The 53,325-nt window shown below is 73.0% G+C and carries 62 protein-coding genes (1 of these 62 only partly in view); 29 read left to right on the forward strand and 33 right to left on the reverse strand.

Annotation, left to right across the window (positions count from 1 at the left end; translation table 11 throughout):
* On the forward strand, positions 1-886 hold an 886-nt coding region (locus Dsi01nite_RS17125; protein ID WP_444542522.1), incomplete at its 5' end, for a TerD family protein.
* Between the two features lie 164 nt (positions 887-1,050).
* On the opposite strand, the gene Dsi01nite_RS17130 is transcribed toward Dsi01nite_RS17125, so the two are convergent.
* On the reverse strand, positions 1,051-2,010 hold the full coding sequence (locus Dsi01nite_RS17130; protein ID WP_203847161.1) for an NADP-dependent oxidoreductase: 960 nt from the start codon (positions 2,008-2,010) through the stop codon (positions 1,051-1,053).
* Positions 2,011-2,099: 89 nt separating this feature from the next.
* Here Dsi01nite_RS17130 and Dsi01nite_RS17135 point away from each other — a divergent pair, with 89 nt between their 5' ends.
* Entirely contained in the window at positions 2,100-2,699 is a 600-nt protein-coding gene (locus Dsi01nite_RS17135; protein ID WP_203847162.1) for a TetR/AcrR family transcriptional regulator, read from the forward strand.
* Between the two features lie 330 nt (positions 2,700-3,029).
* Here Dsi01nite_RS17135 and Dsi01nite_RS17140 read toward each other — a convergent pair whose 3' ends face one another.
* Positions 3,030-4,262, reverse strand: a complete 1,233-nt coding sequence (locus tag Dsi01nite_RS17140; protein WP_203847163.1) for a glutamate-cysteine ligase family protein — start codon at positions 4,260-4,262, stop codon at positions 3,030-3,032.
* Between the two features lie 76 nt (positions 4,263-4,338).
* A complete protein-coding gene (locus Dsi01nite_RS17145; protein ID WP_203847164.1) occupies positions 4,339-4,617 on the reverse strand; it encodes a hypothetical protein in 279 nt (92 codons plus the stop codon).
* 162 nt (positions 4,618-4,779) lie between these two features.
* On the opposite strand from Dsi01nite_RS17145, the gene Dsi01nite_RS17150 reads away from it, so the two are divergent.
* Complete coding sequence (locus Dsi01nite_RS17150; RefSeq protein ID WP_203847165.1) at positions 4,780-5,325, forward strand: hypothetical protein; 546 nt, start codon at positions 4,780-4,782, stop codon at positions 5,323-5,325.
* 104 nt (positions 5,326-5,429) lie between these two features.
* The gene (locus tag Dsi01nite_RS17155; protein WP_203847166.1) at positions 5,430-7,709 is read left to right on the forward strand and encodes a hypothetical protein; all 2,280 of its coding nucleotides are present in this window, start codon (positions 5,430-5,432) and stop codon (positions 7,707-7,709) included.
* Between the two features lie 77 nt (positions 7,710-7,786).
* Here the strand turns inward: Dsi01nite_RS17155 and Dsi01nite_RS17160 are convergent, their stop codons facing one another.
* Together Dsi01nite_RS17160 and Dsi01nite_RS17165 are read right to left on the reverse strand one after the other, a co-directional pair.
* On the reverse strand, positions 7,787-8,209 hold the full coding sequence (locus Dsi01nite_RS17160) for a TOBE domain-containing protein (protein WP_203847167.1): 423 nt from the start codon (positions 8,207-8,209) through the stop codon (positions 7,787-7,789).
* Positions 8,210-8,214: 5 nt separating this feature from the next.
* Positions 8,215-9,303: a class I SAM-dependent methyltransferase gene (locus Dsi01nite_RS17165; RefSeq protein ID WP_203847168.1), complete on the reverse strand. Its 1,089-nt coding sequence runs from the start codon at positions 9,301-9,303 to the stop codon at positions 8,215-8,217.
* A 101-nt stretch (positions 9,304-9,404) separates the two neighbouring features.
* On the opposite strand from Dsi01nite_RS17165, the gene Dsi01nite_RS17170 reads away from it, so the two are divergent.
* The 4 genes from Dsi01nite_RS17170 to Dsi01nite_RS17185 are packed head-to-tail and all read left to right on the forward strand — an operon-like array spanning position 9,405 to position 12,516.
* Positions 9,405-9,830: a TOBE domain-containing protein gene (locus tag Dsi01nite_RS17170; protein ID WP_203847169.1), complete on the forward strand. Its 426-nt coding sequence runs from the start codon at positions 9,405-9,407 to the stop codon at positions 9,828-9,830.
* On the forward strand, positions 9,827-10,630 hold the full coding sequence (modA, locus tag Dsi01nite_RS17175) for a molybdate ABC transporter substrate-binding protein (RefSeq protein ID WP_203847170.1): 804 nt from the start codon (positions 9,827-9,829) through the stop codon (positions 10,628-10,630). The genes Dsi01nite_RS17170 and modA overlap by 4 nt, the downstream gene beginning before the upstream one ends.
* A gap of 9 nt (positions 10,631-10,639) precedes the next feature.
* Complete coding sequence (locus Dsi01nite_RS17180) at positions 10,640-11,461, forward strand: ABC transporter permease (RefSeq protein WP_203847171.1); 822 nt, start codon at positions 10,640-10,642, stop codon at positions 11,459-11,461.
* Positions 11,458-12,516: an ABC transporter ATP-binding protein gene (locus Dsi01nite_RS17185; RefSeq protein ID WP_203847172.1), complete on the forward strand. Its 1,059-nt coding sequence runs from the start codon at positions 11,458-11,460 to the stop codon at positions 12,514-12,516. Before Dsi01nite_RS17180 ends, Dsi01nite_RS17185 begins: the two co-directional genes overlap by 4 nt.
* On the opposite strand, the gene Dsi01nite_RS17190 is transcribed toward Dsi01nite_RS17185, so the two are convergent.
* Positions 12,504-12,872, reverse strand: a complete 369-nt coding sequence (locus tag Dsi01nite_RS17190; RefSeq protein WP_203847173.1) for a cupin domain-containing protein — start codon at positions 12,870-12,872, stop codon at positions 12,504-12,506. The two genes, Dsi01nite_RS17185 and Dsi01nite_RS17190, sit on opposite strands and share 13 nt — an antisense overlap.
* Before the next feature lie 23 nt (positions 12,873-12,895).
* On the opposite strand from Dsi01nite_RS17190, the gene Dsi01nite_RS17195 reads away from it, so the two are divergent.
* The 3 genes from Dsi01nite_RS17195 to Dsi01nite_RS17205 are packed head-to-tail and all read left to right on the forward strand — an operon-like array spanning position 12,896 to position 14,993.
* Complete coding sequence (locus Dsi01nite_RS17195; RefSeq protein WP_239135952.1) at positions 12,896-13,492, forward strand: TetR/AcrR family transcriptional regulator; 597 nt, start codon at positions 12,896-12,898, stop codon at positions 13,490-13,492.
* A 22-nt stretch (positions 13,493-13,514) separates the two neighbouring features.
* Positions 13,515-14,309 (forward strand): SIR2 family NAD-dependent protein deacylase, encoded by a 795-nt coding sequence (locus Dsi01nite_RS17200; protein ID WP_203847175.1) that lies wholly within the window; start codon positions 13,515-13,517, stop codon positions 14,307-14,309.
* A 27-nt stretch (positions 14,310-14,336) separates the two neighbouring features.
* Complete coding sequence (locus Dsi01nite_RS17205) at positions 14,337-14,993, forward strand: HAD family hydrolase (RefSeq protein ID WP_203847176.1); 657 nt, start codon at positions 14,337-14,339, stop codon at positions 14,991-14,993.
* Between the two features lie 12 nt (positions 14,994-15,005).
* Here the strand turns inward: Dsi01nite_RS17205 and Dsi01nite_RS17210 are convergent, their stop codons facing one another.
* Positions 15,006-16,001, reverse strand: a complete 996-nt coding sequence (locus Dsi01nite_RS17210) for a zinc-dependent alcohol dehydrogenase family protein (RefSeq protein ID WP_239135953.1) — start codon at positions 15,999-16,001, stop codon at positions 15,006-15,008.
* A gap of 2 nt (positions 16,002-16,003) precedes the next feature.
* Positions 16,004-16,417, reverse strand: coding sequence for a hypothetical protein (locus Dsi01nite_RS17215; RefSeq protein ID WP_203847178.1), 414 nt, complete (start codon positions 16,415-16,417; stop codon positions 16,004-16,006).
* Between the two features lie 85 nt (positions 16,418-16,502).
* On the opposite strand from Dsi01nite_RS17215, the gene Dsi01nite_RS17220 reads away from it, so the two are divergent.
* The 4 genes from Dsi01nite_RS17220 to Dsi01nite_RS17235 all read left to right on the forward strand — a co-directional run bounded on the left by Dsi01nite_RS17220 (position 16,503) and on the right by Dsi01nite_RS17235 (position 19,991).
* Positions 16,503-17,318 (forward strand): helix-turn-helix domain-containing protein, encoded by an 816-nt coding sequence (locus tag Dsi01nite_RS17220; protein ID WP_203847179.1) that lies wholly within the window; start codon positions 16,503-16,505, stop codon positions 17,316-17,318.
* A complete protein-coding gene (locus Dsi01nite_RS17225; protein ID WP_203847180.1) occupies positions 17,311-18,003 on the forward strand; it encodes a hypothetical protein in 693 nt (230 codons plus the stop codon). The genes Dsi01nite_RS17220 and Dsi01nite_RS17225 overlap by 8 nt, the downstream gene beginning before the upstream one ends.
* Complete coding sequence (locus Dsi01nite_RS57370) at positions 18,000-18,977, forward strand: nuclear transport factor 2 family protein (protein ID WP_239135954.1); 978 nt, start codon at positions 18,000-18,002, stop codon at positions 18,975-18,977. The genes Dsi01nite_RS17225 and Dsi01nite_RS57370 overlap by 4 nt, the downstream gene beginning before the upstream one ends.
* 306 nt (positions 18,978-19,283) lie before the next feature.
* Positions 19,284-19,991 (forward strand): hypothetical protein, encoded by a 708-nt coding sequence (locus Dsi01nite_RS17235; RefSeq protein ID WP_203847181.1) that lies wholly within the window; start codon positions 19,284-19,286, stop codon positions 19,989-19,991.
* A 10-nt stretch (positions 19,992-20,001) separates the two neighbouring features.
* On the opposite strand, the gene Dsi01nite_RS17240 is transcribed toward Dsi01nite_RS17235, so the two are convergent.
* Both Dsi01nite_RS17240 and Dsi01nite_RS17245 read right to left on the reverse strand, forming a co-directional pair.
* Positions 20,002-20,580, reverse strand: coding sequence for an isochorismatase family protein (locus Dsi01nite_RS17240; protein ID WP_203847182.1), 579 nt, complete (start codon positions 20,578-20,580; stop codon positions 20,002-20,004).
* Complete coding sequence (locus tag Dsi01nite_RS17245; RefSeq protein WP_239135955.1) at positions 20,577-21,806, reverse strand: MFS transporter; 1,230 nt, start codon at positions 21,804-21,806, stop codon at positions 20,577-20,579. Before Dsi01nite_RS17245 ends, Dsi01nite_RS17240 begins: the two co-directional genes overlap by 4 nt.
* A 126-nt stretch (positions 21,807-21,932) precedes the next feature.
* Between Dsi01nite_RS17245 and Dsi01nite_RS17250 the strand changes: the two genes are divergently transcribed.
* Positions 21,933-22,865 carry a LysR family transcriptional regulator gene (locus tag Dsi01nite_RS17250; RefSeq protein ID WP_239135956.1) on the forward strand — a complete coding sequence of 311 codons (933 nt, stop codon included), beginning with the start codon at positions 21,933-21,935 and terminating at the stop codon, positions 22,863-22,865.
* A 13-nt stretch (positions 22,866-22,878) separates the two neighbouring features.
* Here the strand turns inward: Dsi01nite_RS17250 and Dsi01nite_RS17255 are convergent, their stop codons facing one another.
* From Dsi01nite_RS17255 to Dsi01nite_RS17265, 3 genes are all read right to left on the reverse strand, one after another.
* Positions 22,879-23,325: a peptidase associated/transthyretin-like domain-containing protein gene (locus tag Dsi01nite_RS17255; protein WP_203847183.1), complete on the reverse strand. Its 447-nt coding sequence runs from the start codon at positions 23,323-23,325 to the stop codon at positions 22,879-22,881.
* A 53-nt stretch (positions 23,326-23,378) separates the two neighbouring features.
* Positions 23,379-23,921, reverse strand: coding sequence for an RNA polymerase sigma factor (locus tag Dsi01nite_RS17260; RefSeq protein ID WP_239135957.1), 543 nt, complete (start codon positions 23,919-23,921; stop codon positions 23,379-23,381).
* Between the two features lie 64 nt (positions 23,922-23,985).
* Entirely contained in the window at positions 23,986-25,101 is a 1,116-nt protein-coding gene (locus Dsi01nite_RS17265; protein WP_203847185.1) for a S8 family peptidase, read from the reverse strand.
* 101 nt (positions 25,102-25,202) lie between these two features.
* Between Dsi01nite_RS17265 and Dsi01nite_RS17270 the strand changes: the two genes are divergently transcribed.
* Complete coding sequence (locus tag Dsi01nite_RS17270; protein ID WP_203847186.1) at positions 25,203-27,803, forward strand: CHAT domain-containing protein; 2,601 nt, start codon at positions 25,203-25,205, stop codon at positions 27,801-27,803.
* A 4-nt stretch (positions 27,804-27,807) separates the two neighbouring features.
* Here Dsi01nite_RS17270 and Dsi01nite_RS17275 read toward each other — a convergent pair whose 3' ends face one another.
* Positions 27,808-29,343 (reverse strand): hypothetical protein, encoded by a 1,536-nt coding sequence (locus Dsi01nite_RS17275; RefSeq protein ID WP_203847187.1) that lies wholly within the window; start codon positions 29,341-29,343, stop codon positions 27,808-27,810.
* A gap of 370 nt (positions 29,344-29,713) precedes the next feature.
* On the opposite strand from Dsi01nite_RS17275, the gene Dsi01nite_RS17280 reads away from it, so the two are divergent.
* Positions 29,714-30,097: a RidA family protein gene (locus tag Dsi01nite_RS17280; RefSeq protein WP_203847188.1), complete on the forward strand. Its 384-nt coding sequence runs from the start codon at positions 29,714-29,716 to the stop codon at positions 30,095-30,097.
* A 60-nt stretch (positions 30,098-30,157) separates the two neighbouring features.
* Here the strand turns inward: Dsi01nite_RS17280 and Dsi01nite_RS17285 are convergent, their stop codons facing one another.
* The 4 genes from Dsi01nite_RS17285 to Dsi01nite_RS17300 are packed head-to-tail and all read right to left on the reverse strand — an operon-like array spanning position 30,158 to position 34,086.
* Positions 30,158-30,781 (reverse strand): GTP-binding protein, encoded by a 624-nt coding sequence (locus Dsi01nite_RS17285; RefSeq protein ID WP_203847189.1) that lies wholly within the window; start codon positions 30,779-30,781, stop codon positions 30,158-30,160.
* Complete coding sequence (locus tag Dsi01nite_RS17290; protein ID WP_203847190.1) at positions 30,762-31,148, reverse strand: DUF742 domain-containing protein; 387 nt, start codon at positions 31,146-31,148, stop codon at positions 30,762-30,764. The genes Dsi01nite_RS17285 and Dsi01nite_RS17290 overlap by 20 nt, the downstream gene beginning before the upstream one ends.
* Before the next feature lie 10 nt (positions 31,149-31,158).
* The gene (locus Dsi01nite_RS17295) at positions 31,159-31,584 is read right to left on the reverse strand and encodes a roadblock/LC7 domain-containing protein (RefSeq protein ID WP_239135967.1); all 426 of its coding nucleotides are present in this window, start codon (positions 31,582-31,584) and stop codon (positions 31,159-31,161) included.
* Between the two features lie 45 nt (positions 31,585-31,629).
* Positions 31,630-34,086 (reverse strand): sensor histidine kinase, encoded by a 2,457-nt coding sequence (locus Dsi01nite_RS17300; protein ID WP_203847192.1) that lies wholly within the window; start codon positions 34,084-34,086, stop codon positions 31,630-31,632.
* Between the two features lie 181 nt (positions 34,087-34,267).
* On the opposite strand from Dsi01nite_RS17300, the gene Dsi01nite_RS17305 reads away from it, so the two are divergent.
* Complete coding sequence (locus Dsi01nite_RS17305) at positions 34,268-35,974, forward strand: prenyltransferase/squalene oxidase repeat-containing protein (protein ID WP_203847193.1); 1,707 nt, start codon at positions 34,268-34,270, stop codon at positions 35,972-35,974.
* On the opposite strand, the gene Dsi01nite_RS17310 is transcribed toward Dsi01nite_RS17305, so the two are convergent.
* Together Dsi01nite_RS17310 and Dsi01nite_RS17315 are read right to left on the reverse strand one after the other, a co-directional pair.
* Positions 35,868-37,190, reverse strand: a complete 1,323-nt coding sequence (locus tag Dsi01nite_RS17310) for a cytochrome P450 (protein WP_203847194.1) — start codon at positions 37,188-37,190, stop codon at positions 35,868-35,870. The genes Dsi01nite_RS17305 and Dsi01nite_RS17310 overlap by 107 nt on opposite strands.
* 9 nt (positions 37,191-37,199) lie before the next feature.
* Entirely contained in the window at positions 37,200-38,015 is an 816-nt protein-coding gene (locus Dsi01nite_RS17315; protein ID WP_203847195.1) for a terpene synthase family protein, read from the reverse strand.
* A gap of 596 nt (positions 38,016-38,611) precedes the next feature.
* Between Dsi01nite_RS17315 and Dsi01nite_RS17320 the strand changes: the two genes are divergently transcribed.
* A complete protein-coding gene (locus tag Dsi01nite_RS17320; RefSeq protein WP_203847196.1) occupies positions 38,612-39,040 on the forward strand; it encodes a hypothetical protein in 429 nt (142 codons plus the stop codon).
* 45 nt (positions 39,041-39,085) lie between these two features.
* On the opposite strand, the gene Dsi01nite_RS17325 is transcribed toward Dsi01nite_RS17320, so the two are convergent.
* Together Dsi01nite_RS17325 and Dsi01nite_RS17330 are read right to left on the reverse strand one after the other, a co-directional pair.
* The gene (locus tag Dsi01nite_RS17325; protein WP_203847197.1) at positions 39,086-39,931 is read right to left on the reverse strand and encodes an alpha/beta fold hydrolase; all 846 of its coding nucleotides are present in this window, start codon (positions 39,929-39,931) and stop codon (positions 39,086-39,088) included.
* Positions 39,932-39,950: 19 nt separating this feature from the next.
* Positions 39,951-40,334, reverse strand: a complete 384-nt coding sequence (locus Dsi01nite_RS17330) for a VOC family protein (protein ID WP_203847198.1) — start codon at positions 40,332-40,334, stop codon at positions 39,951-39,953.
* Between the two features lie 59 nt (positions 40,335-40,393).
* Between Dsi01nite_RS17330 and Dsi01nite_RS17335 the strand changes: the two genes are divergently transcribed.
* The 4 genes from Dsi01nite_RS17335 to Dsi01nite_RS17350 all read left to right on the forward strand — a co-directional run bounded on the left by Dsi01nite_RS17335 (position 40,394) and on the right by Dsi01nite_RS17350 (position 43,230).
* Complete coding sequence (locus tag Dsi01nite_RS17335) at positions 40,394-41,071, forward strand: TetR/AcrR family transcriptional regulator (RefSeq protein ID WP_203847199.1); 678 nt, start codon at positions 40,394-40,396, stop codon at positions 41,069-41,071.
* A gap of 77 nt (positions 41,072-41,148) precedes the next feature.
* A complete protein-coding gene (locus tag Dsi01nite_RS17340) occupies positions 41,149-41,730 on the forward strand; it encodes a helix-turn-helix domain-containing protein (protein WP_203847280.1) in 582 nt (193 codons plus the stop codon).
* 21 nt (positions 41,731-41,751) lie between these two features.
* The gene (locus Dsi01nite_RS17345) at positions 41,752-42,633 is read left to right on the forward strand and encodes an SRPBCC family protein (protein WP_203847200.1); all 882 of its coding nucleotides are present in this window, start codon (positions 41,752-41,754) and stop codon (positions 42,631-42,633) included.
* A gap of 30 nt (positions 42,634-42,663) precedes the next feature.
* Positions 42,664-43,230 (forward strand): dihydrofolate reductase family protein, encoded by a 567-nt coding sequence (locus Dsi01nite_RS17350; RefSeq protein WP_203847201.1) that lies wholly within the window; start codon positions 42,664-42,666, stop codon positions 43,228-43,230.
* 46 nt (positions 43,231-43,276) lie between these two features.
* Here Dsi01nite_RS17350 and Dsi01nite_RS17355 read toward each other — a convergent pair whose 3' ends face one another.
* Together Dsi01nite_RS17355 and Dsi01nite_RS17360 are read right to left on the reverse strand one after the other, a co-directional pair.
* A complete protein-coding gene (locus Dsi01nite_RS17355) occupies positions 43,277-43,948 on the reverse strand; it encodes an alpha/beta hydrolase (RefSeq protein WP_203847202.1) in 672 nt (223 codons plus the stop codon).
* Positions 43,945-44,256, reverse strand: coding sequence for an antibiotic biosynthesis monooxygenase family protein (locus Dsi01nite_RS17360; protein WP_203847203.1), 312 nt, complete (start codon positions 44,254-44,256; stop codon positions 43,945-43,947). The genes Dsi01nite_RS17355 and Dsi01nite_RS17360 overlap by 4 nt, the downstream gene beginning before the upstream one ends.
* Positions 44,257-44,359: 103 nt before the next feature.
* Between Dsi01nite_RS17360 and Dsi01nite_RS17365 the strand changes: the two genes are divergently transcribed.
* Positions 44,360-44,719, forward strand: coding sequence for a VOC family protein (locus Dsi01nite_RS17365; RefSeq protein ID WP_203847204.1), 360 nt, complete (start codon positions 44,360-44,362; stop codon positions 44,717-44,719).
* 4 nt (positions 44,720-44,723) lie between these two features.
* On the opposite strand, the gene Dsi01nite_RS17370 is transcribed toward Dsi01nite_RS17365, so the two are convergent.
* Genes Dsi01nite_RS17370 through Dsi01nite_RS17395 form a run of 6 tightly spaced genes read right to left on the reverse strand, consistent with a single transcriptional unit; the run spans position 44,724 to position 48,657 of the window.
* A complete protein-coding gene (locus Dsi01nite_RS17370; protein ID WP_203847205.1) occupies positions 44,724-45,398 on the reverse strand; it encodes a DUF6891 domain-containing protein in 675 nt (224 codons plus the stop codon).
* Positions 45,399-45,444: 46 nt separating this feature from the next.
* The gene (locus Dsi01nite_RS17375) at positions 45,445-45,852 is read right to left on the reverse strand and encodes a nitroreductase family deazaflavin-dependent oxidoreductase (protein WP_203847206.1); all 408 of its coding nucleotides are present in this window, start codon (positions 45,850-45,852) and stop codon (positions 45,445-45,447) included.
* Between the two features lie 22 nt (positions 45,853-45,874).
* A complete protein-coding gene (locus Dsi01nite_RS17380) occupies positions 45,875-46,528 on the reverse strand; it encodes a hypothetical protein (RefSeq protein WP_203847207.1) in 654 nt (217 codons plus the stop codon).
* Between the two features lie 17 nt (positions 46,529-46,545).
* Positions 46,546-47,319: a hypothetical protein gene (locus tag Dsi01nite_RS17385; RefSeq protein ID WP_203847208.1), complete on the reverse strand. Its 774-nt coding sequence runs from the start codon at positions 47,317-47,319 to the stop codon at positions 46,546-46,548.
* A gap of 28 nt (positions 47,320-47,347) precedes the next feature.
* Positions 47,348-48,130, reverse strand: coding sequence for a hypothetical protein (locus Dsi01nite_RS17390; protein WP_203847209.1), 783 nt, complete (start codon positions 48,128-48,130; stop codon positions 47,348-47,350).
* Positions 48,130-48,657 carry a sigma-70 family RNA polymerase sigma factor gene (locus Dsi01nite_RS17395; RefSeq protein WP_239135959.1) on the reverse strand — a complete coding sequence of 176 codons (528 nt, stop codon included), beginning with the start codon at positions 48,655-48,657 and terminating at the stop codon, positions 48,130-48,132. Before Dsi01nite_RS17395 ends, Dsi01nite_RS17390 begins: the two co-directional genes overlap by 1 nt.
* Positions 48,658-48,769: 112 nt before the next feature.
* Between Dsi01nite_RS17395 and Dsi01nite_RS17400 the strand changes: the two genes are divergently transcribed.
* Positions 48,770-49,441 (forward strand): MOSC domain-containing protein, encoded by a 672-nt coding sequence (locus tag Dsi01nite_RS17400; protein ID WP_203847211.1) that lies wholly within the window; start codon positions 48,770-48,772, stop codon positions 49,439-49,441.
* Positions 49,442-49,481: 40 nt separating this feature from the next.
* Positions 49,482-50,168 carry a TVP38/TMEM64 family protein gene (locus Dsi01nite_RS17405; protein WP_203847212.1) on the forward strand — a complete coding sequence of 229 codons (687 nt, stop codon included), beginning with the start codon at positions 49,482-49,484 and terminating at the stop codon, positions 50,166-50,168.
* Positions 50,169-50,176: 8 nt separating this feature from the next.
* Here Dsi01nite_RS17405 and Dsi01nite_RS17410 read toward each other — a convergent pair whose 3' ends face one another.
* Positions 50,177-50,599 carry a MarR family winged helix-turn-helix transcriptional regulator gene (locus tag Dsi01nite_RS17410; protein WP_203847213.1) on the reverse strand — a complete coding sequence of 141 codons (423 nt, stop codon included), beginning with the start codon at positions 50,597-50,599 and terminating at the stop codon, positions 50,177-50,179.
* Between the two features lie 56 nt (positions 50,600-50,655).
* On the opposite strand from Dsi01nite_RS17410, the gene Dsi01nite_RS17415 reads away from it, so the two are divergent.
* Entirely contained in the window at positions 50,656-51,492 is an 837-nt protein-coding gene (locus Dsi01nite_RS17415; protein ID WP_203847214.1) for a Rossmann-fold NAD(P)-binding domain-containing protein, read from the forward strand.
* A 4-nt stretch (positions 51,493-51,496) separates the two neighbouring features.
* Here the strand turns inward: Dsi01nite_RS17415 and Dsi01nite_RS17420 are convergent, their stop codons facing one another.
* Both Dsi01nite_RS17420 and Dsi01nite_RS17425 read right to left on the reverse strand, forming a co-directional pair.
* On the reverse strand, positions 51,497-52,372 hold the full coding sequence (locus tag Dsi01nite_RS17420; protein ID WP_239135960.1) for a fructosamine kinase family protein: 876 nt from the start codon (positions 52,370-52,372) through the stop codon (positions 51,497-51,499).
* Positions 52,369-52,938, reverse strand: a complete 570-nt coding sequence (locus Dsi01nite_RS17425) for a TetR/AcrR family transcriptional regulator (protein ID WP_203847215.1) — start codon at positions 52,936-52,938, stop codon at positions 52,369-52,371. Before Dsi01nite_RS17425 ends, Dsi01nite_RS17420 begins: the two co-directional genes overlap by 4 nt.
* A gap of 58 nt (positions 52,939-52,996) precedes the next feature.
* Here Dsi01nite_RS17425 and Dsi01nite_RS17430 point away from each other — a divergent pair, with 58 nt between their 5' ends.
* Positions 52,997-53,325 carry the 5' portion of a nuclear transport factor 2 family protein gene (locus Dsi01nite_RS17430; RefSeq protein WP_203847216.1) on the forward strand. It continues 70 nt past the right edge of the window, so only the first 329 of its 399 coding nucleotides appear in the window; its start codon is at positions 52,997-52,999; its stop codon lies off the right edge, out of view.

The raw sequence follows: 53,325 nt of genomic DNA on the forward strand, positions 1-53,325 counted from the left end.
CGACGACGCGCCAGCACCCGCACCCGCGCCCACTACGGGGGGCTGGCCGTCGGTGACCGTGACGGGGCCGAACGGGCAGCCGCAGCAGGTCGCGCTGCCGGGGACCTACCCGCCGCCGACCGCCCCACCACCGCCCGCTCCCCCGATGGCGCCGCCGGTCGCTCCCCCAGTCGCACCGCCCGTCGCACCGCCTGTCGCACCGCCTGTCGCACCGCCTGTCGCCGCGCCGCCGCCCGCCGCCCCGGTGCGGCTGACCAAGGTCACGCTCACCAAGCAGGCGCCGACGGTCTCGCTCGCCAAGCAGGGCGGCGGATCCGGGGCGCTGCGGGTCAACCTCAACTGGACCATGCGCTCCATGGCGAAGCGCGGCCTGTTCGGCAAGTCGAGGGCCGCCCAGCTGCCGGACCTGGACCTCGACCTGTGCTGCCTGTGGGAGCTCAGCAACGGGCGCAAGGGCATCGTGCACCCGATCGAGAACAACTTCGGCGCGCTGCACCAGCCGCCGTACATCCTGCTCGACGGCGATGACCGCACCGGGGCGTCGGAGTCGGGCGAGAACCTGACGATCAACCTCGACCACACCGCCGACTTCCGCCGGATCCTCATCTACGCCAGCATCTACGACGGCGCCGAGTCGTTCGCCGGCCTCGACGCCGTCGCCACGCTGTATCCGCAGCACGGCGCCCCGATCGAGATGCGCCTCGACGAGTGCACGGTCCAGTCGCGGGCCGCGGCCCTGTTCCTCATCGAGAACGTCAACGGCGAGCTCGTCGTGCGGCGCGAGTCGCGGTTCATCGTCCAGGCGCCCAACCAGTTCCGTAACCAGGCCGTCGACCTCGCCTACGGCTGGGGCATGGAATGGGTGGTCGCCAAGCCAAAGCAGTAATGGGTCATGCGTCCTCACTTCGTTCCGGGCGCATGACCCAACACTGCACCCCTGATGACCGGCCCGAGACGCTCCGCTGGCCGGTCATGCGTCCTCACTTCGTTCCGGGCGCATGACCCACTGCTGTCCCCCCGATGACCGACCCGAGACGCTCCGCTGGCCGGTCATGCGACGACGACGAGCTTGCCGGTGGTGTGCCGGCGGTCGAAGTCGACGCACGCCTGCGCGGCCTGGTCGAGGGCGTACCGTCGGCCGATCGTGGCCCGCAGGCGTCCATCGGCGGCAAGCTCGGCGACCTCGCGCATCCCGCCGAAGGTGCCCTCCATGTCGAGCACGAACCGCAGGTCGACGTCGGCGCGGCCGATCCAGTCCTGCTGTGGCACGGGATAGGTGATGGTCAGCAGCCGCCCACCGGGGCGGACCGCCTTGGCGACGCCGGTCAGCTGGTCGCTGGGCAGGGTGACGTTGAACGCGGCGTCGACGTCGACCGGATAGTCGCCGTAGCCGATGATCTCGGCTGCGCCGAGGTCGCGGACCAGGTCGGCGTCCTCGGCGGTCGCGGTGGCGATGACCGTCGCACCCGCGGCGGCGAGCACGGGGACGAGCGTGGTGCCGACGCCGCCGGTCGCGCCGACGACCAGGACCCGCTCGCCGGGCCGCACGTCGGCGGTGGCCAGCAACGCCCGGACCGTCAGGCCGGTGGTGGCGAGGGCGGCCGCCTGCTCGGCCGTGACGCCGGCCGGGCGGTGCGTCACGAACGGGGTGTCGGCCTCGACGACCACGAGTTCGGCGAGGGAGCCGGTGCTCATCGACGGGCGCGGGCCGAGCATCGCCCGCAGTGCCCGCGGCGCCGCGTAGCCGAACACCTCGTCGCCGGCGGCGTAGCCGGTCACCCCGGGTCCGACCTCGCTGACCGTGCCGGCGAAGTCGTTGCCCGGCACGTGCGGGAACGCCAGCGGCGCGACGTCGCGGAACCTGCCGCTGGGGATCACGATGTCGCCCGGGTTGATCGACGCCGCGGCGACCCGGACCAGGAGCTGCCCCGGGCCCGGCCGCGGCGCCGGCAGCTCGCCCACCAGGTACTCCTCCGGCGGACCGTAGTCGTTGACGACGACTGCCTGCATGCCATCCTCCATAAACGGACCGGTCGGTCATGTTGCCCCGCCGACCCTAGCGATAAACGGACCGCGCGGTCAACTTGTACGATTGCGGCATGACCGACACCCGCCCGCCACGCGCCGACGCCGTGCGCAACCGGGCGGCCCTGCTGTCCGCGGCCGCGGACGAGTTCGCCGAGCGGGGCATGGACGCGTCCGTGGCCGACATCGCCCGGCGGGCCGGCGTCGGCAAGGGCACCGTGTTCCGGCACTTCCCGACGAAGGACGACCTGATCGCCGCGATCGTGCTCGACCGGGTGGGTGAGCTCACCACCGCCGGGGACCGGTTGCGCGACGCGGCCGACCCGGGTGGTGCGCTGCTGGAGTTCCTCACCATCGCCGCGCAGCAGCGGCAGCAGCGGGACCTGTCGTTCCTGCACGTGGCCGGCGACACCAACGCCGCCGTGGCCGAGGCTCGGGACCAGATGTACCGGACCGTGCACGACCTGGTCGACCGGGCCCGCACCCACGGCGCGCTCCGCACGGACGTCACCGGCACCGACGTCATCCTGCTGATGTGCGCGCCGAACTACGTCGCGAGCTACGCGCCCGGCGCGTCACCGGACCTGTGGCGGCGATACCTCGGCATCCTGTTCGACGGGCTGCGCCCGCAGGGGGCGCACCCGCTTCCCGAGCCGCCACCACCGGCCCTCTGACCACCGGCGACGTCCACCGCGTCCGGCGCGCCGGCCGCACTCAGCACGGACAGCGCGTCGACCATGCCCACCACGTCCAACACACCGGCCGCATCCACGGGCGGCGTGTCGGCGGCGCCCATGGACGCACCGTCCATGGTGGCCAGCACCTGCGGTCCGTCCATCATGGACGGCGCGTCCACGAGGTCCAGTGCCGATGGTGCGTCCATCATGGACGGTGCCGGCGCGAACTACTCCCCGGGCCGCGATCGACGCCGGCGGCGTCCATGATGGACGCACCGCAGGCGCGCCCGCTCGCCGAGCCGCCGCCAACGCCGGCGGCGGCAGCCGTCATGGACGGTGCAGGTGCGGCCACGCCTGACGGAACCGCTGCTCGACGGTGTCGACCACCTCGTCGTGCAACGGCTCGGGCAGCCCGTCGCGCTCCAGCACCCGCAACGCCAGGTCGAGCACCGCCGGAGCGGTGCGGGCGACGACGGCGTCGGTGAGGCCATACCGGGCCGCCTCCAGCCACCGACCGGCGGCCGGCGCGCACAGCTCCCGGGCCGTGTCGATCGTGGCCCGGTCGGCGAGCAGCGCCGCCAGCACCGCGACCGGCGCGAACCACTCGCCGCCCGGCTGGGTGTCCAGATACCGGACCTGCAGGTGACCCCGGGGGCGCACGAGCGGGAACAGCGTGCCGAGGTGGTAGTCGAGGTCGTCGAACGTGGGGCGTCCGGGCAGCGCACCGGTGATCCAGTCGGCGAACGTGACACCCGGCCGCACGGCCCAGCTGCCGGTGGGGCGGCGGACGCAGAGCAGGGGCGCCCGCAGCGCATACCGCGCCCACGCCTCCGCGGGGTCGGGTCCGGTCGGCACGGTGCCGGCCCGGCCCGGGTCGATCCCATACCAGGTGCGCATCCGGGTGGAGGCCCAACCGGTGTCGCGGCCGGCGTGCACCGGGGAGTTGGCGAACACGGCGAGCAGCGTCGGGCCGAGCTCGTGCACGGCGGCCCACCGGTCCGCGAGGCCGCCGGGCGGTCCCGCGTCGAGGCTGGGGCGCAGGCCGGCGGTGCTGCACATCATCGTGCGGCCGTCGCTGCTGCGTCGCGCGAAGGAAGCGGCCATCGCCTGGTAACGGGGCGATGAGAGCACCCGCCTCGGCGGGTGGTGCGGGTCGATGCCGACACCGGCGAGGCCGAAGCCGCCGCGGGTGATCAGGTCGGTGAGCTGGCCGAGCTCGGCGTTGACCGTGGCATGGAGCCGGGCGAGTGAGCCCTGCGGGCGGGCGGCGAGGCCGATCTGTCCGCCGGGGGCGATGCTCAGCACGCCGCCGTGCCGCATCGGGTCGTGCGGGCCGTCCGGGTCGAGCGCCGCTGGGGCGTGGCCGCCGAGCGCGGCGGCGAGCGCGGTGGTGTCCAGCGGCCGGGTGGGGTGGTCGGGGGTGTGGACGATGTGCTCGAGTTCGACGCCGATCGACGTGGGTGGGCCGGTCTTGAAGCAGATCGAGGCGATGTAACCCTCGGCTTCCTCGATCTGCCGGATCTCGGCACCCGTGTCGACCGCGTGGGGGGCGGTTCTCATACCCGGATGCTACCCGCGACCCCACCCGGGAATCACTACCTGCACATCGGGCGCAACTGTAGGTAAGATGCGCCGGTCACCGCGTCCGCCGAGCCAGCCGCCACGCCGACACCCTGGGGATGGGCCACGCCCGGGCCGGCCATCCTCCCCGGACCCGCCGCCGGCTCCCGCGAATCCGGCCGTCGCATCCCATCTGACGCCGGTGCACCACGCCCGAGGCGGAGGGCCGCGCGGCAAGCCCGGCACCGTCGCGGGTGATGACCACCAGACCCCGCCGGTCGAACCCGTTGAGCAGCACCACCCTGCCGACGAACAGGTTGCCGAGCTCCGGCAGCAGCTGCGTCTCGATCGTCACCCGAACCCCCGTCGATCATCGTCAGTGGACTCCGACGGTAGCGACGGCAGTGCCGTGGGCGCGACCCAGTTTTTCCGCCGCCACCCCGCCACGTGCGGGGCGAGCGGCCCCTGGCTTCAACGCGCAGCTGGATAGGCTGAAGGCCTTCGGGGGAGGCTGCGCATGCGGCGGTTCATTCGCGGTTGGGAGCCGGTGGCGGGGACGCCTCGGTGGGCGGTGGTCGCGGCGTGGGCGACGGTGGGGTGCGTGATCCCGTCGTCGGTGTGGCGGTCCGCGGCCGGTTTCGGTGCCGGGCTCGGCATGTCCGACACGTGGCGTGAGCTGCAGCAGATCCCCGGCACCGGCACCGTCTACGTGTTGTCGCTCAGCGTGCTGTCAATCGGGTTCGCGTCGCTGACGCTCGGGCTGGTGTATCCGTGGGGTGAGCGGGTCCCGGCCGGGATGCCGGTCGTCGGTGGCCGTCGCTATCCCACCTGGCTGGTCGCCGGGCTCGCGGCAGCCGGTGTGCTGCCGCTCGCCGTCATCGTGGTGCAGAGTGCCGCGAACTGGGACGTGCTCATCGGGGCCGCAGGGCGGCCGTCACCGGGCTGGGTGTCGCTGGCGACGGCCTGCTACCTGCCCGCCGCATTGTGGCCGGTCCTGGTCGCGGCGGTGACCGTCGCATACGTCCGACGCCGGGCGCGACCACCGAGCCGCACACCGCTGTGACGGTCCCGCGGCCAGCCCGACAAGGCCCGCGATCGGAGGCCAGGCGCGCGACGGTCAGGTCGGCAGAGCATCGACGGCAAGCATGCTGGCGCTACCGTGACGCCATGGGCGGCGGGCTGCGCGAGGCGTGCGTCGTGGCGATGCGCAACTACCGGCAGATCGAGGTCATCGCCGACCGGAGCTACGGATATCCGGCGGCGGTGGCGGTGGCGTGGGCCAGGCTCGGCGACTGGAGCCGCGCGGAGTTCCTGGCCGCGCACATCGGTGCCGGGCGCCGGGCGTACGCGGGGATGGCCGAGGTCGCGGCCGCCCGGGGCGACGCGGAGCGGTGCCTGCGCATGGTGGACGCGGTCCGCGACCCGGCGCGACGGGGCGGGCTCGACTGGTTCACGGCCCGCGAGCACGCGGTCGCCGCCCGGGCCGCCGCGCGGGTGGGTCGCCGGGACGTCGCCCGCGACCTGCTGCGCGACGCCGAGACGGCGCTGCGGCGGTCGGCCGACGCGACGCAGACCGACCGGCGGGCCGAGGCCCTGGCGACGGTCGCCCAGGCGTACGCCGCCATCGGCGACCGGCGGCACGCCCGGAAGCTCATCGCCGAGGCGGAACACCGGCTGGACGGGCTGCACGGCGACACCCGGGCGTACTACCTGTCGCTGATCGCGTTCGCGTCGGCCGAGGTCCGGGGCGTGCAGGCGGCGATGCGGTCGTTCCCGGATCCCCATTTCCCGGTGTACCGGGCCCGAGTCCAGGCCGGCTTCGCCCGCGCCGCCGCCGAGGCCGGTGACCACGGCACGGCCGCCCGGCTGCTCGACTCGGTCGAGGGGTGGCTGCTGCCGGCGGTCCAGGCGCAGGGCGACGTCGTGCACGGCCGGGCCGAGCTGTCGTTGCGGGAGGCGCTGCTGGCACTGACCGAGGTCGCCGAGGTGGCGGTCCGGGCCGGCGACCCGCAGCGGGCCCGCGGGCACCTGGCAGCCGTCGATGCGGTGGTACGGCGCCTCGGCTACCCCCAGACCCAGCAGCAGCTGTACACCCGCCTCGCCATCGTCCATGAACTGCTCGGCAGCCCGGCGGCCGCGGTCACGCTCGTCGAGCACGTCACCGCGCCGGACGCCCGGTTGGCGATACTGACCCAGATGGCCGTCGCGGCGGCGGAAGCCGGCCGGGAGGAACGCGCCGGCGCGCTGTTCGACCAGGCCGACGCCCTGGCGCGGGAGATGCGACGCCCACGCCGCCAGCAGGACGAGCCGCGGCTGGATCTGGCCGTCGCCCTCGCCGAGGCCGGGCGGCCCGAGCCGGCCGAACGGATCCTGCTGGCGATGAGCCGGCCCCGGCAGCCGTTCTGGGAGCTCGTGGCGCTGTCCACGGCCGTCGCTGAGGTTGACCGCCTGGACCAGGCGCAGCCACTGCTGGCGCTGGCCGGCGAGGACGAGAGCCTGCGGGAGCGCATGCTGCCGGCCCTCGCCGAAGCGGCCGGGCGCACCGACCGGCTGTCCCTCATGGACGACCTCGTCGAACCCGACCAGCACGCCCCGTTCCTGCGCAAGGCCGCCATCGGCGCGGCCGGGGCCGGCCGCTTCGAAACGGCCCTCGAACTGTTCACCCGCGCCGCGGAGCTGGACCGGGTGGCGCCGTCGACGCGCGGGGCGTGGGTGCTCGGCCCGGACCCGGCGACCCGGATCGCGGTCCTGGCGTTGCGGGCCGGCAGCCCGCTGGTGGACGACTTCTGCCGGCTGGCCCGGCCACCCGAACGCGCGCACTGGAAGATGCCGGACCTCGACGCGATCCGCGGTGACCTCGAAGCGGTGGTGCGGCAGGTGACCGCCGAGGACCCGCCGATCGCGGACGCCGTGGCCAAGGTCGCTCCCGTCGTCGCCGCGCGCGGGCGAACGGACCTCGTCGGGACGCTGCTCGCCCTCGGCGTCCAGGCGAGCCTCAACTGGACTCGGGCCGTGCCCGCCGCGATCAACCGCGACCTCGCCACGCTCGCCGTCGCGGCCGCCGAGCTCGACCAGCCCGAACGCGCGGACGCCATCCTCCAGCGACTGGCGGACGCGGACACCCACCCGGACGACCGGGCGCCGGCGCTCGCGGCGCGGGCACAGGCGTACGCCCGCGCCGGCGACACCGCCCGGGCCCAGGAGGTCGTGGACGAGGCGTTCGCGTGCCTGCTCTCCCGCGCGGGCGGCTCCGGCGCCGAGCGCGCGCTCGCCGCCTGCGTCCGCGCCGGTGTCGCCCTTGACCCACAACGATGCCGGGCCATCTTGGCCGATGCCCTGGCGACCCAACCGGTGGACACACCCAAGTTTCTCGCCGCCGTGCCCCTGGCCGATCCGGCGCTCGCCGATCTGGTGGTCGCCCTCATGGCCGGCCACGACTCCGGCTGAACCCGATCCCCCGCAGCGGCGGCGGCGAGCAACGCGCTGGACCGCCGGCGCGTTGCCACGCCCGCCACAGCCGGCGGTTACGGCAACGCCACGCTGACCTCGGTCGACTTGATCAGCGCGACCGCGGGGGCGCCCTCGGCGAGGTCGAGGTCCTCGGCGGCGTCCTTGGTGATCGCGGCGGTGACCGTCACGCCGCCGGCGACAGCCAGCTTGACCGTGGTCATCACGGCGCCGTGCTCGACCGCGGTGATCGTGCCCGCGAGCTGGTTGCGGATGCTGATCCGCGGCACCGTGGCGGCGGCGACCGCCACCTCGGTCGACTTCACCAGCGCCAGGACGGCCGTGCCTTCGGTCAGCGCGAGGTCCCGCGCCGACTCGGCGGTGATCGCGGCCGTGACCTCCTGCCCGCCGTCCAACCGCACCCGCACGGTGCTCATCGCCTCGCCGGTCGCGACGCTCTCCACGGTCCCGGCGAGCTGGTTCCGGATGCTCAGCTGCATGGGAATCACTCTCCACCAGTTCGGACGGCGATGGCGAGGAAACGGTCCGGCGGGTCGTCGTAGTGCACGACCTGCCAGCCGGCGCGGACCGCCGAGATCCGCAGCGGTCCTTCGGCGAGAGGTTCGTCGGGGCGCAGCGCCCGGCCGTGGCGGGCGGCGAGGGCGGCCCGGCCGGACGGGTGGAACAGCACCAGCCGCCCGCCGGGCCGGGTGACGCGGGCGAGCTCGCGCAGGCCGGCGATGGTGTCCGGCAGGTGCATGATGAGCCCGGCGGCGAAGATCGCGTCGATGCCGGCGGCGGCGAACGGGAGCCGGCGGGCGTCGGCGAGGACCAGCCCGGCGGTCGCGGCGGCGCCGTTCGGCCCGGCGACGGCGAGCATCTGCGGGGTGACGTCCAGGCCGACCACGGTCCCGGTCGGGCCGACGGCGGCGCGCAGCGCGGGCAGCGCCCGGCCGGTGCCGCAGCCGACGTCCACCACCGTCGCGCCGGCGGGCAGGCCGCTCTCGGCGACCGCGGCGGCGTAGGCGGGCTGGTCGTCGCCGAACCTGCTGTCCCAGGTGGCGGCGCGGGCGGCGAAGAACGCCCGGGACTCGGCCAGGTACCACCGGTCGCGGCCGGTCAACGCCGCGTCGACGTGGCGGATCACCGGCCAGCCCGGGTCGTGCAGGTCGATGACAACGTGGGCGCCGGCGCTGCGGTCCGCGCCGGCGGCGGGCGGCTGCGTGCGCAGCCAGATGACCACGGTCCACCCGCCGTCGGGTGCCTGGGCCCGCCACTGCGGCCCGTCCGCGACGACCAGTGCCTGTTGCAGAAGGGGGGTCGGAGCGAGGCGAGGTCCAGCGCCTGGGCCAGCCTGGGCGAGGCGTTGGGCCCGCCGCAGCCCGGCCATCCCTGCTGAAACAGGCCCTGGGGTGCCGGTGGACGGGAGCCGGGCACAGCTGCGCCCACCGGCCCGCAGGGCCGCGGCGAGCCGGTCGGCCACGACGCGGCTGTGACCGTCGAAGCTGTCCACGATCACCCCGGCCGGGCCCGGCGGCACCACCTCGACCAGCAGGTCGAGCACCTCAGCCCACCGTCGCGCCGCCCCGTCCATCTCTCCATCATGCAGATGCCGGGCTGCTGGGGCCAGAGCCTCGAAGACGCGAGCCTCTCAGCGGATTTTCGGCTGCAGGTGCGGCCCACTAGGGTGGCCGGGTGACAGTCTTCCGGATCAGTGAGGCGGCCGAGCTGCTGGGCGTCAGCGTGGACACGGTCCGGCGCTGGGTCGACGCAGGCCGGCTGCCCGCCACCCGGGACGAGCACGACCACCGGATCGTCGACGGCGTCGACCTCGCGCAGTTCGTCCGGGCCCAGGGCACCGAGCCCGACGGCCGCGCCGAGGGGTCCTCGGCCCGCAACCGGCTGCGCGGGATCGTCACCGCGGTCGTCAAGGACACGGTGATGGCGCAGGTCGACATCCAGGCCGGGCCGTTCCGGATCGTGTCACTGATGAGCCGGGAGGCCGTCGACGAGCTCGACCTGCAGGTCGGGTCGGTGGCCATCGCAGTGATCAAATCGACCACGGTCGTGGTGGAGCGCTCCACCCCGGCCGTCGCGAATAAGGGGAGGAACAGCTCGTGACATCCCGTTGGATCCGAATCACGCTCGCGGCGCTGACCGTCGCGGGGCTCAGTGCGTGCGGCGACGACACGAAGACCGCCAGTCCGCAGCCGTCGGTCGGCAGCGCCAGCAGCGCCGCGACCGTCACCGGTGACGTCACCGTGTTCGCCGCGGCGTCGCTGACCGAGTCGTTCAAGACGATCGGCAAGGACTTCGAGGCCGCCAACCCCGGCGCGAAGGTCACGTTCAACTTCGCCGGCAGCTCCGCGCTCGCCACCCAGATCAACCAGGGCGCGCCCGCGGACGTGTTCGCCTCCGCGGCGCCGGCGAACCTGAAGACCGTCACCGACGCGGGCGGCGCCGAGGGCACCGGCACCACGTTCGTGAAGAACCAGCTCGTCATCGCGGTGCCGAAGGGCAACCTCAAGGGCATCAAGACCCTCGCCGACCTGACGAAGCCGGGCGTGAAGGTCGCGCTGTGCGCCGAGCAGGTGCCGTGCGGCGCCGCCGCGAAGAAGGCCCTCGACACCGCCGGGGTGAAGATCACCCCGGTGACCCTGGAACAGGACGTGAAGGCCGCCCTGGCGAAGGTGAAGCTGGGCGAGGTCGACGCGGCGCTGGTGTACCGCACCGACGCCAAGGCCGCCGCCACCGACGTCGACGGCATCGAGTTCCCCGAGTCCGCGGGCGCGATCAACGACTACCCGATCATCGTGCTGAAGAAGGCCAAGAACCCGGCCGGCGCGCAGGCGTTCGTCGCCTACGTCCTGTCGGACAAGGGCAAGGCCGTCCTCACCAGCGCCGGTTTCCAGGCCCCGTAAGCTCCCGCAATGCCGATCGTGGACAAAGCCGGGGAGGTAGCCCCTCCCCGGCGCCAGCGGATCCCGCTCGGCCTGCTCGTGCCGGCCGGGCTCGGCCTGCTGTTCCTCACGTTCCCGCTGGTCGGCCTGCTGGTCCGCGCGCCCTGGACCACACTGCCGCAGCGGCTCACCGAGCCGGGCGTGCTCACCGCGCTGCTGCTGTCGCTGCAGTGCGCCACCCTCGCCACGGTCGTCTGCGTGCTGTTCGGTGTGCCGCTCGCCTGGCTGCTCGCCCGGGTCGAGTTCCCCGGCCGCCGCCTCGTCCGTGCCCTGGTCACCGTCCCGCTGGTGCTGCCGCCCGTCGTCGGGGGTGTGGCGCTGCTGCTCGTCTTCGGCCGCCGCGGGCTGCTCGGCGAATGGCTCGACACCACGTTCGGCATCACGTTCCCGTTCACCACCACCGGCGTCGTGATCGCCGAGGCGTTCGTGGCGATGCCGTTTCTCATCATCGCCGTCGAAGGGGCGCTGCGCGGCGCCGACAGCCGCTTCGAGGAGGCCGCCGCCACCCTCGGCGCCGGCCGGTGGACCACGTTCACCCACGTCACGTTGCCGCTCGTCGCGCCCGGCGTCGCCGCCGGTGCGGTGCTGTGCTGGGCCCGCGCGCTCGGCGAGTTCGGCGCCACCATCACGTTCGCCGGCAACTACCCGGGGACCACGCAGACCATGCCGCTGGCCGTTTACCTGGCCCTGGAGACCGACCTCGACGCGGCGATCGTGCTCAGCCTGATCCTGCTCACCGTCTCCGTCGCCATCCTCGCCGGGCTCCGCGACCGCTGGATCACCAGCCCATGACGGCCGAAGTGGACGCGCACATCGTCGTCGACCGCGGCACGTTCCGGCTCGACGTCAGTCTCCGGATCGAGCCCGGGCAGGTCGTCGCCCTGCTCGGCCCCAACGGCGCCGGCAAGACCACCGCCCTGCGGGCCCTCGCCGGCCTGCAGCCGCTCACCGCCGGGCACATCACCGTCGACGGCGTCGACCTCGACCGCCCCGATCTGCGCCGTTACGTTCCGCCGGAGCGCCGGCCGATCGGCGTCGTGTTCCAGGACTACCTGCTCTTCCCGCACCTGTCCGCGCTGGACAACGTCGCGTTCGGGCCGCGCCGCCACGGCGTCGACCGGCGCGCCGCCCGCGACCAGGCCGCCGACTGGCTGGCGCGGGTGGGCCTGGCCGAGCACGCCCGCCGCAAACCCCGTCAGCTCTCCGGAGGACAGGCCCAGCGGGTCGCGCTCGCCCGCGCCCTGGCCGTACACCCGGCGCTGTTGCTCCTCGACGAACCTCTCGCCGCCCTGGACGCCCGGACCCGGCTCGACACCCGGGCGGAGCTGCAACGGCATCTCGCCGAGCACCGGGGCGCGGCACTCCTGGTCACCCACGACCCGCTCGACGCGCTCGTCCTCGCCGACCGGCTCGTCATCGTCGAGGACGGGCGGGTCGTGCAGGAGGGCGACGCCGCCGCCATCACCGCGCAGCCACGCACCGACTACGTCGCGAGGCTCGTCGGCCTCAACCTGTACCGGGGACGCGCCGACGGTCACACGGTGGTCGTGGGTGACGGGTTCGCGCTCGCCGCCGCCGACCGGCTCGACGGCGACGCGTTCGTCGTGTTCCGGCCGTCCGCGGTCGCGCTGCACCCGCACCGGCCCGACGGCAGCCCCCGCAACACGTGGGCCGCGACCGTCACCGGCGTCCAGCGCCACGGCGACAACCTGCGCATCCAGCTCAGCGGGCCGATCACCGCCGCCGCCGACGTCACCCCGGCCGCCGCCGCGCACCTGCGTCTCTCCCCCGGCCAGCAGGTGTGGGCCGCGGTCAAGGCGACGGAGACCCGCGCCTACCCGGCCTGACCGGCGGACGGGCCGAGTGGCATGTCCCCTGCCGGCCGTGGGGCCGGCTCCTTCAACTCGATGAAGATCGCGTGGCTGTCCGTCGCGCCGATGTTCTCGCCGACGTGCTCCTGAGCGCCGACCCAGCGCGCCTGCCCCGCCGTGAGCTCGACCTCGACCTCGCGGCCACCGGCGTGGACGCGGCGGCGGAAGTCGGCCAGCGTGACCATGACGCTGTCCGGGTGGCGGTGCGGGTGGGTCGTGTCGCCGGGGTGGTCGCGGTATCGCAGGACCCTGACCCGCTCGTTCTCGAACAGCACCGAGTACAGCTCCGGGTCCGTGACCACCGGATCTACTTCGTGGGACTCCAGTACCATGGGACTACGGTACCATGATGGCGATGCCAGTACCATATGAGGCGACCGGTCGCACGCAGCAGAAGTCCCGGACCCGGGAGGCGCTGGTCGACGCGACCCGCGCGCTGCTCGCCGAGGGCGCCACCCCGCAGGTCGAGGACGCCGCCGAACGGGCCGGAGTGTCCCGCACGACCGCGTACCGCTACTTTCCGAACCAGCGCAGCCTGCTGCTCGCGGCGCACCCGCAGCTCTCCCCGGACACGCTGCTCCCGCCCGACGCGCCGGACGATCCCATCGCCCGGCTCGACGCGTTCATGGCCGCGTTCACCCGGTACAACTTCGACTGGGAGCCGCAGCTGCGCACCTCGTTGCGGCTGTCCCTGGCGCCGGAGCCGTCCGGTTCCCGGCCGGCCCTGCGGCAGGGCCGGGCCATCGGCTGGATCGAACACGCCCTCGAACCGGTGCGCACCGCTCACCCGGCCGTCGACGTGCGCCGGCTCGCCGTCGCCATCCGCTCCGCGACCGGCATCGAGTCGCTGATCTGGCTCGTCGACATCGCCGGCCAGACCCGCGTGGAGGCCGCCGAGACGGTGCGCCGCACCGCCCGCGCCCTGCTCGACGCGGCGCTGCGCGACGCCTGAGTTCCGTGGCAGGATCTTGTCGATGGACACCGATGCGCTGCTCGGCGCAGCCGCGATCCTCGCCGGGGCCCGCCGGGTCGTCGTCTTCACCGGCGCCGGGATCTCCGCCGAGAGCGGCGTGCCGACGTTCCGCGACGACCTCACCGGCCTGTGGGCCCTCTACGAGGCCGAGGAGCTCGCCACGCCGGAGGCGTTCCACCGCGACCCGGATCTCGTGTGGGGTTGGTACGAGTGGCGCCGCAACCGCGTCCGCCGGGCCGAACCCAACGCCGGGCACTTCGCCACGGCCGAGATCGAGGCCATGGTCCCCGGCAGCGTGGTCGTCACCCAGAACGTCGACGACCTGCACGAGCGGGCCGGCTCACCGGCGCCGCTGCACCTGCACGGCAGCCTCTTCGCGCCCCGCTGCATCGGCGCCGGCGCCCACCCCTTCACCGGCCCGCCCGCCGATCCGGCCGCCGACGGCGACCCCAACCCAGAGGCCGACCCAGAGGCCGACGGCCGCCGCGTCCGGCCGCCGCGGTGCGTGGAATGCGGGATGCTGGTGCGCCCCGGTGTCGTCTGGTTCGGCGAGGTGCTGCCCGCCACGGCCTGGACCGCCGCGAACGAGGCGGCCGCCAACTGCGACGTGCTGCTGACCGTCGGCACGTCCGGCGTGGTGTACCCGGCGGCGGAGCTCCCCCGCATCGCCCTGCGCACCGGCGCCACCGTGATCCAGGTCAACCCGGCGCCCACGGCACTGGACGTGGTCAGCACCATCAACCTGCGCGGCGCCGCCGCCGAGGTGCTGCCCGCACTGGTCGCGGGCGCCCGCTGAGACGCACCGGTGGGTAGGATTCGCGCGATGAGCACGATTCGGGGTGTGCTGTTCGATGCCGGTGGCGTGCTGACGCAGCCGGTCGGCGGGCGGTGGAATCCGCGGTTCGACTTCGAGGGCATCGTGTCGTCCCACCATCCCGACGTCGACCAGGATCTGTTCGCGTCGGCGATCGCCGCCGGCCAGCGCTTCCTCGACGCCACGCTCATCACGGCGAACCGGACCGCCTACCACCGCGAAATGCTCGCGATGCTCGACATCCCGCACCCGTCGGATCGGCTGCTGCACGAGCTGGAGGCGCCGGCGGCGGGTCCGGTGATCGAGCTGTATCCAGACGTCCGCCCGGTCCTCGACCGGCTGCGGGCGGCAGGCATCCGCATGTCGGTGGTCTCCGACACCTGGGCGGGCCTGGAGGCGATGTTCGCCGGCCTGGACATCGCGCACTACTTCGACGGCTTCGCCATCTCCGAGATCCTGGGCTGCCGCAAACCGGACCCGCGCATGTATGCCGAGGGCAGCCGCCTGGTCGGCCTCCCACCGCACGAATGCCTGTTCGTCGACGACGATCCCGAGCTCGTGGCCGCCGCCGTCGCCCTCGGCTACCACGGCCTCACCCTCGACCGCACCGCCGAACCCCCCACCCCGCCCGGCGTCATCACCACCCTCGACGCCGTCGCGCTCTGACCCGGCCTGCCGTCATCGAACGCTGATGATCACCTTGCCGAGCGGGTTGGCCGACTCGTAGTAGCGGAACGCGGCGGGTGCCTCCTCGAACGGGAACGCCCGGTCGATCAAGGGACGCAGCTCGTGCGCGGCGATCACGTCGTTCATCTCGACGAACTGGGCCCGGCTGCCGACCGCGATGGCCCGCAGCGTCGCGGCGGCGCCGAACACCAGGCGAGGGTCCAGCGGCGGCCACTCGCCGTCGACCGACCCGACGAACGCCACCTGCCCGCTGACGGCCAGGGACCGCAGCGACTGATCCAGCGGGCCGGCGGTGTGGACGACCCGGTCGACGCCGAGACCGCCGGTGAGGGCGCGGACCGCGGCCGGCCAGTCGGGGTCGGCGCGGTAGTTGACGACCGCGTCGGCGCCCAGGTCCAGCAGCCGGCGCTCCTTGTCCGGACGGCCGGTGGTGGCGATCACCGTCGCGCCGAGCGCCTTGGCCAGCTGCACCGAGAACAGCGACACACCACCGGACCCGGTGGTCAACACCGTGTGGTTGGCACGAACACCGCCGAGGGCGTTCCAGGCGGTGACCGCGGCGCACGGCAGGGTCGCGGCCTCCGCGTAGGACAGGTGCGCCGGGATCGGCACCAGCGCCCGCTCCGGCAGGACCGCGAGCTCGGTCAGCAGGCCGTCGAGCGACCCGCCCAGCTGCGGCAGCACCGCCGGGCGGAACGGCCCGTCCTGCCAGTCCGGAAACAGCGTGGCGGTGACCCGGTCGCCGGGGCGCACCCGCTCGACGCCCGCACCCACCGCGACGACCTCGCCGGCGCCGTCCGAGACCGGGATGACATCGGGTTTGACCGGCAGGACGTACCGGCCGCGCAGCACGAGCAACTCACGGAAGCTCAGTGACACCGCGTGCACCGCGACCGCCACCTCTCCCGGGCCCGGTTGGCGTGGCTCCTCGGTGCGCAGCGACAGCCCGTCGATGCCGGCGCCGCTGGTGACGCGATAGCTGCGCACGCTCACCCCTCGATGAACTGGTAGTCGCTGACGATCCGCCCGTCCGGACCGAGCACCAGGAACTCCAGGCCGGCGCCCACCGGGTCGCCGCCGTCGCGCGGCACCATCACCCAGCGGAACTTCACCACCTCGCGGAGCCGCTCGGCGGCGCCGGCGGCCTGGAACACAAACGTGCCGGGGGCGACGAACTCCTGGTAGGCGCGGGTCACCCGGGACTCGAGCTCGGCGTGCCCGCGGGCCTCCAGCACCAGCTGGTCGAAGCCCAGCCCGGCGGCGGCCTCCCGCAGCTCGAGCGGCGCCTGCAGGACGTGGACCGCGTCGTCGGCCCACAGCTCGCGGATCGCGGCACGGCGCCGGTCCGCGTCGGGCTCGCTCCACACGGCGACGTAGCGGTCGGTGAGATCGTTCAGGTTCATGCCACGACTCTGCGGCGGCCGCCGCGCCCCGACAATTCCCTGCGAGGAATCGCCGGGCGGCGCGACGGCGCGGTACACAGGAGCCATGACCCAAGGACTCGCGGGCGCGTTGCGGACCTGGCGCACCCGCCGGCGCGTCAGCCAGCTCGAGCTCGCGGTGCGGGCCGGCACCACCCAACGGCACGTCAGCTTCATCGAGAGCGGCCGCTCCACCCCGGGCCGGTCGATGATCATCCGGCTGGCCGAGTCCCTGGAGGTGCCGATCCGGGAGCGCAACGAGCTGCTGCTCGCCGCGGGGTTCGCGCCCGCGTATCCGCAACGCGACCTCGACGATCCGCGGCTGGCGCCGGTGCGCGCCGCCCTCGACCGCATCCTGCACGGCCACCTGCCGTTCCCGGCGGTCATCGTCGACCGGCACGGTGACCTCGTCTCGGCCAACGCCGGCTTCCACCTGCTGACCCGCGGCGTCGCCCCCGAGCTGCTCGCCGCACCGGTCAGCGTGCCCCGGGTCCTGCTGCACCCGCGCGGGCTCGCCCCGCGCATCGTCAACCTCGACGAGTGGGCCTGGCACATCATCGACCGCGTCCAGGCCGAGAGCGTGCGCAACCCGAGCGACCGCCTGGCCCGCCTCGCTTCGGAGCTCGCGGGCCTCGCGCCGCCGCGTCCCCGGCAGCTGTCGCCGCAGTATCTGGGCTTCGCGGTGCCGCTGCACCTGCGCACCGGCGACCGGGAGCTGCGGCTGCTCACCACGCTCACCCACTTCGGCACCGCCACCGACGTCACCCTCGCCGAGCTGCGCCTGGAGGCGTTCCTGCCGGCCGACGACGCGACCAGCGCCGCCCTCACCGAGCTCGTCACACCCGGGCATCAGGGTCGCGTGGCAGGCTCGCGCCATGGCTGACCTGGCCCAGCTGCTCGAGGACCTGCGCCCCTCGGAGCTGGCGCTGCGCGACTGGGTGCGGACCCGGCTGAACGCCTCGATCGTGCGCGAGATGGCCACGTACGACTACGGCATGCGCGTCGACGAGCACCGCTGCGGCATCGAGGACCTCATGGTCGCCCGCCGCCTGCCGGAGCAGGTGCCGTGGCCCCCCGCCGAGGTCCTGGAACTGACCACGTACACCAGGATCCCCGACGGCGAGGTCACGCCCGGCTCGGCGAGCTGGCGCGGCCACGTCGCCCGGCTGTTCGCCGCGCTGCTGCTGGTCCGGTCCATGAACAACGCCGATCCCGCCCCGACCCTCGCCGGCCTGGTCGCGTCGGCGCTGGCGCTGGGTCCCGAGGCCACGGCGGCTGCCGTGCGCTATCTGGCCTGGTGCCGGAAGCACGAACCGGGCTTCTGGCACGGCGACGAGGAGGCCCGACCGTTCCTGACACTCGGGCTGTGGCTGCTGTACGGCGCGAGCCCCGACCACGATCCTGCCGCCGAGTCGACCCTCCGCCGGGCCTTCACCAGCGAACTGCCACCCCCGCCCGCGACCCCCAAGTCGATCGCCGGCGCCGAAGGCCGGCGGGCCTGGCGTTCCCTCGTCAACGAGCACCTGCCCACCGACGAGGACCGCGACGTCCGGGCCTGGTTCGCATGACGCCCGCGCAGTGGCCGACCATCCGCGACGCGCTCTGGATCGGCGGCGGCCAGTGGTCCGGCAAGACCACGGTCGGCGCCCTGCTCACCACCCGGCACGCCCTCACCCACTACCACTGCGACCACCACGACGCCCGCGCCCACGAGGACCGTCGCATCGCGGCGCGCTCGCGGCGCGGCGATCCTCCGCCCGACTGGCCGGCGTACTGGGCGTCGACGCCGCAGGAGATGGCCGACGTGGCGATGGCCAACTTCGCCGAGCAGTTCCCGTGGGTCCTGGACGACCTGCGCGCCCTGGTCAGCCCCCGCCCGGTCCTGGTCGACGGCTGGAACCTGCGACCGGACCTGGTCGCCGGCGTCGCCGACGCGGCCCACCGCATGGCGATCCTGGTCCCGACCCCCGAGTGGCAGTCGCACCAGGCCGCGACCCTGCCCCGCGCGGCCCGTTTCGGCGCCGACCTGCCCGACCCCGCGCGGGCCCGCCGGAACCGCGACGAACGCGACCGCATCCTCGCCGCCGACGCCGCCGACCGGGCGAGCGCGCTCGGCATCCGCGTGATCCCGATCGACGGCACCCGCGACCCGGCGAGCATCGCCGACGAGCTCGAGGACCACTTCGGCCTCGCCCCGGACGGTGTGGCCGCGGCGATCGCCGGTGAGCTGGAACTGATGACGCCGGCCGTGCGCGCGTCGCCGGAGCTCGCCGCCCGGTATCTGGACCCGGACTTCGTGGAGATCGGGACCTCGGGCCGCCGCTGGGACCGCGCGACGACGCTCGCCACGCTCCCGGCGAAGGCCGGCGCTCGCTACGAACCCGCCCACATGCGCGGCACCGTGCTCGCGCCGGGCCTGGTACAGGTGACGTACGAGACGACGATCGAGGGTGAGCGGGCCCTGCGCAGCTCGCTCTGGCGCGACCTGGGCGACGGCTCCGGCTGGCGCCTGTACTACCACCAGTCCACCCGCGTCCCGTAACCGTCATTGTGGGGCCGTCGGCGCGGGACGCTGTCGAACGGTGCAGGCGTCACCGATGTCGAGTTCGTCCCTCGTTCGGGTGACTGCTGCCGATGCGTGAGCTCCGGCGGGCACGCCTTGTGGCCGCGTCGGCACGGCGCGTCGACGCACGTGTCAATGGATGCCCGCGGTGCTGACTTCCTCAGGCTTCTCGGGTACTGTCCGCGAAGCATTCTGCGCCGGCGGTGTCGCGGGAGCTCCGGTCGCGGCGGCTGCGAGACGACCTCCGGCCGGTCAGCGGAACCGCAGCCGAGGAGGGCAGGAACCATGACGCAACACGGGATGCGACCTTACGACGAGCGCCTCGCGAACGGGCAGGCGACGCTCAACAACACCGCGGAGCAGCAGGCCCCCCGGCACGACATGAACGCGCAGCACGTCAACGCGCAGCACCAGGCGCTGCAGGTGCTGACCATGGCGCAGCGCACCGCCGAGGAGCACCTCGACGGCGCCCGGCGCGAGGCGGAGCAGATCCGCGCCGGCGCGCACGCCGAGGCCGCGCAGATCGTCTCGAAGGCCCAGGCCCGGGCCGACGCGCTGCACAACGAGGCCGAGAAGATCATCGCCGAGGCGCGCGCCCAGGGCGAGAGCATCGCCCAGGCCGCCGAAGCGTTCGCCGGGGAGACGGAACAGAACGCCACCGACATCCTCGCCGAGGCACAGAGCCGCGCGGAGAAGATCGTCCAGCAGGCCCGGCAGAATGCGCACGACATCAAGCAGCGCGCCGAGCAGATCTACGAGGACGTCGTCGGTGGCCTCACCTCCAAGCGGCAGGCGCTGCAGCAGCAGATCGAGGCCCTGGAGGGCTTCGACCACGAGTACCGCTCCCGCCTCACCGCGTTCATGCAGCAGCAGATGCGCGCCCTCTGGGTGAGCCAGCCGCAGGTGGAGGCCGAGATCGAGGAGGCCGAGGCGGTGCCGAGCGAGCTCATGCCCGCGCCCCGGGCCGGCGATCACGACGAGGTCCAGGCCTGACGGTTCCGCGTCAGCGGCTGCTGGCCCCGGCCAGCAGCCGCACGATCTCGGCGGTGGAGCCGGCCTGACCGAGGAGCGGGAAGATCCGCCGCAGGCTGTTGTGGTGGGCTTCCAGGTCCAGGTCGGCCATGGCGTCCGTCACGAGCGTGACGTGGTAGCCGTGGTCGTATGCGGCCCGGGCGGTCGACTCCACGCCGATGCTGGTGGTGAGCCCGGCCAGCACCACCTGCGTGACGCCGCGGCGGCGCAGTCGCAGGTCGAGATCGGTGCCGTGGAAGGCGTTCCAGGTGCGTTTGGTCACGGTGATGTCGTCGGGGTGGCCGGCCAGGTCGTCCACGACGGCATCCCAGCCGTCGGGCAGTGGACCGGACCGCGCCGGCAGCTCGTTGCGGCCCGGGGCCGGGTCCGAGCCAGCCGTGACCCGGACCAGCACGACCGCGGCGCCGTGCTCGCGGAAGGCGCGGGCCAGCTCGACCGCCCGGCCCACCACCTCCTGGCCGGTGTGCGGGACCGTGGGTGCGCCGACGACGGCGTGCTGCAGGTCGATGATGACCAGCGCGCTGGTCGGGTCGAGTGCGGTGACGGTCATGCGGGTGCGCCTTCCTGTTGCGCTTGGACAACTCCGGGAAACCGCCGCCGGGACAGCAGCAGCGGGCTGGTGAGGATGAGCAGGCCCGCGACCGTGATGGCGGTGCGGGGGCTGGTGGCCTCGGCGAGCAGTCCGCCGAGCGCGCTGAGGACGGCGATCGCCGCGCTGCTGCCGATCGACCAGGCGGACAGCGTGCAGGCGGTGCGGTCCTGCGGGGTGTGTTCCAGCCGGTACGTGGCGAGCACCGGGTTGTACAGGCTCATGCTGGCGATGATCGCCAGCTCGACCGCGATCACCATCGCGAGTCCGGCGACACCGGGCTGGACGAAGGCGAGGCCGATCAGCCAGACCGCGCGCAGGGTGCCGACGGCGCGGAGGATCCGCGGCTGGCCGAACCGGGCCACGACCCGAGGGGCCAGCCGCGAGCCGATGAGCCCGCCGACGCAGGGGGCGGCGAAGGCCAGGCCGTACTGCCAGGGCGGGAAGCCGAGCTCGCCGAGCAGCAGCACGGCCAGCAGCGGCTCGGTGGCCATGATCAGTCCCGCGACGAGCAGCTGGTTGAGGTACAGCGCCCGCAGGTCGCGGTGGGTCAGCAGGTGCCGCCAGCCGTCGAGCAGCTCGCCGGCCCTGGTCTGGTGCCCGGCGGCGCGGTGGGGGTGCGCCTCCCGCCCGCCGATCGCGGCGATGCCCAGCGCGGAGAGCAGGTAGCTGAGCGCGTCGGCCACGACGGTGGCGACCGGCCCGAACAGGCCGACCGCCGCGCTACCCAGCGGCGGACCGACCGCGATGGAGCTCCACGTCGTCGACTCGAACCTCGCGTTGGCCACGATCAGGTGCTCCGGCCGGACAAGGGTCCTGAGGTAGGCGCCGCTCGCCGCGCCGAAGGCGATCTTCGCGGCGGCGACCACGGCCGAGACGACCATCAGCTGCACGAATCCGAGCCGGCCGAGGGCGTACGCGACGGGGATGGTCAGCATGGCCGCGAACCGGGCCAGATCCATCGCGATCATCACCGGCCGCTTGCGGTGGAACTCCACCCACGGCCCGAGCGGCAGGGCGATCAGCGCGCCCACCGCCGGCCCCATCGCGGACAGCGCGGACACCTGGGCGGGGCCGGCGTGCAGCACCAGCACCGCGATCAGTGGCAGGGCACCGAACCCCAGCCCCGAGCCGTAGGCGCTGACCGCGTACGCCGCCCACAACCACCCGAACCGCCGACCCAGCAACCCGCACCTCCCGCGTGAACAACCGACCGTTGACCGCCGCGATCAAAGCAAGGTCCGGGACAAGGAATCAAACAACCGATCCGGTGACGAGCCACAACCGATCGTTGTGTGAGTAAGGTGTGGCGCGTGGATCTCGATGCCGTGCGCACCTTCGTCGCCGCCGCCGACGCCGGCCAGTTCCAGGACGCCGCCGCCGCGCTGTCGATCACCCAGCAGGCGGTGTCCAAGCGCATCGCCGCGCTGGAGAAGGACCTGCAGGTGCGGCTGTTCACCCGCACCCCGCGCGGCGCCCAGCTCACGGTCGACGGCCAGGCGTTCCTTCCCCACGCCCGGGAGCTGCTGCGGGTGGAGGCGCGCGCCGACGCCTCCGTGCGCCCCGGCCGGCGGGCCCTGCGCGTCGACGTCCACAGTCGACGGACCGCGCCGGCGGTGCTGCTGCAGGACTTCCACCGCACGCACCCGCGGATCGAGCTGGACGTGGTGACGCTCGACGCCGACGTCCACGCCGCCACCGCCGCCGTCGACGCGGGGACGGTCGACGCCACCTTCCACGCCGTCACCGTGCCCGCGCGCCGGCTGCCGCCCGCGATCAGGACCGCCCGGGTGATCGACGAGCGGCACGAGCTGCTCGTCGGTCCGCGCCACCCGCTCGCCGCCGCCCACGCCGTCACGCCCGCGCAGCTCGCCGAGCACCGCATCTGGATGCCGGGCATGGCCGTGGACACCGAATGGTCCGACTACTACGACGAGCTCGCCGCCGCGTTCGGCCTCACCATCGACCGGATCGGCCCGGTCTTCGGCAACGAGGCGCTGCTGGCCGAGATCGCCGACTCCCCGACGCTGGCGACCCTCGCGGGCGAACGCACCCGGTACCTGTGGCCGGACAGCTACGACCTGCGCCGCATCCCGGTGCGCGACCCGGCACCGATCTACCCGATGTCACTGATCTGGCGCGCCGACAACCCGCATCCGGCGCTGCCGAAGCTCCGCGACCACCTCGTCGCCAGGCGGGTGGACCCGCCCGACGGCCCGGTGTGGCTGCCGAAGTGGGGCCGCTGAAGGCTGCCCGGGGTCAGGCGTCGAACCACTCCGTGACGAAGGTGACGCCGTCGTCGAACGTCACCCCGACCCGGTGCCGGCCGGGCGTGAGGCCGTCGACCTGGAACCGCCCGCGCTCGTCGGCACGGGTCGTCCGAGTGTCGCCCGGCTTCTCTATGGTCACGGCGGCCGGCGCCGGTGGATCCAGCTGGCCGAGCAGCCGCAGGGTGCCGTCGTCGGTCGACAGCTCGAGCACCACCGTGACGTCGTCGCGTTCAAACGTCAGCAGCCGCGCCGCGCCGCCGCGCACGTGTGCGAGCTCCCGTCCGGTCGAGGCCGTGTCGTCGGTGAGCCGGGCGAGCTCCCGGTCGAGGTTGCGCCATGCCAGCGCCTCGAACCCGGCCAGCACGAACCGGTCCGGGACAGGGTCGGCGTCGCGCCACAGGGACTGCAGGGCGTCGCCGAGAGCGTCGTCGTTCATCGGGCACCTCGCGCGTTCGGTCTGGCACGGAATGGCGGCTTCTGGTGGCCGGGTCAGTCGGTCATGATCGACCGGAGACCGGCGAGGCAGCGCGCCCGGGTGGGGCCGATGCTGCCGATCGGGATGTCCAGCGCGGCACCGACCGTCTCGTAGCTGGGTGCCGGGTCCGCGAACATGACCCTGAGCAGCCGCTGGCACCCGTGCGACAGCCGCGACACCGCCTGCCACAGGACGCGCTGGGACTCGTCGCGCAGCAGGCGCTCGTCGACCGCCGGCGCCACCGCCGCGGCGCCCAGCCCGTCGACGTCGTCGACGGGCAGGTCCCGTCCGGCCCGGCGGATCAGGTTGAGCGCCTCCCGGCGGGCCGTCGTGGCCAGCCAGCCGGGAAGCCGCTCGGCGTCGCGGATGTCGTGCAGGTGCTCGACCAGCCGCAGCCACGTGCCCTGCACCACGTCGCCGGCGTCGGCGGTGGACAGCCGGAAGCCGCGTGCGATGGACCAGACGAGGCTGGAGTAGGTGGTGACGATGGCGTTCCAGGCTTTTTGGTCGCCCTCGGCCGCGGCCGCCAGGGCGGCCGCGGGATCGAAATCAGTCACGCCCGGAACCCTAACAGCCGTTGCCACGGCACGATGTCCGTTCATGTCCTACCCCGCTGACCGCTCATGCCAGGCCGGGCAGGCCACCGTAGGAGCGCGCGGTCGCCTCCTTGCGCACGAGATCGGCGGCGCCCAGCACGGAACCCGCCGTGCGGTGGTGGCTGGCGATCGCCGCCGCGGCGTACGGGGCGGCGAACGAGGTGCCGCTCCACCGCGCGAAGCCGGTCGGGAAGTCGTCGTGGGTGACATACGTGCTCGTGACGTCGGCGCCGGGGGCGGTCACGTCCACCCACGCGCCGCTGTTGCTCCACGAGCACAGCTCCGTGCCGTCGTGTGCGGCCACGGCGAGCACCTGCGACGCGAACGGCAGCGCCGTGCCGGCGAACGCCGCCGGCCAGTACGGCCGGTCGCTGATGCCCTCGTTCCCGGCGGCCGCCACGACCACCCGGTCCCGGCCGCGCAGCAGCTTCGTCAGCGCGGCCGCCAGCAGCAGCGGCGGGCGGTCGTTGCGGGTGAACCCGCCGAGGGACAGGTTCACCACGTCGACGTCGGTCAGGGCGAACAGGGCCCGGGCGAGGTCGACCTCGGTGCACAGGCCGTCGGCGTCGAGCACCTTGATCGCGCGCACCCGGGCGTTGTCGGTGCGGGACATGACGACGCCGATGATGAAGTTCGCGTGACCGAGGTCGGTGCCGGAGACCAGTTCCTCGTCGAGGTCGTCGGTCTCGTACCAGTGCGACGGCAGCGGGCTGTCGGCCCACACCGCGGTGTCCAGCACGGTCAGCCGCACCGCGGCGTCCGCGGCCGGGCCGCCGTCCAGCGGGTACATCTCGGCGGTGACCGGCGGGCCGTAGGGGCCGCCCATCTCGAACGGGTTGGACAGGAACACGTGGTTGGGTGCGGCCGCACCGGTCGGCAGCGCCGCCGTCACCATCTCCGGTTCGGCGCCGGGCGCGGCCAGCCGCACGAAACCGGCGACGGCCGGCAGTGCCCTGATCGCCGCGGGCGCCACCCCCGCCGACACCAGCGCGGCGCGGGCCGCCTGCTCGTGGTCGGCGGCCACCAGCACCTCGTTCCGGGTGCGGCGCACCGGCCGGCCGGTCGCGGTGTCGGTGTGCAGCCACGGCAGCGCCGCCAGCCGGGCAGCGCGGCGCTCGTTCCAACGTCCAAACTGAGCCATCGCAGATCTTCCTCACGTGTCGCCGTGGATAGGATGCGCAAGATGACGGGCGTGGACGGTCCCCTGATACATCCGGGCGGAAGTATTTCTGGCCCGGTGGCATGACCGTCCCCGCCGACCAGCTCCTGCAGGCGATCCAGGCCGACCCGCACCGCGCCGCCGCCGACGCGCGCGAGGCGCTCGCCAAGGCCCGTGCCGTGCGCGACCACGCCGCCGCGGCCGCGGCGCAGCGCGTGCTGGGGCTTGCCGCGCACGGGCTGCACGACGTGACCGCCGCCGCCGCGCACCTGCGCGCGGCGATCCGCTCCGCACACCGGGCCGGGGACGCCACCGTGGAGGCCGAGTGCCGCATGAGCCACGCGCTCGTGCTCGACGACCGCGGCGCGTCCGCGGCGGCGCTGCGCGAGATCGAGCGGGCCTGCCTGCAGCTCACCGGCCTGCGCCTGGCCCGCGCGACCATGCAGCGGGCGCTGATCCTGCGCCGGGTCGGCCGCGACGACGACGCCCTCGCCGGCTATCAACGCGCGCTGACCGCCTTCCGGCAGCACGGCGACGCGCTGTGGGAGGGCCGCGCCCTGGTGAACCGTGGGGTGCTGCGCGGGTACCGCGGCGAGCTCGGCCCGGCCCGGGCGGACCTCGGCCGCGCGGTGCAGATCTTCACCGACCTGGGGCTGCCCGACGCCGTCGCGCGGACCCAGCACAACCTCGGCTTCCTCGCCGCGCAGGCGGGCGACGTGCCGGCCGCGTTGTCGCACTACGACCAGGCCCGTGACCGCCTCGCCTACGTCGGCGCCGCCGCGGTCACCCAGCTCGACCGGGCCGAACTGCTGCTCACCGCCCGGCTGCGGCCCGAGGCGCGGGCCGCGGTCGGCGAGGCGGTCGAGGCCGCCCGGGCCGGCGCGTTCTCCTCGCTGCTCGGCCAGGCGCAGCTGCTGTCCGCGCGGATCGAGCTGGTCGGCGGCGACGCCGGCCTCGCCCGGACCCTCGCCCGGCAGGCCCGGGCCACGTTCACCCGGCAGTCCCGCCCGATCTGGGCGGCGCTCGCCCACCGGGTCGAGCTCGGCGCGAGGGTCGCGGCCGCCGGCGGCAACCGGCGCGTCCTGCGGGACCTGGAGACGGTCGGCGACCGGCTGGCCGCCGCCGTCTGGCTGCCCAGCGCCTGGGACACCTGGGTCGACGCCGCGCACGTCGCCGTCGACCTCGACGACATGGCCACCGCGACCCGCTGCCTCGAGAAGGCCGACGCCGGCCGGCACGCCGGGTCGGCGCCGCTGCGGGCGCGGGCATGGCACGCCGCGGCACGCATCGCGCTGCGGGAGGACCGGCTGCCGGTCGCCAAGCGCCGGCTCGCCGCCGGCTATCGCGACATCGAGCAGCACCAGGCCACGCTCGGCGCCACCGAGCTCGGGATGCGCGGCGGCGCCGTCGGCGTCGACATCGCGGCGGCCAGGCTGCGCCTCAGCCTCGGCGAGGGCGACGCCCGTGGCGCGCTGACCTGGCTGCAGCGCGTCCGCAGCGCGGCGCTACGGTTGCCGCCGGCCCGCCCGTCCGACGACCCGGTGGTCGAGGCGCTGCTCGCGGAGCTGCGCACGGTCGCGACGGAGAGCGCCACGACCGCGATCGACTCGCCGCGCACCGCGCGGCTGCTGCGCCGCCAGCGCGCGATCGAGGCCGAGGTGCGGCAGCGGTCCTGGCTGAGCGCCGGCACCCCGGTCGCGGCCCGCCGCCCGCCCACGCTCGCTGCCCTGTCCGCGGCGCTCGGCGACCGGGTGCTCGTCGAGCTGGCGGCGCTCGACGGCCAACTGCACGCGCTGGTGCTCGCCGACGGCCGCGTGCGGCACCGCCGGCTGTGCCCGGTCGAGCCGGTCGCGACGGAGCTGACCGCGCTGCGGTTCGCGATCCGCCGGCGGGTCGTCTACCCGGGCACCCGCATCGCCGCCCGCGCCGACGACGCGGCGGCGTACTCCGCCGGCGTCCTCGACCGGCTGCTGCTGCGCCCCCTCGCCGACCTGCTGGACGAGCGGCCGGTGGTGCTCGTGCCCAGCGGCGCCCTGCACGCCATGCCGTGGGCGATGCTGCCGACCTGCCACGGGCGGGCGGTGACGGTCAGCCCGTCGTCGTGGCAATGGTGGTGGGCCGCGACCGCGGACCCCCACGGCGGGCACGGGCGGGTCCTGGTCGCCGGGCCCGCGCCGCACCACGCGAGTGTCGAGGTCACCGCGCTCGCCGGATGGCTGCCGGCGGTCACCGCCCTCACCGGCGCCGCGGCGACGGTGACCGGCGCGCTGCGCACCCTCGACGGCGCGGCGCTGGGGCACGTGGCGAGCCACGGCGTGTTCCGCGCCGACAACCCGATGTTCTCCCACCTGATCCTCGCCGACGGGCCGCTCACCGTGTGCGACCTGTCGGCGCTGCGCCACCCGCCGGAGCTGCTGGTGCTGTCCTCGTGCGACGCGGGGTTGTCCGCGGTGCACCCCGGCGACGAGCTGCAGGGGCTGGCGGCGGCGCTGCTCGGGCTCGGCACCCGCACCGTCGTGGCGAGCCTCGGTCCGGTCGACGACGAGGACACGCTGCGGCTCATGACCGACCTGCACCGCCGCCTCGCCGACGGCGTGGCCCCGGCCGTCGCGCTGGCCCGGGCGCAGTCGGCCGGCGTGGACCGGATCAGCGCGGCGACGTTCATCTGCCTGGGCGCCGGCTGAGCGGTCAGCCCCGCCAGGCCTGCGCCTCGATGCCGGGCTCGGGCGGCCGCGGGCCGCGGAGCCGGGCCGCCGTGGTGACCGCCGCGGACACCACCGCTCCCCCGATCGCCACCAGGACGGCGATCCGGGCCGCGGTGTCGTAGCCGTCCGGGTTCCCGGCCGACCAGCCGTAGAACGACCAGCCGATGCCGACCGCGGTCAGCACCGCCACGCCCAGCACACCCACCGGATGCCACCACCGCAGCCCCCGGTCACCGGCAACCGTCGCCAGGCACCAGACCAGACCCGCCATCGCGACCACGATCCCGAAGATGCCGGCGAACCACGTGCCGGCGGCGACCCCGACCAGCAGCGCGAGCGAGCCGAGCACGGTCAGGCTGGCCGCGCCCGCCGCGAGCCGCCGGCGGCGGGTCAGCACCGGCAGCAGCGCGAGGCTGACCAGGACCGGCACCGCCGACCCGGCCAGCGTGAACTCCAGCCAGACGTGCTGCCCGGCTCCGACGAGCGGATCAGCCTCCGGCGGGACCCTGTCGGACGGCACCCCGACCCGCTGCCAGGTCCCGTCGGCGAACCTGACGGCGAGGCCGTCGCGCCGGTTGGCGACGAACACGAGGTGGCCGCCGGTGACCGGCAGCACGGCCACCTCGGCCGAGGCCAGGTCGACGCGGGTCGACCCGAGGTCGTCGACCTGCCTGGCCAGGAACTCCCGCCGCCCGTCCGAGACCTCCCAGGACATCCGCCAGGTCCGGCCGTCGTCGACGGTCTCCTCGACGGCCATCCGCCCGGGCACGACGCGGTAGCAGTGCCCTGGCCGGTCGGGCACACACGCCTGGGTGTTCAGCGGCGGCGATGTCGGCGGCAGGGTCGCCGTCGACGGGGGATCCTCCACCCAGGTCCGGCCGTCGCTCGTCGACAGCCAGGTCGAGGGCCACGACTCCGCGGTCGGGTCGGCGTTGAGCGCGTGGAAGCCGTTGTACAGCCCGACCAGCGCCCGGCCGTCGACCACCTGGACCCGGGCCACGGCCGGGTAGTACGGGGCGCTGGTGGCGGCGACCGCGAGCACCGCCACCGGGAGCACCAGCGCGGCGCGCACGGTCCGGGTCCACCGCTCCGGCAGCTCGGCCTCGCGCACCCGGGTCCAGGTCCACCAGGCGACCGCGAGCGCCGGCAACGCGACGAGGTCGGTCCCGTCGGCGAGCACCGTGGACGGCCGCACCAGGCTCCACGCCGCCGACGCGAACCCGGCCCCGGCCGTCGTGGCCTTCACCCAGGTGAACGCGAGCCCGACGCCGGCCAGCCCGGCAACGGCGGCGAGCCCGGCCGGCACGCGCGGGACGAGCAGGCACAGCACCGCCGCGACCAGCGCCGGGGCGAAGACGAGCCCGGCGACGTCGCTCAGCTTGCCGGTGACCGCTCCCGGGTACGCCGCCTTCAGCAGGTGATCGTTGACCAGCAGCACGACAACCGCGCCGACGGTGACCGGGTGGGTCATCCAGGCAAGGGCGACCGCGACGTGCCGCATACCGGAGGTGCGCTCCATCGGCCCATCATCCGGCTCCTCGGCGACGCCATCAGCCCCGTTGCGCGACCGTTATCGGCGCTCACCGGTCACCGCCGCCAGGTGGTCGGCGACCGGCGGGTGCGGCGCCTGGGACACCCGGGCCACCTCGGCGCAACTGCGGCATCGCCCAGCCGGCGGGGCGGAGCTGGACCGGCAGCACCGGGGCGCGCAGCATGTCCACGAAGATCGGGCCGAGCACGCAGGGCCTCGACCGGCGCGATGGTGGCGGTGTCCAACGTGCTGCCGTACGCCGTGCTGGTCGGCCTGGTCACGTGGACCGTCACGCACGGCAGGTGCCAGGCCCGCGCCGGCCGGGCGGCAGCGGTCGCCGTCGAATAGGGTCGGGTGCGTGGAACACTTGATCCGGCCGGACGGGCTGCCACCGGTCAACGGCTACAGCCACGCGGTCCGCTTCTCCGGGGCGATGGTCGCCGTGTCCGGCCAGGTGCCGGTGGACGGCGCGGGGCAGCTCATCGGCGCGGACGACCCGGAGGCGCAGGTCCGCCAGGTGTTCACCAACCTGGCCGCGGCCCTCGCCGCGGCCGGCTCCGGGCTGGACCGGGTCGTCAAGCTGACCGTGTACCTGACCGACCTCGCCGACCTCGCCGTCTTCCGCACCGTCCGCGACGAGTTCATCGACCCGGCCGCGCCGCCGGCAAGCTCACTGGTCCAGGTGAGCGGCCTGGTGCACCCCGCGTTCCGGGTGGAGGTCGACGCGCTCGCGGTGGCTTGACGGCCTACCAGCTGCCTGCGCAGTTGCACCTGCCGCCGGGGGCACTGCGGCGCGGGACCGTCAAGCCGATGCCGCCGCGCTGCGTTGTGCCCGCTGCTGTCGTGCGATGCGCTGGGCATGTGTCACCAGGCTGACGAGCACCGCCTTTGCCGACGCCCGGTCGCGAGCGTCACAGAGGATGACGGGGACATCCAGCGCCAGGTCGAGCGCGATGCGGACCTCCTCGGGCGTGTGCCGGCGGGGGGTCCCGTCGAAGCAGTTGACACCGATGACGAACGGGATGTTGCGCCGCTCGAAGTAGTCGATGCTCGGGAAGCTGTCGGCGAGCCGGCGGGTGTCGGCGAGCACGATGGCTCCCAGGGCTCCGAGGGCGAGTTCGTCCCAGACGAACAGGAACCGGTCCTGGCCGGGCGTACCGAACAGGTACACCACGACATCGGTGCTGATGGTGATCCGGCCGAAGTCCATGGCGACGGTGGTCGTGGTCTTTTCGTCCACGCCCTCGAGGTTGTCGATACCGATGCTCGCCGTGGTGATGCGTTCCTCGGTCTGCAGCGGCTGGATTTCGCTCACCGTACCGACGAGCGTCGTCTTGCCCGCGCCGAAGCCGCCCGCGACGAGGATCTTCGTGGCCCTGGGCATGCCTGCCGAGCCGTCGCGCCGATCAGAGGTTTCGGATGCCATGAAGCACCTCTTCAAAAAGGTCGTCGTCCGGCAGGGCCGGCACCGGATCCGGGTTGTTGGCCAAGATGAGCAACCGGCTGAGCAGATCGCCGAGCAGGACTCGGATGGTGCCGACGGGCAGGTTGAGGTGCGCGGACAGTTCCGCGACGGAGGTCGGCTGTTGGCAGCGCCGGAGGATGGCCTCGTGTTCGGGGCCGAGGTCGAGGACGTCGGCACCTGAGACGCTGCGACTCGTCATGATCATCGAGACCAGGTCGAAGCGGCCGTTCGCTTGGGTCCGGCCGCCCGTCATTGCATAGGGGCGCACGACCGGGCCGGCGTCGAGGTCGACCCAGATCTCGTCGGGGTCGTGCAGTGGGGTGTCCATTACCTCGGCGTCACCTGCCGTTGATCTGGCCGGAGTGCGCTCGCGGCTGGGTTGCGAGATGTTCGGTGACGCGTTGCACCAGCATCTCCATTTCGTAGGCGACGATGCCCAGGTCGCTGTTCGGTCCGCTGATGACTGCGAGGCAGGTTCCGTGGCCGGCCGCGATGACGAACAGGTACCCGTCCTCGAACTCCAGCACGGTCTGGCGGAGGACGCCGAGGTTGAAGAGCGGGCTGACGCTGCGGGCCAGGCTCTGCAGTCCGGAGGCACTGGCGGACACATGCTCGGCAAGGTCGCGTTGGATCTCCTGCGAGGAGGCGACGCGCAGCCCGTCGGCAGAGAGCACGACGGCATGTCGCACCTCCGCCACCCGGGTGACCAGGTCTTGTAACAGCCAGGTCAGATCGCCGGGGGTGGTCGATTCCTGCACCACGATGGTCCCTTCTTGACGTCCGGTTGCGGTTGTCCGTGGTGTCACGACTTACTCGGCGGGGGCGGCGTGTGTGCCGGATGTGCTGGGCGGAGTGGCGGGCGTCGGCAGGTTCAAGGCGGCTGGCTCGTCCCAGCCATCGGCGCCAGATGCCTGCCGTCGGGCTGCGCGCGAGCCCTGCTGGAACGCGGCCATCCGCGCGCCGGCCGACTCGGCGGAGCGCGGCGCCAGGGCGGGCACCTCGGCCGGGGGCGCACTCTCACCCTCGGGCGCTTTCCGGGAGCGTCGTGGCAGACCGAAGACGGTGTCCGGCTCTACGTCTGGGCCGGTGGCCGGCTCTGCGGACAACCCCATGGTGAGCTCGACGGCCGGGGCTGTGGCCAGGGAGTCGAACGGGTCCGGCGAGGCAGCGTGCTTCGCGGCGGGCGCCGCACCGTTCGACGGGGCAAGCACCGCGACGGCGGTGTGCCGTTCCTCGGGGAGGGAGACCATCGAGGACTCCACCAATGCTCCGGACGGTGCGATCGGGGCGGTGACGACCGGTAGCGCGGCTGCGGTCGCATCGGCGTCGGGGCCGTCCTGAGCCGGCGTGGGCGCGTCGGCCTGGGGATCGATCAGTGCTTTCGGGATCAGCACGACTGCGGTCGTGCCGCCGTACGGCGACCGGCGCAGGTGCACGCTGATGCCATGCCGCTTGGCGAACAGGGCAACGACGTAAAGGCCGAGCCGGACGTTGCTCGAACGCTGGAACTCCGGTGGATTGACCAGCGACTCGTTGGCGGCGGCCAGCGCCGTCTCGCCCATGCCGAGGCCGCGGTCTTCGATCTCCACCACGTAGCCGTTGCTGACGTGCTCGCCGCCGACCTGCACCTTGGTGTGTGGTGGCGAGAACCTGGTGGCGTTCTCCACGAGCTCGGCGAGCAGGTGGATGACGTCGCCCACAGCGCGGCCGGCAAGGCCGGGCGCCGAGCTGAGCCGCACGGTGACACGGGCGTAGTCCTCGATCTCACCGATCGCCGCGCGCAGGACGTCGATCATCGGGACCGGCTTACGCCACGCACGCCCCGACTTCCCGCCGGAGAGCACGATCAGGTTTTCCGCGTTGCGCCGCATCCGGGTGGCGAGGTGGTCGACGGCGTAGAGGTCGGCCAGCTTCTCCTCGTCGGTTTCCTTGTGCTCCATGGCGTCAAGCGTCGTGATCTGCCGGTGCAGCAGCGCCTGGGAGCGTCGTGCGATGTCGGTGAGACGAGCCCTGAAGCTGTGGCGCAGCTCGGCCTGCTCAACGGCGGCGTGGACGGCAGCTTGCTGCACCGAGTTGAACGCGTGGCCGACCTGCCCGATCTCGTCCGTGCCGAATTCCAGGGGCGGCGCCTCGACGTTGACGTCGACCTGTTCACCGCGACGCAGTTTGTCCATGACCCCGGGCAGCCGCGAGGTGGCCAGCTCGTCTGCTGCGTCGCGCAGCCGGACGAGTTGGGCAAGCAGCTTCCGGGCAGTGGTGATGGAAATCACGATGGACGCGATGACAGCGATCAGGCCGAGACCGCCGGCCAGCAGAAGCCGGACCACCACGCCGATGACGGCAGGCTCGGCCCGCTGCAGCGTCTGATCGGCAGAGGCCAATTCGAATTGGCGCAGCTCGCCGGCGGCCGCGGTGATCACGCTGGTCCAGCCTGCCGCGGTGACCGGTGGTGCCACGCCCGCCCGGGCACCGGTGACGAGTTGGTCCTCGACGGTGCGGAGCTTCGTCAACGCGTCGCCGCCGATGAGCCTGTCGTACTGTCCCCGCTCGGGGATCGGCAGGTTGACCGCTGCCTCGGCGTAGGCGTAGCGCTGGATGCTGACCAGCCGGGCGAGGTCGGCCGGCTCGGTGCCGGTGAACCGCCCGGCGGCGAACACGCCCGCGAGCAGAGCGTCCTCCTGGGACAGGACCTCCCGCGCTCGGGTCAACGCGATCAGGGTCCGCGACTGCGCGGCGATCTCAGGGTCATCCAGGGCGGAGATGGAGCCGTAGACCCGGAACGCACCGTCGATGATCTTCGTGTATTCGCCGACCACGTTCGTCGCGGCACCGCTGTCCACAGCGGCGCGCTGGGGCTGCAGCTGGTCCAGCAGCACTGCCATCTCGCTGATGCGGGTCTTGAGGGTGCCGTCCGCCGCCCAGGACACCCCCGAGCTCGCTGTCGACGCCCGCCAAGCGGCGACGACTTCATCAGTGTTCCGGCGCTGGTCGGTCACAGCCTGGCGCTGGGCATCACGACCGGTGGGACTGCTGCGATACACCACCGACAGCCGCCGCTCGGCCTGCAGCGCAGCCACCAGCGACTCGGTCGGCCGGCCCACGCCCGGGTCAAGAGTGCTGACCCACAGCAGGTTGAGGCCCTCGCGCAACGTCACGAACGCGGCGAATCCCCACAGCGCAACGAGCGACAGCAGCAGAGCGACAACCTTCGCTCGCAGCCGCGTGCCACGCGGTTGACCAGCCGGGCGCTTCCTCGCGAAGATCATTTACCCGTCCCGATCCGAGAGGTAGGGCCAGTCTTTTTTGTTTGAAACCGGCCGCGGACACCACCGGGCGCGACCTCTTGTCCGCTATCCGGCACAGACACGGCGGGCAATGTATCAGTTTTGGAAAGTGCCATACACTCAGGCCCTAATGATCAAATGGTCGAAGGCCTTGGGTGAATGAATGCCAGACCGAATTGCCGCAGGTCAACCATCGCCGACCCGGCACGACACCGTCGCCGCACTCCTGGACGAGATCACCACTGACCCGGGGGGCGTGGTGAGCGCCTCGATCTACGACACCGCCCGACTCGTCAGCCTTACCCCTTCGCTGCCCGGGCATACCGCCCGGCTGCGGTTCCTCCTTACACAGCAGCGCAGCGACGGATGCTGGGGAGAGGCAGACGGCTACGCGCTCGTGCCGACACTGAGCGCCACCGAAGCCATTCTCGCCACCCTCCACCGGCCGTCGGCGGCCGGCATCGAGGCCGGGCAACTGCGCAGCTCGGCGCTGCGGGGCCTCACCGCGCTGCGGCGCTGGTCGGGCAGCCACGAGTCCGTGCCTGACACGATCGCGGTTGAGGTCGTCGTGCCTGCCCTGATCGCCGCCATCAACAGCCACCTCGACGGCCCGGATCCCGTCGTCGCCAGCGACGTTCGGCTGGCCGTGCCGGCAGGCATGAACCCCGACGCGGCAAGGCATCTGACGGCCCGCGTGCGTGACCACGCCGGCAGCGACCCGCAGACCTGGTGGGCGTCGCTGGAGGTGCTCGGCGCGGACGCTGCCCGCATCGCCACGGTGCGACCGCACGAGCAGGGAATGATCGCCTGCTCGCCGGCGGCAACCGCAGCATGGCTGGGCGAGAACCCGGACCACAGCACGCCCGCCGCGGCAGCCGCGGCGCGGTATCTCAGCCGGCTGCAGGCGGCCGGCGGCGGACCGGTCGCCGGTGTCTGGCCGATCACCTTCTTCGAGCGGTCCTGGGTCCTGAGCGTCCTGGCGCCGGCCATGTCCAGCCAGCCGGCACCCGCCAGCGTCCTGGACAGCCTCGACGGCGCGCTCGGACCAGGCGGCGCAAGCGCCGCGCCCAGCCTCCCGCCGGACTGCGACGACGCCGCGGTGGTGCTCACCGCACTGCACCGCCACGGCCGGCCACGGCCCGTCGACCCGCTCCTGACCTACTACACCGGCAGCTATTTCCGGTGCTTCCCAACCGAGCGAACCGCGTCGGTGAGCACCACCGCGCACGCCCTCGAGACGCTGCACGAGGCGATCGTCGCCCAGCCGGCCGAGCGCCTGCGGCTGGACCCGATCGCCGAGGCGACCGCTGCCTGGCTGGTAGAGACTCAAACGGCTGACGGCAGTTGGTGGGACAAATGGCATGCCTCGCCGTACTACGCGACGGCCTGCTGTGTCGACGCGCTGACGCCCTACACCGTCGTCCTGGCCGGATCCACGGCCACAACGACGGTGGGTGCAGCGGTCAAGCACGCCGTCCAGCGGGCCGTGGCGTGGACAGTGGCCACACAGCACACCGATGGGTCATGGGGCCGCTGGGGCGGCAGCGTCGAAGAGACGGCCTACGCCGTGCAGATCCTCACCCGTGCCGGCGGCGTCGGTCCCGATGTCGCCGCAGCGGTTGCGGCCGGCGCGGCATACCTGCGGCAGCAGCACGGCAGTGGCCCGCACCGCGGTCTGTGGCACGCCAAGGACCTCTACGCCCCAGTGCGGGTGATCCGGGCCACCCGGCTCGCCGCGCTCGCCGCTGCGGAGCGGTTCGCGGTCACCTCCGGTGCAGCACGAAACGCCCCGGCTGGCGCGGCCGCAGTGCCGCGGTTGCCCGCGCCACGAGAGGCCCAGACCCGACGAGCTCTGGCCGATGCCGACTGAGCACGGCCGCAACGACGAGCTGGGCCTCGGCGGTGAACAGGTGATTGCCCAGGCATTGATGCGGGCCGCCGCCGAACGGTAGGAACGCATACCGGTGCCGGCGCGGCGCCGCCGGCCCGAACCGGTCCGGATCGAACCGGTGGGGATCCGGCCACGCCGTCGGCAGCCGGTGCATCACGTACGGGCTGACCAGCACCGTCGCCCCGGCCCGGATCGGTACACCGTCGATCACGTCAGGCTCGGCCGCCGTGCGCGGCACGATCCAGCCCGCGGGCCACAACCGCATCGTCTCCTGCAGCACCTGCCGGGTGTAGACCAGCCGGTCCAGGTGCTCAGGAGCCGGGGCTGCGTCGCCGACGACCGCGTCGACCTCCTCGACGACCCGCGCCGCGACGTCAGGATGCGCATCCAGCGCCATCCACAGCCACGACAGGGTCAGCGCCGTTGCCTCGGTGCCGGCGACGAACATCGACACCACGTCGTCGCGGACCTGCCGGTCGGTCAACGCCGCACCGTTCTCGTCGCGGGCCGCGACAAGCAGCGACAGGATGTCACCGTCGCCGCCACCATCGCCGCGGACCCGTTGCACATGCGGGTACACGATGTCGTCGATCTGGCGCACGGCCCGGCGAAACCGTTGATCGCCGGGGACTGGCAGCCAGTCGGGCGCGAACGGCAGCGCGATGCGCCATCCCAGGGCACCGAACGCGGTGGAGATGGCCGCGCCGAGCACCCCTGCCTCTCCGCTGGGTATCCGGTCGGCGAAGAAGGCGCGGATGAGAGCCCGGAACACCACACGGGTCATACCCTCCACGAGCTCCACCGGTCGGCCGGCCCGCCCATCGGCCTCGAGCTCGGCGACGGCGGCCACGATCGCGTCGGCCATCGCGTCGAGGACGCCACGGACCGCGCGCGCTGTGAAGATCGGTTGCAGCAGGTTCCGGCTGCGCTGCCAGCTGGGCCCGTCGCTGGCGATGCCGTCACCCTCCAGCCGACGCAGCGGCTTCCACAGCATGCCGTCGCGGACGTACTGCGACGACCGCTCGCGCAGCACCAGTTGCACATGGTCGGCACTTGTCAGCAGCAGGGGCCGGACCGGGCCGACGTCCAGACGCACAATCGCGCCGTCGTTGGCCGCGCCGAGACGCTCCAGCGCGGCCAGCGGGTCACGGGCCAAGGCCGGGACGGCCCGCCAGATCGGCTCGCGGTGCATCATCGGCATCCCCTAACGCAGATCGGTGACGCGGTAGACGGCGACTGCGACGTGCAGGCTCCGGCGCAGCACACTCGCCTCGACGACATCGCGCAGCAGATCGTCATGCAGTCGCACGTAGCGGTCGATCCGGCGCTCGAACGCTGCGACGTCGACCACGTCCAATCGCTGCAGCAGCAGGACATTGAGCCGGCCAGCAGCACGGTCACGATCGACCGACGCCAGGTCGTTGGCAATCCGGATCGCGCGGGAGGCAGCCACCAATGCCTTGTCGATCCTTGATGACTTGACCGCCGTCGGTGACGCCTTGGCGAGGATCAGCAGAAGGTAGGCGAAACTGCGGTAGTTGACATGGTGCTCGGCCACGGCCAGGTACTCCACAACCGTCGGCGCACCAGCGCGTCCCTGCTGGATCTGCTGGGCACGGACGGTGTGTTGGACGCCGGCGTCGATCGCAGCGCACAGAGCATCAGCGAATCGGGCGAGCAACGTCGGAGCCTTCGCCAGCCTGAGCTCGGCGAGCAGCTCGGCGAGCATCGCGTCGAGCGCCGGCGCCGGCGCGCTGGGCGCATCCGTGGCCCGCACGAGCGTGCTGAGGCGACCCGCCAGCCCGGTGAGCACAGCGGGATCGGCGTCCACGTCATCGAGGGCGTCATCGACGAGAAACGTCCAGAGGCAGTACCGCGCCAACACCATCGCGCTGGAGGCGGGCAGATCCGGCGCGATGGCGGTCACGACCTTGGCCAGTCGCTGGGTCAGGTTGCGGTCGGGGCGCGCTCCATGGGTGGATGCCCACCTCCACAGATCCGCACCGATCTCCGCAGCCATGGTGCTCGAGGGTCGGTCATCGGCTTGCCGCGCAACGGCCCTCGACGCCACCAGGGCCTCCTGCGACTCTGGCGGGAGGGCCACTCCTGGAACTTGGACGGCCACTCTTCATCGTTCCCGCGAATAGATGATCATCGCAAGACGATCCACAGCCGACCGACCTGCGATCAGGGCCACCGCACCGCACCCCGAGGGGGCCGGAGCGCGATAGACAGGGATGGTTGCGGCGTTCGACGACATGGACCAGCCCCTTACCCCCTGAGGCATCCATTACCGATCACCGATGCCACATCACGAAGCTACGTGATCACGAACGGCAAAGACATGGTGGGCGGTGAGAGGGTGACCACATCGGACGGTCGCGGCCGCCCGGACTGCCCACATACTTCCTGAAGATCAACAATGTCGTTTGTGGCAGAACGACCTACCCGAGTGTGCGGCACGATGGGTGCCGCCGCGACGACCCGTGGGCGCGGCGGGCGTGACATTACTCCCCGGGCGGGCCGGCACCGGGAATCGTGAGCGGGGCAGCCGACCGGACGCGCGGTTGATAGGGTCCGGGCGCTTCGATGACCGTCGACTTCACGGGGGCTGCCATGCACGAGAATCCGGCCATTGCCAGGCCTGCCGGCGACGCCGCTCAGCGCACCGTCAAACTCGGGGTCGCTGCGGCGGCGCTGCTCGCGGCGCTCAACCTGGGACTTGCCGTCACGTTGTTCGTCGTCGCCGGGGTGGCCGGGGGGAAGAACACCGTGCCGTGCATCATCGTGGGCGTCCCGGTGCTGATCATGGGTGCCGTCGGGCTCGTCGGGGTCCGGCTGATGCAGCAGGGCAAGCGCCGCGGTGCCAACGTCGCGGCCAAGGGCACATGGCTGCTGTTCCTCACGCCGCTGGCGTTCGCCATGGGCGCGTTCGAGGACGGGTTCCACCCGCTCTGGCTGATCCTTGCCGCGGTCGTCCTCGCCGTGCTGGTCGGCGCCACGATCCTCGTCGACCGGGCCAGCCACCAGCTCCCCGCCGCGTAGGGCGGTGACCGCCCCGGATTGCCGGGACGGTCACCGCTGCCACCCTCAGGCCGGCCCGCAGAACACGGTGATCAGCCCGGCGAGCTGCTCGGGCGCGGTGAACGGATACAGATGGTTGCCGCCGTCGATCGTGGCGACCGTCGCGCCGGGGATCAGCCCGGCGAGATGGGCCACGAGCCGGTGGAACGGCGGCGGGCTGGCACTGCCCTGGATCAGCAGGACCCGCTGCCTCAGCCGGGCGGCGGCCGGCCGGCCGAGGCTCCACCCGTTGATGGCGGGGATCTCGCCGGTGAAGAGATACCGGCTGCTGTCCTCGGCGGCCGCGACCAGGTCGGCGCCGAGCGCGCTCGTCATGACCTCGCGGAACGACGGACCGCACACCGCCGCCATGAAGACCTCGAACGCGGCCGGGAGGTCGCCTCGCGCGGTCGCCGCCATCGCCGCGCCGATCGCCGGACCCAGCATGGCGTGGATCGCCTCGAGGTCCTCGGGCGCGACCAGGCTGTCGACCAGCGGGGGTTCGCTGAGCATGAGCGTGCGGACCAGATCGGGATGGTCGAAGGTGAGCTGCATGGCGATCGTGGTGCCCGACGAGTGGGCGAGCACGTGGGCGGGTGCCGCGCCGAGGTGCCGTAGCAGCGCGGCGCCGTGCCCGGCGTGGTCGGCGATGCTCAGCCCGTCCGGCGCGGGCGCACCGGTGTAGCCGGCCCGCACCATGCGGATCACGCGGTACCCCTTGAGCACGGGAAGGGCGGCAAGGGGGGTGAACCAGTCGGCGGACCCGGCGGCGTGGATCAGCAGCAGGGGCGCGCCGTCGCCGCCGGAGTCGGTGTAGGCGACCTCGGCGCCGTCGATGCGCCACCGGGTCAGTTCCGGAATCGTCAGGGTCATGATGGTTTTCTCCTCTGGGTCAGTCGGCGTAGAGGCGGATCTCGATGCCGTCGGGATCGTGCAACCCGATCAGCACCGAACCGCCGTTGTGCCCGGTCACGACGCCGCCGTGGGCCTGGCCCAGCTCGTCGAGCCGGTGTTGCCAGGCCTGGACGGCGGCTCTGCTCGGCACCGCGAGGGCGACGGGGTCGAAGCCGGCCAGGGCGGCGGACCGCTCCGGATCGAGGCGCAGCGCCAGCCGGAGCGAACCGGTCGGATCGGCGAGGGCGAGACCTCTGAGCACCCCGTCCTCGATGAACTCGATCTCCACGTGCAGGCCGAGCACCTCGCCGTACCAGGCGCGGCTGCGGTCCAGATCCGCGACGGGCAGCTTGACGTGGTGAAAGCCGGAGAGTTCAGACATCCCACCCACTCCTTTCGCTAGAGGCGCCTCTAGTAAGTGACTAGAGTAGACTCTAGCGAATGGCGGATGCTGTCAACCGGTCGAAGAAACCCGACAGTGCGAAGGGCGAGGTCCCCCGGCGCGCGACGAGGGCCGAGCAGGCGCGGGCCACCCGCCGGCGCATCATCGCCGCAGCGACCGAGCAGTTCATCGCGCACGGCTATGGGGCGGCCCTGCTCGACCAGGTGGCCGAGCAGTCCGGCGTCGCGATCCAGACGGTGTACTTCCACTTCAAGAACAAGCGCACCCTGCTCAAGGAGGCGCTGGACGTCGCCGCCGTCGGTGACGACGAGCCCGTCCCCCTGCTGGAGCGCCCCTGGCTGGCCGAGATCCGGCAGGAGCCCGACGCACGGCGGGTCATCCAGCTGTGGATCGCCAACGGCCGCACGATCATCCAGCGCGTCGCCCCGCTCATGCGGGTCGTCCGCGGCGCCACCGGCACCGACCCCGAGCTGGCCGCCCAGTGGGACACCAGCCAGCAGCAGACCCGCACCGCCTACGCCATGCTCGTCCAGCTCATCGCCGACCGGGGCGCCCTCGACCCGGCCCTGACCGTGGACCAGGCCCGCGACGTGGCCTTCGTCCTGGCCAACGTGGAGACCTACCTGCAGTTCGCGGACGCCTGCGGCTGGACCCTCGACCAGTGGCAGGACCGCGTCACCGGCCTCCTGACCGCCGCCCTGCTCCCGAAAGACTGAACCGCGCGACCTCGTGCGCCGGAACCCTGCGCGAGCGATTGACAAAAACATTTTGTACGTACAGGATGCTTTTTGTGATTCAGGACCTCCTGTACTTGGAGCGCGTCGAGCAGGCCGAGACGCTGCTCAAACCGCACCGCATCGAGGTGCTGCGCCAGTTGGCCGAGCCGCGGTCGTGCACCGAGGTCGCGGCCCGGTTGGACCAGACCCAGCAGCGCGTCTACTACCACGTCAAGCGGCTCGTCGAGCACGGCATCGTCACCCAGGTGGCCGAGCGCCGGGTGCGCGGCATCAACGAGGGCGTCTACCAGGCCACCGCACGCGCCTACTGGCTCTCCCCCCGCCTCGTCGGCCGGATCGGCCAGCGCCAGCACCGCGACGAGGCCAGCCTCGGCTACCTCCTCGACCTCATGGAGGAGGTCCAGTCCGACGTCGCCGCCCTCCACAGCCGGGCGGCCCAACCGGTCGGGGCCCCGGAGCTGCCGTCGCTCGGCGTCTCCGGCGAGATCAGGGTGCGGCCGGACCGGCGCGCCGAGTTCATGGCCGACCTGAAAACCGCCCTGCAGGACCTCTTCACCAAGTACGGCGGCGCCGAAGGAGACGGGTTCAAGCTCGCCGTCGCCTGCTATCCCGACCGTACCCACGACAACGCCGGCTGATTTCCGGCAAGGAGACGACCAATGGCCACGTTGAAGAAGCGCATCCGGATCGACGCCCCTCGCAGTGCGGTGCACCACGCGCTCACCGACCCGACGGCCTTGCGGGTCTGGCTCGCCGAACACGCCGAGGTGGACCTGCCCGACCGGTTCCAGTTCTGGGGTCGCCGCACGCCGGACGGTGACGTCCCGCACCAGCGCCTGCTGCACGCCGACGACAGCTCGCTGCGCTTCGACTGGGAGCTCGACGGCGTCACCACCAACGTCGAGCTCGCGCTGGCCACCGAGGCGGGCGAGCGCGAGTCGACCCTGGTGACGCTCACCCAGACCGAGGTGCCCGGCTGGCCCGAGATGCTGACCACCCCCGGCAGCCGCAGCCTGATGCACACCTACTGGGCGCTGGCCCTGGCCAACCTCGCCGACCACGTCGAGGGGCGGCAGCCCGTCGCGCACTGCGACTTCACCAGCACGGAGCTGCGCACCGAGCTGCTGATCGACGCCGACCGGCAGGCGGTGTACGAGTCGCTGACCGAGCCGGAGCACTTCTCCCGGTGGTCCGGCGTGAAGGTCGACGTCGAGCTGTACCCGGGTGGCCGCTGGGCGATGGGCGGTTTCGATGCGGGCTACGCCGCGCACATCACCGCCATCGAGCCCGGGCGTTCGATGTCGATCGACTGGGGCGAGATGGTCCAGACCTGGGAGCTGGCCGACTCGGGCGGGCAGACCCGGCTGACCTTTGTCCACAGTGGATTCGACGAGACCCGGCCGGCACCCTACGACGGCTGGCTCGGCCTGCTCGGCGGCCTGGCGGAGCTGCGCCGCTACCACGAGAGCGGGAACTGGCGCCCCAGGTGGGTCGATGTGCAGGTCGATGGCCTGCCGGACGAGCTCATGACCACCAACTGACCGCTCACGACGACAGGAGAGAACACACTCATGCGCAACCTAGTGGTGGGGGTTGGCGACTACTCCCTCGACGGCGTCATCGGCGAGGTCGGCAGCCCGTTCTTCGGCTTCTGCCGCTCCGTCCCCGACGACCCGGAGCACGCGGCCTGGACCGCGGAGGTGCAACAGCGCGCCGAGGTCCACATCTTCGGCCGGGTCACCTATGAGGGCTTCGCCGGCTGGTTCCCCAACCTCACCGGCGACCCCACGGCCGACATCCTGAACAAAGGCCGCAAGGTCGTGTTCTCCCGCACCCTCGAACGCGCCGACTGGGACAACACGACGATCGCCGGCGGCGACCTCGTCGAGGAGATCGCCAAACTGAAGGCGGACGGAGACGGCGACATCGCCGCGTATGGCGGGATCAGCTTCCTGCGGTCCCTCGTGCGGCACGACCTCGTCGACGAGTACCGGCTGACCGTGTACCCGTTCATCGTGGGCGGCGGCACCACCCTGTTCGACGTCCCCGAGTCGCGCGCCCTCGACCTGGCGGGCAGCGTCGCCTTCGGCAACGGCGTGCTCGGGCTCACCTACCGGCGGGCAGCAGCAGCGTCCTGATTCACAGAACGCGGCGGCGGGAGCTCCCGCCGCCGCGCTCGCGCTCTCACAGCAGGGCAGCGAGCTCCGCGGGCCGGCTCAGCGGCGCGTCGTGACCGCTGTCGATGAGTTGGAACGGTTCGCCGAGCGCGCGCAACCGTTCCAGCGTGACGGAGGCCGGATACCCGGGCGGTGTGGCGGTGCAGAAGATGTAGCGCCGCGGTACCGCCGCCGAAGCCGGCGTCTCCTCCGGCATCGGGTCGAGCGACGGCGCCAGCGGGGTCGGGCACAGCCGGGCGTTCATCCACGCGACGGTGTCCGCGTCCAACCACTGGTCGGCCGGGATCGGCTTCGGCGGCAGCCACAGGTCCCGCGGCAGGTCCGGGACCGGGCCGAGCAGGGCGGCCGCGCGCTCGCCCGGCAGCGGCGCGGGCGCGTCGACGAAGACCAGCCGGGCCAGCCGGTCGGCGCACCTGCGGGCGGCGGCGGCGATCGCGATGCCGCCCTGACTGTGCCCGACGAGGACCACGTCGCGCAGGTCCTCCTCCTCGAGCAGGTTGGCGACGTCGAGGGCCCAGGTGTCCAAGGTGGGCGGTTCGGCGGTGAGGTGGCGACGGTCGCCCATCCCGGTCAGCGACGGCGTGTGCACCTCGTGCCCGGCGGCGGCCAGCGACCGCCGGACCCGCGACCACGACCAGGCGCCACGGAAGGCACCGTGCACGAGAACGAAGACGGTCACGGCCGGTCCTCCAGGACGACCTCGCCGATGGTGCGGGGGTAGGTGTCATACGGGCGCAGGTGCTCGTACATGGCCTCGGTGTGCTCGACGTAGCCGGGGGTGCGCGTCGCCTCGGCGTACGACTCGGCCGTGTCGAACAGCCGGATGTGGGTGAAGTGCGTCGGGTCCTCGACGTCGCGCACCAGCCACCGCCCCCGGAACCCCGGATGGGCGGCGAAGTAGTCGGCGAACCGCGCGGACAGGGCGATGTACGCCTCGGCGTGCCCTTCCGCGTCCCGCGTCCAGGCCTGACTGACGACGACGTGCATGCGACCCCCTCGTTCCACTGTGCGAACCGATGTTTCCATTCATCGGCCGCCAGCGGAAGAGGCGGTCACCGGGCAGCCGGTCCCGGGTCGTTAACCTGGTCCGATGCGCGCACGCCTGGATCAGATCGTGGTCGACTGCCAGGAACCGGCGAAGCTGGTCCGGTTCTGGGCCGGGCTGCTCGGCGGCGAACCCGTCGACCGGGCGATGGGATGGTCACACGTGGAGCCGCCGGGCTTCGCGCGGCTCGCGTTCCAGCCGGTGGCCGAGGCGAAACTGGTCAAGAACCGGCTGCACCTGGACATCGAGGTCGACGACATCCCGGCCGCCGCGGGCCGGGCGGTGGAACTGGGCGCGGCCGTGGCGAGCGAGCTGATCGTGGACGAGCAGGGCGGCTTCCAGGTCCTGCGGGATCCCGCGGGCAACGAGTTCTGCCTGGTCCAACCCGCCCCGGGTCGCGCATAGCGGGTCAGGTCAACGGTGCGTACCACCGCGCGCCGGTGACCAGGATCCGGGTGGACTGCTTCCGGTTCCACTCGACCTGCATGCCGTGCCGGCGCAGCACCGGGAAGACCGTCCCGTCCATCAGCCGCTCCAGGTCGGCCTGATAGCCGGCCTGCTGCTCGGCCTCCGACAGAGACTCGTAGGCCGTCTCGTCGAAGTCCTCGGGCGGGTAGACGCCGTAGCCGAGGTAGACCGAGCCGGTCGGGCTGGACATCAGCGACTCGGTGTCCTGCTGGTGATACCAGAGGTACCCGTGCCAGTGCCGCGACTCGTCGCGCTCGTCGTGGATCTCGCCGGAAGCGCAGGTGCCGCAGCAGCTGAAGTTTTCCCGCGCCAGCACACCGAGCTGGTTGAGCTCGGTGAAGGCGACGGTCAGGTTGCTCTGCACGGGACCCCACCCGCGCTGCTGGGCCCGCCGGACGTCGAGCGCCTTTTCGTAGGCCGCCGCGAGCTCCTCGTCGGTGGCGCCGTGGCGCTCCTCGTCGTCCTCGAGGTAGTCCACGAACTCGGCGGCGTCGTCCTCGCCGCGCACGATCCAGGCCCAGATCTCGTCCTCGATCTCGGTCCGGCCCGGCTCCGCGATCCGCTCGGGAAGGAACCTGGCCCCGTCAGGACGGTCGTTGTACACCCACTCGCTCACACCGAAGATCATGGCAGGTGCGAGCGAGTGGGCAGGCATCAGCGGGTCATGCGGCCGGTTCGAGGACGACGACCGGGATCTGGCGGCTGGTCTTGCTCTCGTAGTCGGCGAAGCCCGGGTACGCCGCCTTCTGCGCGGTCCAGATCCGCTCCCGCTCCTCGCCCTCGGCGACCCGGGCGGCCAGCTTGACCGTGCCGGCGCCGATCTCGGCCTGCACCTGCGGCTGGGCCAGGATGTTGTGATACCAGTCCGGGTTGGTCGGCGCGCCGCCCTTGGAGGCGAACACGGCATATCCGGCGTCGACCTTCTGGTACATCACCGGGTGGACCCGTTCCTGACCGGTACGCGCGCCCACGGTGTGCAGCAACAACAACGGGGCGCCCTCGAAGTTGCCGCCGACCCGGCCCTCGTTGGCGCGGAACTCTTCGATGATCTTGTCATTCCAGTCGCTCATGAACGCAAGTCTTGCACTCCGGTCAGACCGCCCGTGACTCGAACACCACCCGCACGTAGGGCAGGGCGTCCCGCGGCACCACCGCCGTCAGCACCGTGCGGGCGCCGAGGGCCGTGGCCACCCCGTACACGTGCGGGTCCGTGTCGATGCGGAAGCCGTCGCGGGGCGTGCCGTCCACGACGACCGGGATGCGCGGCTCGACACACCGTTCGTCCACCGGCGGCGCGTCCTGGAACTGGTTGACCAGGACGTGGTTCACGTGCGCGACCAGCAGGGCCTCGACGGTGCCGGCCCCACCCGGCTCCTGGCTCCACCGGGTCCGCACGCATTCCCAGAGCATGGGGTACCGCATCCGCTGCACCTGCCCGACCAGCCACTGCGGTCGCGGCCAGGGCGGCTCCTCCTCCAGCGCCCGGCGCTGCGGCTCGTCCAGCTCCGCCAGATTCACCGGGTCGTCGGGGTCGTCCGGGTTGCGCCACAGGGTGTAGCCGAGGCTGACCTCGCACGACTCGAGCACCTCGTCGCGTGTCCCGGACGCCACGCCGATCGCACCCCAGTCCTCCAGGTGCGGCTGCGGCACGAGGCCGATCACCGGCACCGGCATCCGCCGCGCCTGCTCGAGCAGCTCCAGGCGCGGGTCCGGCTCGTGCTCGCCGAGGACCCCTTCGAATCTCACACCTACCAGTGTGCCTCTCAGGCGTCCACGAGCAGTAGGCCGTCGTTGTTGAGGTGCAGCTCGGGGGTGGTGGCGTCGGGGGCGTACGGCGCGACCGTGAGCGCTCGCCGGCCGTCGAACCGCAGGACCTGGCCGGGCGTGAGCACGTGGCCCTCGGCGAGCATCCGGGCCAGGTGGTTGAGGATCCGCCCGGTTTCCTCGATGCGGTCCGCGGGCACGCCGGCGACCAGGTCCGGGCGCCCGAACTTGAGCATGCCACGGGTGTGGACCGGGTGACCGAAGCCGGGCGCCGGCTCGGTCTCCGCGATCAGGCTCACCTCCTGCTGGACGGTGAACGGCCGGTGCGGCGACAGCGCCGCCACGCTCGCGCCGGTGAGCCAGTTCGCCGCGAAGACGTCGAGCGCGGCGAAGGCGCCCGCCGCGGCGATGCCCGCCGCGACGGCCCAGGCGAGCTGGAGGTGGGTCAGGTCGGCCGGGTCCGCGGCGGCGATCGAGATCGAGTAACACCAGGTCGCGGCGTCCAGCCGGTCGAGGTCGAGCGGTTGCTGGGCGGCGAGGTTCCGCAGCGCACCCGTGCGCCAGGTGTCGATCCAGGCGGCGCTGTCCGCGTACTGATGGATGCGCAGATCGAGCGCGGCGAGCGGAGCGGTCGGCGGCACGGCGTCGCGAACGCGCAGCTCCGCTCCGCCGCCGAGGACGTTCGTGTCGGCGAACGCGATCAACATGACGGACGCGTCACGGCCGGTGGCCCGGAACGCGGGACGCTGCCAGGGCTCGATCGCGGTGGTCACCGCGGCAGTCTTCCACGCCGTCGCGGGGTCAGACCGGCCAGGTCGGGTCGGTGGCAATGGCCTGCAGCTGTTGGACGGTCAGCGGCGGCTCGGCACGCGTCGCGGTGTTCGTCTTCTCGTGCACCGCGTTCCAGGTGCCGAGCACGACGCGGACCCCGTCCGGCCGGTAGACGTCGGCCATGCGCCGCTGGATCCGGTCGTGGCCGGCGTCCTCCGACGGGCCTTCGGTCAGCACGACGATCGTGCCGTCCGGCAGCACCGACCTGGTGCAGTGGGTGCCGGCCGGATCGCGCCGCCTGGCACAGGTGAACGTGTCCATCGGGTCGTCGCCGCCGTGGCCGGACGGGATCACGCGGTTGAAGCCGGGCTGCACGTTGACCTGGACCTTGCCGCGGCCGGCCCGGTCGCTGAGGATCACCTCGGCGAAACCCGGCTGGCTGTCCGGCTCCGACACGGTCACGCCGGCCGGTAGCAGGCGGAGCAGGGTGTTGAGCATGGCGTCGGCCGGCACGTCGGACGGCCGGGTGCGCGGGCTGGGCGCCGCCGAGGTCAGGGTCGGGGCGGACGGCGGGCCCGCCGACACCACGGGCGCCGGCGCTGCCGTGGGCGCTCCGCCCGACCGGTCGACGGCCGTCGCGGCGACGCCGATCACCACGCCCAGCACCACGATCCCGCTGACCGCCGTCGCGATCCGTTGCCGGCTCCGGGTCCGGTCGGCCCGGGCGAACACCGCTGCCGGACCGCCACCGACCGGTGGCTCGTCGAGCTCCGCGGCCTGGTTCAGGGTCGTACGCAATTCGTCGAGCGGCATCAGACCACACCTCCATCGCTGAACATGAGCTCCGCCAGGCTCCCGGCGAGCATCTGGCGCATTCCGGCCAGCCCCTTGGCCGACTGGCTCTTCACCGTGCCCTCGCTGACCCCGAGCACCGCGGCCGTGTCCTCGACGCTGCGGTCCTCCCAGTACCGCAGCACGACGGTCGCGCGCTGCCGCGCCGGCAGGGTGCGCAGCGCGGCCAGCACCGTGAGTGCCGTGGCCCGGTCGCCGGCCACCACCGGCGGCTCGGCGGCGCCGGCGGGGTCCGCCCAGGTCCGCTCGCGCCGCCGTGACCCGCGCTGGTTGTCGTCGAGGTACACCCGCAGCAGCACCTGGCGCGAGTACGCGTCGAGGCTCTCGACCCGCCCGCGCCGCGCCGCCACCACGACCTTCGCGAGGGCCGTCTGCACGAGGTCCTCGGCCCGGTGCCACTCGCCGCACAGCAGGAACGCGGTCCGGCGCAGGTGCGCGTACCGGCTCTCGACGTAGTCGTGCAGCTCGGACTCGATCTCCTTCTTCACGGGCTGCCCCCCTTCACCAGTCCTTGACCGGTGCGGCACCCGCCGGGGTTGCCTCGGCCCCGCAGGGAAATTGCGCTGCGGCCCGGCGGGTTCGGAGGTTAGATTGCCCGGCGTGAGCAGGATCGTCTCGGTCAATGTGGCGGCGGCGCCGGATCTCAACCCGGTCAAGCGGGTCGGTGTCACGGGCATCAACAAGCGGCCGGTCGACCACCTGGTCGCCGTGCGCGCGCCGGGGCCCAAGGCGACCGGGTTGGGCAGCGGGCTGGTCGGTGACCAGGTCTGCGACACCGAGCATCACGGCGGCGACGACCAGGCCGTCTACGCGTACGCGCGGGAGGACTACGACTGGTGGCAGGCGCGGCTGACCCGGCGGCTGGCCAACGGGCTGTTCGGGGAGAACCTGACGACCGAGGACCTCGACGTCAACGGCGCGGTCATCGGTGAGCGGTGGCGCATCGGGCCGCAGCTGGTCCTCCAGCCGACCTTCGGCCGAATCCCGTGCGTCACGTTCCAGCACAAGATGGGCGAGCCGCGCTGGCTGAAGACCTTCGCGCGGGCGGTCCGTCCCGGGGCGTACCTGCGGGTGCTGGAGCCGGGCACGGTGTGGGCCGGCGACCCGGTGGTCGTGGAGGACCGTCCGGCGCACGGGGTGACGATCGCGCGGGCGTTCCGGGCGTACATGACCGAGCCGGAGCTGCTGCCCGAGCTGCTGGAGATCGACGGGCTGCCCGACGACCTGCGCGAGACGCTGTCGGAGCGGCTGCACCCGCCGCGGCGGCGGTAGTCGGTCTGCGGGGCGTGGCGCTCGACGGCATGATGGGATCATGACCGTTCGCGCCCGGCTGTTGCGTGTCGCCGGCCTCGTCGCGTTGCTGGCGCTGGTCGTTGCCGCAGCGCTCGTCGTCGGCGTGCCGGATGCGCAACGGTTGCGCAGTGGCGTCCTGGGGCTCGGCTGGTGGGCGCCGGTCGCCTTCAGCGCGCTGTATGCCGTGGTGTCGCTGTCGCCGCTGCCGAAGACCGTCTTCACCCTCGCAGCCGGGGCGCTGTTCGGGCTGGTGGCCGGGGTCGTCATCGTGGTCACCGGGGCGATGCTCGGCGCCGTGATGGCGTTCCATCTCGGCCGGCTGCTCGGTCGTGACACGGTGCGGTGGCTCACCGGCGGGCGCCTCGACCGCCTGGACCCCTTGCTGACGGGGCACGGGCTGGGCACGATCATCGTCGCCCGGCTGATTCCGATCGTGCCGTTCACCGCGGTCAACTATCTCGCCGGGCTCACCTCGGTCCGGCTGCGTGACTTCGTCGCCGGGACGGCGGTGGGCATCCTGCCGGCCACGACCGCCTACGTCACGGTCGGCGCCTACGGCTGGCAGCCCGGCGCGTGGCCGATGTGGGCGGCGCTCGCGACGCTGCTGGTGCTCAGCGTCGGCGGGCTGCTGGCCGAGCGGCGCCGGCGCCGGAAGTCAAAAGCCGAACCGAAGGCCACCGAACCCGAGGCCACCGGCGCGTCCTGAGCTGCGGGTCAGGCCAGGGCCTTGCGGAGCAGGGTCGCCAGCTGGTCCTGCTCCTCGAGGGTGAGGTTGGCGATCGCGGCGCGGGCGAACGCGAACGATGTCTCGAAGTCGGCGTAGAGCGCGTCGCCGGTGCCGGTGCGCACGATCTGCCGGGACCGCCGGTCGCTGGGGTTGGTGTGCCGCCGCACGAGGTCGCGGCTTTCCAGCCGGGCGATGATCTGGGTGACGTTCGAGGCGTCGCAGCCGAGTTCGTCGGCCAGCTCCCGCATGCCGCGCGGGTCGGCGATCCGGCCGAGGACACACGCCTGCGCGACGCTCAGCCCGTGCTGCGCGGCGGCGGTCTCGTAGGCACGGTCATAGGCGTCGACGAAGTCGAACATGGCCCGCTCGGCGTCGGTCGACGCGCGCACCGGGCCCGACGGGACGGCCATGCGATCAGTCTACCAAAGAGCTTGATTGTCTCAAGTATCTGTGCCTAGCATAAAGCATGAGTCAATCAAGTATCTCGCCGCGACGGACGGTGCTGGTGACCGGCGCCCGGGGCAAGACCGGCCGGGAAGTGGTCGCCCAGCTGCGCCAACACCCCGAGATCACGGTCCGGGAAGGCTCGTCCCAGCCGGGCGCGGAGACCGCGTTCTCCTGGGACGACCCGGGCACCTGGCCCGCCGCCGTGAAGGACGTGGACGCGGTCTACCTCATGCGGCCGGACGTGCCGGAGGCACCCGAACACGTCGCCCGCCTGGTCGACCTCAACCCGGACGCCTCCGTCGTGCTGCTGTCCGAGCAGGGCGCGGACGGGCTGCCCGCCGGGCAGTGGGCCCGCCGGGTCGAGGACGCCGTCACCGGCCGCGCCGCCGGCTGGACCCTGCTCCGGCCGTCCTGGTTCCACCAGGTCCTGACCGACCCGCGCTTCTACCGCGACGACATCCGCGTCAACCGGGTGCTGCGGCTACCCTCCGGCGGCGCGCCCATCGCCTGGATCGACGCACGGGACATCGCCGCGGTCGCGGTGGCCGCGCTCGTCTCGCCGGCCGGGCACGACCGGCAGTCGTACACCATCACCGGGCCGGAAGCACTGCCCATCCAGGCCGTCGCCGATGCGCTCTCCACCCAGCTCGGTGTCGCCGTCCGTGCCGACGACCCACCGCCGGGGCAGGCCGTCGAGGGCTTCGACGCGTGGACCACGGACATCCTCATCGACCTGTACGAGCGGGTCCGGACCGGCGGCTTCGCCGAGCACACCCCGGTCGTGGAGCGCGTCACCGGGCGCCGCCCGACGTCGGTGAGCGAGTTCGTCGCCGCGAACCTCGACGAGTGGCGCTGACGGGTCAGCCGCGCGCCCGGAACGGGGCCAGGGTGGCCCGGATCTGGTCGGCCGCGCCCCAGTCGTGGTCGAACTGGGCCACCACGGCGAGGTGCTGCCGCAGCTGGATGATCGGCATGCGGGCCGGCCAGTCGCCGTCCAGGTCGGTCAGCTCGGCGTAGACCTCGAAGAACCGCCGCGCCTCGGGCGGCGGCGACGTCGTCCACACGTGGGCGAGGTCGACCTCGGCCCACGTGTAGGACACGGCCGGGTCGATCAGGGCGGGCCGGCCGTCCTCGGTGGACATGACGTTCTGCGCCCACAGGTCACCGTGCGTCAGGCAGGCCGGCCGCTCCGGCAGCAGTTCGGGCAGCCGGTGACACAGCCGCTCCAGCGCCACCCGGTCCCCGGCGTCCAGCGCCGCCTCGACCCGGGGCTGGTCGAGCCACCGCAGCAGCCGGTGCTGCGCGAAGAAGGCGAAGCCGTCGTCGTCCCAGGTGTTGACCTGCCGGCGGCGGCCCAGCCAGTTGTCGCGGTGCCAGCCGAAGCGAGGATGGGTCGTGCCCAGGTGCAGGCGGGCGAGCACGTGCGCGAACCGCTCCCAGAACGCCTCGCCGCCCGGCCGCGGCTGCAGCACCGGCAACACCAGCAGCTCCCGGTCCACCAGGATCACCTCGGGCGTCGCCACCCCGCCGAGCTCACGCAGGGCGGCCAGCCCTTCGGCCTCCGCGGCGAACACGTCGTCCGCCGGCGGCTCGTCGAACGCCTTGACGAACACCGGCGGCCCGTCCCGGCGGGTGGCGATGCCGGCGAGCGCGGCGAGCCCACCCGCCGCCGGCCGCACGTCGACGACGTCGTGCATCCCGGCCCGGACCAGGCAGTCCAGCAGGAAGCGGGTCACGTCGCCTCTCCGTCCGTGACCGCCAGTCCGGTGCGCAGCAGACCGACCAGGCGGCGCGCGTTGTCCACGTCGGTGGTGAGGGCCGCGCCGTTGGCGAGCGCCAGCAGGTCGGTGGCCGTGACGTCCGGCCGCAGCGCCGGCTGCGCGCGGCGCACCAGCGCGCCGGCGGTGGCCGTGATCGCGGCGTGCCACTCCTCGAACATCGGCGTCCGCCGGCCGTCCGGGACGTCGGTGGCCGCCAGCGCGAGCGGGCGCTTGGTCGCCACATGGGCGACGAACGCGTCGAGCCAGGCGAAGAGCGCGTCGATCGGGACCCGCGCGGCGAGGATCCGGCCGCCGTAGTCGCACAGCGCCGTCACCTCGTCGGTGTACAGCGCGGCGAGCAGCTCGGCGCGGGTCGGAAAGTGCCGGTAGAGGGTGGCGTTGCCGACGCCCGCGCGCCGGGCGACGTCGTCCAGGGCGACCTCGCTGCCGACCTCCGCCACGAGCGCACGCGCGGCGACGAGCAGGCGCTCCCTGTTGCGTTGGGCGTCGGACCGGGGCCGGCGCTTGCTATCCGGGGACATCCCCGAATATGGTACGGCAAGAAAACGGGGACAACCCCACTTCTGCGGAGGGGACGCGATGCTGACCACCGAGGACCGGTTCGCCATCGAGGACGCCATCAACCTGCACGGCCACCTGACCGACCGCGGCGACTTCGCCGGGCTGCCCGCGCTGTTCACCGAGGACGTCACCTACGACGTCACCGCCCTGGGCGGCGGCGTGCTCGCCGGGCTGGCCGGCGCCCGCGACGCCGCACTCGCGCTCGGCGACGCGAATCCGCTCGCCCACCACGTCACGAACATCGTGCTCGAGGAGGCGCCGGACGGGACGGTGCGGGCGCTGTCCAAGTATCTCGGCGTCATGACCGACGGATCCGTCGCCAGCGGGACCTACGAGGACACGGTCAC

This window comes from Dactylosporangium siamense (assembly GCF_016862795.1).
Lineage (GTDB): Bacteria > Actinomycetota > Actinomycetes > Mycobacteriales > Micromonosporaceae > Dactylosporangium > Dactylosporangium siamense.

Bases quoted from the DNA above. Each gene is read 5' to 3' on its own strand.
- Dsi01nite_RS17130 (WP_203847161.1), bottom strand. From the start codon at position 2,010: ATGCAGGCAGTCGTCGTCAACGACTACGGTCCGCCGGAGGAGTACCTG.
- Dsi01nite_RS17135 (WP_203847162.1), top strand. From the start codon at position 2,100: ATGACCGACACCCGCCCGCCACGCGCCGACGCCGTGCGCAACCGGGCG.
- Dsi01nite_RS17140 (WP_203847163.1), bottom strand. From the start codon at position 4,262: ATGAGAACCGCCCCCCACGCGGTCGACACGGGTGCCGAGATCCGGCAG.
- Dsi01nite_RS17150 (WP_203847165.1), top strand. From the start codon at position 4,780: ATGCGGCGGTTCATTCGCGGTTGGGAGCCGGTGGCGGGGACGCCTCGG.
- Dsi01nite_RS17155 (WP_203847166.1), top strand. From the start codon at position 5,430: ATGGGCGGCGGGCTGCGCGAGGCGTGCGTCGTGGCGATGCGCAACTAC.
- Dsi01nite_RS17160 (WP_203847167.1), bottom strand. From the start codon at position 8,209: ATGCAGCTGAGCATCCGGAACCAGCTCGCCGGGACCGTGGAGAGCGTC.
- Dsi01nite_RS17165 (WP_203847168.1), bottom strand. From the start codon at position 9,303: ATGGACGGGGCGGCGCGACGGTGGGCTGAGGTGCTCGACCTGCTGGTC.
- Dsi01nite_RS17180 (WP_203847171.1), top strand. From the start codon at position 10,640: ATGCCGATCGTGGACAAAGCCGGGGAGGTAGCCCCTCCCCGGCGCCAG.
- Dsi01nite_RS17185 (WP_203847172.1), top strand. From the start codon at position 11,458: ATGACGGCCGAAGTGGACGCGCACATCGTCGTCGACCGCGGCACGTTC.
- Dsi01nite_RS17190 (WP_203847173.1), bottom strand. From the start codon at position 12,872: ATGGTACTGGAGTCCCACGAAGTAGATCCGGTGGTCACGGACCCGGAG.
- Dsi01nite_RS17195 (WP_239135952.1), top strand. From the start codon at position 12,896: ATGCCAGTACCATATGAGGCGACCGGTCGCACGCAGCAGAAGTCCCGG.
- Dsi01nite_RS17200 (WP_203847175.1), top strand. From the start codon at position 13,515: ATGGACACCGATGCGCTGCTCGGCGCAGCCGCGATCCTCGCCGGGGCC.
- Dsi01nite_RS17205 (WP_203847176.1), top strand. From the start codon at position 14,337: ATGAGCACGATTCGGGGTGTGCTGTTCGATGCCGGTGGCGTGCTGACG.
- Dsi01nite_RS17215 (WP_203847178.1), bottom strand. From the start codon at position 16,417: ATGAACCTGAACGATCTCACCGACCGCTACGTCGCCGTGTGGAGCGAG.
- Dsi01nite_RS17220 (WP_203847179.1), top strand. From the start codon at position 16,503: ATGACCCAAGGACTCGCGGGCGCGTTGCGGACCTGGCGCACCCGCCGG.
- Dsi01nite_RS17225 (WP_203847180.1), top strand. From the start codon at position 17,311: ATGGCTGACCTGGCCCAGCTGCTCGAGGACCTGCGCCCCTCGGAGCTG.
- Dsi01nite_RS57370 (WP_239135954.1), top strand. From the start codon at position 18,000: ATGACGCCCGCGCAGTGGCCGACCATCCGCGACGCGCTCTGGATCGGC.
- Dsi01nite_RS17235 (WP_203847181.1), top strand. From the start codon at position 19,284: ATGACGCAACACGGGATGCGACCTTACGACGAGCGCCTCGCGAACGGG.
- Dsi01nite_RS17240 (WP_203847182.1), bottom strand. From the start codon at position 20,580: ATGACCGTCACCGCACTCGACCCGACCAGCGCGCTGGTCATCATCGAC.
- Dsi01nite_RS17255 (WP_203847183.1), bottom strand. From the start codon at position 23,325: ATGAACGACGACGCTCTCGGCGACGCCCTGCAGTCCCTGTGGCGCGAC.
- Dsi01nite_RS17265 (WP_203847185.1), bottom strand. From the start codon at position 25,101: ATGGCTCAGTTTGGACGTTGGAACGAGCGCCGCGCTGCCCGGCTGGCG.
- Dsi01nite_RS17270 (WP_203847186.1), top strand. From the start codon at position 25,203: ATGACCGTCCCCGCCGACCAGCTCCTGCAGGCGATCCAGGCCGACCCG.
- Dsi01nite_RS17275 (WP_203847187.1), bottom strand. From the start codon at position 29,343: ATGGAGCGCACCTCCGGTATGCGGCACGTCGCGGTCGCCCTTGCCTGG.
- Dsi01nite_RS17285 (WP_203847189.1), bottom strand. From the start codon at position 30,781: ATGGCATCCGAAACCTCTGATCGGCGCGACGGCTCGGCAGGCATGCCC.
- Dsi01nite_RS17290 (WP_203847190.1), bottom strand. From the start codon at position 31,148: ATGGACACCCCACTGCACGACCCCGACGAGATCTGGGTCGACCTCGAC.
- Dsi01nite_RS17300 (WP_203847192.1), bottom strand. From the start codon at position 34,086: ATGATCTTCGCGAGGAAGCGCCCGGCTGGTCAACCGCGTGGCACGCGG.
- Dsi01nite_RS17305 (WP_203847193.1), top strand. From the start codon at position 34,268: ATGCCAGACCGAATTGCCGCAGGTCAACCATCGCCGACCCGGCACGAC.
- Dsi01nite_RS17310 (WP_203847194.1), bottom strand. From the start codon at position 37,190: ATGATGCACCGCGAGCCGATCTGGCGGGCCGTCCCGGCCTTGGCCCGT.
- Dsi01nite_RS17315 (WP_203847195.1), bottom strand. From the start codon at position 38,015: ATGGCTGCGGAGATCGGTGCGGATCTGTGGAGGTGGGCATCCACCCAT.
- Dsi01nite_RS17320 (WP_203847196.1), top strand. From the start codon at position 38,612: ATGCACGAGAATCCGGCCATTGCCAGGCCTGCCGGCGACGCCGCTCAG.
- Dsi01nite_RS17325 (WP_203847197.1), bottom strand. From the start codon at position 39,931: ATGACCCTGACGATTCCGGAACTGACCCGGTGGCGCATCGACGGCGCC.
- Dsi01nite_RS17330 (WP_203847198.1), bottom strand. From the start codon at position 40,334: ATGTCTGAACTCTCCGGCTTTCACCACGTCAAGCTGCCCGTCGCGGAT.
- Dsi01nite_RS17335 (WP_203847199.1), top strand. From the start codon at position 40,394: ATGGCGGATGCTGTCAACCGGTCGAAGAAACCCGACAGTGCGAAGGGC.
- Dsi01nite_RS17345 (WP_203847200.1), top strand. From the start codon at position 41,752: ATGGCCACGTTGAAGAAGCGCATCCGGATCGACGCCCCTCGCAGTGCG.
- Dsi01nite_RS17350 (WP_203847201.1), top strand. From the start codon at position 42,664: ATGCGCAACCTAGTGGTGGGGGTTGGCGACTACTCCCTCGACGGCGTC.
- Dsi01nite_RS17360 (WP_203847203.1), bottom strand. From the start codon at position 44,256: ATGCACGTCGTCGTCAGTCAGGCCTGGACGCGGGACGCGGAAGGGCAC.
- Dsi01nite_RS17365 (WP_203847204.1), top strand. From the start codon at position 44,360: ATGCGCGCACGCCTGGATCAGATCGTGGTCGACTGCCAGGAACCGGCG.
- Dsi01nite_RS17375 (WP_203847206.1), bottom strand. From the start codon at position 45,852: ATGAGCGACTGGAATGACAAGATCATCGAAGAGTTCCGCGCCAACGAG.
- Dsi01nite_RS17390 (WP_203847209.1), bottom strand. From the start codon at position 48,130: ATGCCGCTCGACGAATTGCGTACGACCCTGAACCAGGCCGCGGAGCTC.
- Dsi01nite_RS17405 (WP_203847212.1), top strand. From the start codon at position 49,482: ATGACCGTTCGCGCCCGGCTGTTGCGTGTCGCCGGCCTCGTCGCGTTG.
- Dsi01nite_RS17410 (WP_203847213.1), bottom strand. From the start codon at position 50,599: ATGGCCGTCCCGTCGGGCCCGGTGCGCGCGTCGACCGACGCCGAGCGG.
- Dsi01nite_RS17415 (WP_203847214.1), top strand. From the start codon at position 50,656: ATGAGTCAATCAAGTATCTCGCCGCGACGGACGGTGCTGGTGACCGGC.
- Dsi01nite_RS17425 (WP_203847215.1), bottom strand. From the start codon at position 52,938: ATGTCCCCGGATAGCAAGCGCCGGCCCCGGTCCGACGCCCAACGCAAC.